Annotated in this window: 50 protein-coding genes and 1 pseudogene (1 of these 51 running past the window's edge); 15 read left to right on the top strand and 36 right to left on the bottom strand. The window is 68.3% G+C overall.

The genetic code is table 11. The annotated features are described in order from the left end of the window. Nucleotides 1-140: 140 nt before the first annotated feature. Together AB0B28_RS17325 and AB0B28_RS17330 are read right to left on the bottom strand one after the other, a co-directional pair. Entirely contained in the window at nucleotides 141-758 is a 618-nt protein-coding gene (locus AB0B28_RS17325) for a copper resistance CopC family protein (protein ID WP_360121971.1), read from the bottom strand. A gap of 42 nt (nucleotides 759-800) precedes the next feature. Next, complete coding sequence (locus AB0B28_RS17330; protein WP_360121974.1) at nucleotides 801-2,780, bottom strand: short-chain fatty acyl-CoA regulator family protein; 1,980 nt, start codon at nucleotides 2,778-2,780, stop codon at nucleotides 801-803. A 171-nt stretch (nucleotides 2,781-2,951) separates the two neighbouring features. Between AB0B28_RS17330 and AB0B28_RS17335 the strand changes: the two genes are divergently transcribed. Genes AB0B28_RS17335 through AB0B28_RS17350 form a run of 4 tightly spaced genes read left to right on the top strand, consistent with a single transcriptional unit; the run spans nucleotide 2,952 to nucleotide 6,802 of the window. Then, nucleotides 2,952-3,290, top strand: a complete 339-nt coding sequence (locus AB0B28_RS17335) for an acyl-CoA thioesterase (RefSeq protein ID WP_360121977.1) — start codon at nucleotides 2,952-2,954, stop codon at nucleotides 3,288-3,290. Further along, nucleotides 3,287-4,786: an MmgE/PrpD family protein gene (locus AB0B28_RS17340; RefSeq protein ID WP_360121980.1), complete on the top strand. Its 1,500-nt coding sequence runs from the start codon at nucleotides 3,287-3,289 to the stop codon at nucleotides 4,784-4,786. Before AB0B28_RS17335 ends, AB0B28_RS17340 begins: the two co-directional genes overlap by 4 nt. Continuing rightward, nucleotides 4,783-5,694 (top strand): methylisocitrate lyase, encoded by a 912-nt coding sequence (gene prpB, locus AB0B28_RS17345; RefSeq protein ID WP_360121983.1) that lies wholly within the window; start codon nucleotides 4,783-4,785, stop codon nucleotides 5,692-5,694. Before AB0B28_RS17340 ends, prpB begins: the two co-directional genes overlap by 4 nt. Next, nucleotides 5,684-6,802 (top strand): bifunctional 2-methylcitrate synthase/citrate synthase, encoded by a 1,119-nt coding sequence (locus AB0B28_RS17350; RefSeq protein ID WP_360121985.1) that lies wholly within the window; start codon nucleotides 5,684-5,686, stop codon nucleotides 6,800-6,802. The genes prpB and AB0B28_RS17350 overlap by 11 nt, the downstream gene beginning before the upstream one ends. A gap of 51 nt (nucleotides 6,803-6,853) precedes the next feature. On the opposite strand, the gene ligD is transcribed toward AB0B28_RS17350, so the two are convergent. From ligD to AB0B28_RS17365, 3 genes are read right to left on the bottom strand one after another with little or no spacing between them, the layout of a single operon-like run. After that, complete coding sequence (ligD, locus tag AB0B28_RS17355; protein ID WP_360121988.1) at nucleotides 6,854-7,759, bottom strand: non-homologous end-joining DNA ligase; 906 nt, start codon at nucleotides 7,757-7,759, stop codon at nucleotides 6,854-6,856. A gap of 2 nt (nucleotides 7,760-7,761) precedes the next feature. After that, nucleotides 7,762-8,808, bottom strand: coding sequence for a glucose 1-dehydrogenase (locus AB0B28_RS17360; RefSeq protein ID WP_360121991.1), 1,047 nt, complete (start codon nucleotides 8,806-8,808; stop codon nucleotides 7,762-7,764). Between the two features lie 50 nt (nucleotides 8,809-8,858). Further along, nucleotides 8,859-10,001, bottom strand: coding sequence for a glutathione S-transferase C-terminal domain-containing protein (locus AB0B28_RS17365; RefSeq protein ID WP_360121994.1), 1,143 nt, complete (start codon nucleotides 9,999-10,001; stop codon nucleotides 8,859-8,861). Nucleotides 10,002-10,165: 164 nt separating this feature from the next. Here AB0B28_RS17365 and AB0B28_RS17370 point away from each other — a divergent pair, with 164 nt between their 5' ends. Both AB0B28_RS17370 and AB0B28_RS17375 read left to right on the top strand, forming a co-directional pair. Then, nucleotides 10,166-11,392, top strand: a complete 1,227-nt coding sequence (locus tag AB0B28_RS17370) for a serine hydrolase domain-containing protein (protein ID WP_360121997.1) — start codon at nucleotides 10,166-10,168, stop codon at nucleotides 11,390-11,392. Nucleotides 11,393-11,448: 56 nt separating this feature from the next. Beyond that, the gene (locus AB0B28_RS17375) at nucleotides 11,449-12,309 is read left to right on the top strand and encodes an alpha/beta hydrolase (RefSeq protein WP_360122000.1); all 861 of its coding nucleotides are present in this window, start codon (nucleotides 11,449-11,451) and stop codon (nucleotides 12,307-12,309) included. Between the two features lie 9 nt (nucleotides 12,310-12,318). Here the strand turns inward: AB0B28_RS17375 and AB0B28_RS17380 are convergent, their stop codons facing one another. Both AB0B28_RS17380 and AB0B28_RS17385 read right to left on the bottom strand, forming a co-directional pair. After that, the gene (locus AB0B28_RS17380; protein WP_360122003.1) at nucleotides 12,319-12,735 is read right to left on the bottom strand and encodes a pyridoxamine 5'-phosphate oxidase family protein; all 417 of its coding nucleotides are present in this window, start codon (nucleotides 12,733-12,735) and stop codon (nucleotides 12,319-12,321) included. A 147-nt stretch (nucleotides 12,736-12,882) separates the two neighbouring features. Continuing rightward, nucleotides 12,883-13,590, bottom strand: a complete 708-nt coding sequence (locus AB0B28_RS17385) for an SDR family oxidoreductase (RefSeq protein ID WP_360122006.1) — start codon at nucleotides 13,588-13,590, stop codon at nucleotides 12,883-12,885. Nucleotides 13,591-13,666: 76 nt separating this feature from the next. On the opposite strand from AB0B28_RS17385, the gene AB0B28_RS17390 reads away from it, so the two are divergent. Then, complete coding sequence (locus AB0B28_RS17390; protein WP_360122009.1) at nucleotides 13,667-14,017, top strand: MerR family transcriptional regulator; 351 nt, start codon at nucleotides 13,667-13,669, stop codon at nucleotides 14,015-14,017. 3 nt (nucleotides 14,018-14,020) lie between these two features. Here AB0B28_RS17390 and AB0B28_RS17395 read toward each other — a convergent pair whose 3' ends face one another. The 4 genes from AB0B28_RS17395 to AB0B28_RS17410 all read right to left on the bottom strand — a co-directional run bounded on the left by AB0B28_RS17395 (nucleotide 14,021) and on the right by AB0B28_RS17410 (nucleotide 21,482). Then, nucleotides 14,021-14,794: a hypothetical protein gene (locus tag AB0B28_RS17395; protein ID WP_360122012.1), complete on the bottom strand. Its 774-nt coding sequence runs from the start codon at nucleotides 14,792-14,794 to the stop codon at nucleotides 14,021-14,023. 237 nt (nucleotides 14,795-15,031) lie between these two features. Beyond that, the gene (locus tag AB0B28_RS17400) at nucleotides 15,032-19,603 is read right to left on the bottom strand and encodes an ATP-dependent helicase (RefSeq protein WP_360122015.1); all 4,572 of its coding nucleotides are present in this window, start codon (nucleotides 19,601-19,603) and stop codon (nucleotides 15,032-15,034) included. Nucleotides 19,604-19,695: 92 nt separating this feature from the next. Then, complete coding sequence (locus AB0B28_RS17405) at nucleotides 19,696-20,790, bottom strand: Gfo/Idh/MocA family oxidoreductase (protein WP_360122018.1); 1,095 nt, start codon at nucleotides 20,788-20,790, stop codon at nucleotides 19,696-19,698. Then, nucleotides 20,775-21,482, bottom strand: coding sequence for a ThuA domain-containing protein (locus AB0B28_RS17410; RefSeq protein ID WP_360122021.1), 708 nt, complete (start codon nucleotides 21,480-21,482; stop codon nucleotides 20,775-20,777). The genes AB0B28_RS17405 and AB0B28_RS17410 overlap by 16 nt, the downstream gene beginning before the upstream one ends. A gap of 145 nt (nucleotides 21,483-21,627) precedes the next feature. On the opposite strand from AB0B28_RS17410, the gene AB0B28_RS17415 reads away from it, so the two are divergent. After that, nucleotides 21,628-22,638, top strand: a complete 1,011-nt coding sequence (locus AB0B28_RS17415) for a substrate-binding domain-containing protein (RefSeq protein ID WP_360122024.1) — start codon at nucleotides 21,628-21,630, stop codon at nucleotides 22,636-22,638. Between the two features lie 46 nt (nucleotides 22,639-22,684). Here the strand turns inward: AB0B28_RS17415 and AB0B28_RS17420 are convergent, their stop codons facing one another. From AB0B28_RS17420 to AB0B28_RS17460, 9 genes are all read right to left on the bottom strand, one after another. Next, on the bottom strand, nucleotides 22,685-23,893 hold the full coding sequence (locus tag AB0B28_RS17420; protein WP_360122027.1) for a hypothetical protein: 1,209 nt from the start codon (nucleotides 23,891-23,893) through the stop codon (nucleotides 22,685-22,687). 264 nt (nucleotides 23,894-24,157) lie between these two features. After that, nucleotides 24,158-25,003, bottom strand: a complete 846-nt coding sequence (locus tag AB0B28_RS17425; protein WP_360122030.1) for a sugar phosphate isomerase/epimerase — start codon at nucleotides 25,001-25,003, stop codon at nucleotides 24,158-24,160. Beyond that, the gene (locus tag AB0B28_RS17430) at nucleotides 25,000-25,863 is read right to left on the bottom strand and encodes a hypothetical protein (protein WP_360122033.1); all 864 of its coding nucleotides are present in this window, start codon (nucleotides 25,861-25,863) and stop codon (nucleotides 25,000-25,002) included. Before AB0B28_RS17430 ends, AB0B28_RS17425 begins: the two co-directional genes overlap by 4 nt. An 11-nt stretch (nucleotides 25,864-25,874) precedes the next feature. Continuing rightward, complete coding sequence (locus AB0B28_RS17435) at nucleotides 25,875-27,158, bottom strand: ROK family transcriptional regulator (protein WP_360122036.1); 1,284 nt, start codon at nucleotides 27,156-27,158, stop codon at nucleotides 25,875-25,877. After that, nucleotides 27,155-28,411, bottom strand: a complete 1,257-nt coding sequence (locus tag AB0B28_RS17440; RefSeq protein ID WP_360122039.1) for an enolase C-terminal domain-like protein — start codon at nucleotides 28,409-28,411, stop codon at nucleotides 27,155-27,157. Before AB0B28_RS17440 ends, AB0B28_RS17435 begins: the two co-directional genes overlap by 4 nt. A gap of 33 nt (nucleotides 28,412-28,444) precedes the next feature. Further along, on the bottom strand, nucleotides 28,445-29,329 hold the full coding sequence (locus tag AB0B28_RS17445; protein ID WP_360122042.1) for an NAD(P)-dependent oxidoreductase: 885 nt from the start codon (nucleotides 29,327-29,329) through the stop codon (nucleotides 28,445-28,447). Further along, complete coding sequence (locus AB0B28_RS17450; RefSeq protein ID WP_360122045.1) at nucleotides 29,326-30,282, bottom strand: carbohydrate ABC transporter permease; 957 nt, start codon at nucleotides 30,280-30,282, stop codon at nucleotides 29,326-29,328. The genes AB0B28_RS17445 and AB0B28_RS17450 overlap by 4 nt, the downstream gene beginning before the upstream one ends. Next, a complete protein-coding gene (locus AB0B28_RS17455; RefSeq protein WP_360122048.1) occupies nucleotides 30,279-31,199 on the bottom strand; it encodes a sugar ABC transporter permease in 921 nt (306 codons plus the stop codon). Before AB0B28_RS17455 ends, AB0B28_RS17450 begins: the two co-directional genes overlap by 4 nt. A gap of 63 nt (nucleotides 31,200-31,262) precedes the next feature. After that, complete coding sequence (locus tag AB0B28_RS17460) at nucleotides 31,263-32,648, bottom strand: extracellular solute-binding protein (RefSeq protein ID WP_360122051.1); 1,386 nt, start codon at nucleotides 32,646-32,648, stop codon at nucleotides 31,263-31,265. A gap of 189 nt (nucleotides 32,649-32,837) precedes the next feature. Here AB0B28_RS17460 and AB0B28_RS17465 point away from each other — a divergent pair, with 189 nt between their 5' ends. Further along, entirely contained in the window at nucleotides 32,838-33,989 is a 1,152-nt protein-coding gene (locus AB0B28_RS17465; RefSeq protein ID WP_360122054.1) for a Gfo/Idh/MocA family oxidoreductase, read from the top strand. Nucleotides 33,990-34,380: 391 nt separating this feature from the next. Here AB0B28_RS17465 and AB0B28_RS17470 read toward each other — a convergent pair whose 3' ends face one another. The 3 genes from AB0B28_RS17470 to AB0B28_RS17480 form a co-directional block, all read right to left on the bottom strand. Further along, on the bottom strand, nucleotides 34,381-35,547 hold the full coding sequence (locus tag AB0B28_RS17470) for an ROK family transcriptional regulator (RefSeq protein WP_360122057.1): 1,167 nt from the start codon (nucleotides 35,545-35,547) through the stop codon (nucleotides 34,381-34,383). Between the two features lie 67 nt (nucleotides 35,548-35,614). After that, nucleotides 35,615-36,499 carry a carbohydrate ABC transporter permease gene (locus AB0B28_RS17475; RefSeq protein WP_360122060.1) on the bottom strand — a complete coding sequence of 295 codons (885 nt, stop codon included), beginning with the start codon at nucleotides 36,497-36,499 and terminating at the stop codon, nucleotides 35,615-35,617. Further along, nucleotides 36,499-37,443: a sugar ABC transporter permease gene (locus tag AB0B28_RS17480; RefSeq protein ID WP_360122063.1), complete on the bottom strand. Its 945-nt coding sequence runs from the start codon at nucleotides 37,441-37,443 to the stop codon at nucleotides 36,499-36,501. The genes AB0B28_RS17475 and AB0B28_RS17480 overlap by 1 nt, the downstream gene beginning before the upstream one ends. 145 nt (nucleotides 37,444-37,588) lie before the next feature. Between AB0B28_RS17480 and AB0B28_RS17485 the strand changes: the two genes are divergently transcribed. From AB0B28_RS17485 to AB0B28_RS17495, 3 genes and pseudogenes are all read left to right on the top strand, one after another. Continuing rightward, nucleotides 37,589-39,775, top strand: coding sequence for an alpha-galactosidase (locus AB0B28_RS17485; protein WP_360122066.1), 2,187 nt, complete (start codon nucleotides 37,589-37,591; stop codon nucleotides 39,773-39,775). Between the two features lie 75 nt (nucleotides 39,776-39,850). Next, nucleotides 39,851-40,000 (top strand): annotated as a pseudogene (locus tag AB0B28_RS17490) (aldo/keto reductase); the annotation flags it as partial. Nucleotides 40,001-40,037: 37 nt separating this feature from the next. After that, entirely contained in the window at nucleotides 40,038-41,546 is a 1,509-nt protein-coding gene (locus AB0B28_RS17495) for a recombinase family protein (protein WP_360122069.1), read from the top strand. A gap of 96 nt (nucleotides 41,547-41,642) precedes the next feature. On the opposite strand, the gene AB0B28_RS17500 is transcribed toward AB0B28_RS17495, so the two are convergent. From AB0B28_RS17500 to AB0B28_RS17525, 6 genes are all read right to left on the bottom strand, one after another. Then, nucleotides 41,643-42,200, bottom strand: coding sequence for a hypothetical protein (locus AB0B28_RS17500; protein ID WP_360122072.1), 558 nt, complete (start codon nucleotides 42,198-42,200; stop codon nucleotides 41,643-41,645). Between the two features lie 1,593 nt (nucleotides 42,201-43,793). Then, a complete protein-coding gene (locus AB0B28_RS17505) occupies nucleotides 43,794-44,012 on the bottom strand; it encodes a hypothetical protein (RefSeq protein ID WP_360122075.1) in 219 nt (72 codons plus the stop codon). Continuing rightward, on the bottom strand, nucleotides 44,012-44,848 hold the full coding sequence (locus AB0B28_RS17510) for a hypothetical protein (RefSeq protein WP_360122078.1): 837 nt from the start codon (nucleotides 44,846-44,848) through the stop codon (nucleotides 44,012-44,014). The genes AB0B28_RS17505 and AB0B28_RS17510 overlap by 1 nt, the downstream gene beginning before the upstream one ends. Nucleotides 44,849-44,857: 9 nt before the next feature. Continuing rightward, nucleotides 44,858-45,046 carry a hypothetical protein gene (locus AB0B28_RS17515; RefSeq protein ID WP_360122081.1) on the bottom strand — a complete coding sequence of 63 codons (189 nt, stop codon included), beginning with the start codon at nucleotides 45,044-45,046 and terminating at the stop codon, nucleotides 44,858-44,860. Between the two features lie 403 nt (nucleotides 45,047-45,449). Further along, nucleotides 45,450-45,689, bottom strand: coding sequence for a helix-turn-helix transcriptional regulator (locus AB0B28_RS17520; protein ID WP_360122084.1), 240 nt, complete (start codon nucleotides 45,687-45,689; stop codon nucleotides 45,450-45,452). A 912-nt stretch (nucleotides 45,690-46,601) separates the two neighbouring features. Further along, a complete protein-coding gene (locus AB0B28_RS17525) occupies nucleotides 46,602-46,889 on the bottom strand; it encodes a hypothetical protein (protein WP_360122087.1) in 288 nt (95 codons plus the stop codon). An 87-nt stretch (nucleotides 46,890-46,976) separates the two neighbouring features. Here AB0B28_RS17525 and AB0B28_RS17530 point away from each other — a divergent pair, with 87 nt between their 5' ends. Continuing rightward, a complete protein-coding gene (locus AB0B28_RS17530) occupies nucleotides 46,977-47,210 on the top strand; it encodes a GntR family transcriptional regulator (RefSeq protein ID WP_360122090.1) in 234 nt (77 codons plus the stop codon). Between the two features lie 565 nt (nucleotides 47,211-47,775). Here AB0B28_RS17530 and AB0B28_RS17535 read toward each other — a convergent pair. The 4 genes from AB0B28_RS17535 to AB0B28_RS17550 form a co-directional block, all read right to left on the bottom strand. Continuing rightward, entirely contained in the window at nucleotides 47,776-48,585 is an 810-nt protein-coding gene (locus AB0B28_RS17535) for a hypothetical protein (protein WP_360122093.1), read from the bottom strand. 629 nt (nucleotides 48,586-49,214) lie between these two features. Beyond that, on the bottom strand, nucleotides 49,215-49,556 hold the full coding sequence (locus AB0B28_RS17540; RefSeq protein ID WP_360122096.1) for a hypothetical protein: 342 nt from the start codon (nucleotides 49,554-49,556) through the stop codon (nucleotides 49,215-49,217). Between the two features lie 97 nt (nucleotides 49,557-49,653). Next, nucleotides 49,654-50,292 (bottom strand): DUF2637 domain-containing protein, encoded by a 639-nt coding sequence (locus AB0B28_RS17545; protein ID WP_360122099.1) that lies wholly within the window; start codon nucleotides 50,290-50,292, stop codon nucleotides 49,654-49,656. 170 nt (nucleotides 50,293-50,462) lie between these two features. Next, nucleotides 50,463-50,774, bottom strand: coding sequence for a hypothetical protein (locus AB0B28_RS17550; RefSeq protein WP_360122102.1), 312 nt, complete (start codon nucleotides 50,772-50,774; stop codon nucleotides 50,463-50,465). A gap of 157 nt (nucleotides 50,775-50,931) precedes the next feature. Between AB0B28_RS17550 and AB0B28_RS17555 the strand changes: the two genes are divergently transcribed. Continuing rightward, nucleotides 50,932-51,768, top strand: coding sequence for an aldo/keto reductase (locus tag AB0B28_RS17555; protein WP_360122105.1), 837 nt, complete (start codon nucleotides 50,932-50,934; stop codon nucleotides 51,766-51,768). Between the two features lie 281 nt (nucleotides 51,769-52,049). Continuing rightward, nucleotides 52,050-52,778: a GTP pyrophosphokinase family protein gene (locus AB0B28_RS17560; RefSeq protein ID WP_360122266.1), complete on the top strand. Its 729-nt coding sequence runs from the start codon at nucleotides 52,050-52,052 to the stop codon at nucleotides 52,776-52,778. A gap of 51 nt (nucleotides 52,779-52,829) precedes the next feature. On the opposite strand, the gene AB0B28_RS17565 is transcribed toward AB0B28_RS17560, so the two are convergent. The 3 genes from AB0B28_RS17565 to AB0B28_RS17575 all read right to left on the bottom strand — a co-directional run. Beyond that, the gene (locus tag AB0B28_RS17565) at nucleotides 52,830-53,165 is read right to left on the bottom strand and encodes a hypothetical protein (RefSeq protein ID WP_360122108.1); all 336 of its coding nucleotides are present in this window, start codon (nucleotides 53,163-53,165) and stop codon (nucleotides 52,830-52,832) included. A gap of 109 nt (nucleotides 53,166-53,274) precedes the next feature. Further along, nucleotides 53,275-54,195, bottom strand: a complete 921-nt coding sequence (locus AB0B28_RS17570; protein ID WP_360122111.1) for a cation diffusion facilitator family transporter — start codon at nucleotides 54,193-54,195, stop codon at nucleotides 53,275-53,277. Between the two features lie 143 nt (nucleotides 54,196-54,338). Next, nucleotides 54,339-55,673, bottom strand: the 3' portion of a protein-coding gene (locus tag AB0B28_RS17575; RefSeq protein ID WP_360122114.1) for a tripartite tricarboxylate transporter permease. It continues 174 nt past the right edge of the window; only the last 1,335 of its 1,509 coding nucleotides appear in the window; its start codon lies beyond the right edge, outside the window — the gene reads right to left on this strand; it ends in the stop codon at nucleotides 54,339-54,341.

The raw sequence follows: 55,673 nt of genomic DNA on the forward strand, positions 1-55,673 counted from the left end.
GGGAGCCCGCGCCGGCCATCTCGGGGGTGCCGGCCTCGATCGCGCCGCGCGCGTCGGGGTCGCCGCACTGGAGTACTCCCGCTGGCGGGGCCGACGATCCCTCGGCGGCGCTGGGTCGCTGCCGTTTCGCCTCCGAGCGTCTAGCTCTCGGCCTTGGCGCGCTTTCGCATCGCCCGTACCAGGAGCACCGCGCCCGCCACGACCACGAGGGCGCAGAGCAGGACCACGGCGATCGTGGCTCCGGTGTCGTCGTCCTCGGCCGCCGCCGCGGTCGTGGACGCCTCGGTCGGCTCGGCCTCCGTGGTGGCCCCTTCAGTGGCTTCGGAGTCGGCCTCGGTGGTCGGGGCGGTGGCGGGGTCGAGCAGTTCGGTCGGGATCTGGGCCACGGTGAAGGTCACCGAGCCGTCGATGCGGTGGCCGTCCTCGGAGATGACGCGGTAGGCGAGCGTGTACTCGCCGGGGACGGTGTAGCGCATCGGCTGCGTGAAGGTGTCGCCGTCGTACTCGGCGGCTTCGACCTCGACGACCTCGCCGTCGGGGCCGGTGACCGCGATCGTGGTCGAGGGGCCGTCGAGGATCTCCGAGAAGGTCGCCGAGACCGAGGCGGGCGCGGTGTCGAGGGTCGCGCCGTCCTCGGGGTCGGTGCCCACGACCGCGGCGTGCGCCGAGGCGGGCGCGGCCGAGGCCAGCGCGAGGACGGTGCCGCACAGCGCGGCGAGGAGGCCCGCGGCGACGCGGGTGGTCTGGTGGTTTCGCATGTTCGCTCTCTTTTCCGGGTGCGGGCAGCGGCCCGCCGGTGTTCAGGACACTGGGGAAAGGGAGCGTGCGGGTGGGCCGCGGCGGGTGGCCGCGCAGGCAAGGAGCGTCAGGTGCGGGCGGGGGCCGCGGAACGGGACCGGTGCCGGGCGCGGTGCGGCCGGGCCGGTGGTCTTGTGGAGGCGCAGCCATAGGGCCGGGCCGAATCGGAGGATGAGGAAGTCGAGGAACGCGGCGAGTGCGGCGTCGCCTCGGGCGAGCCACAGCGCGGACGCGGCCATGGCGACGAGGTGGGCCGCGAGCATGGGCGCGCTGGGCAGGAAGTCGTGGAGGTGGCCCGCGGTGGCGGTGAACCAGACGTGGAGGCCGGTCTGGGCGGCTGCGCACGCGGCCAGGAGGGTGCCGGTGCCGCGTTGGGTCCCGGCGAGGAGGTAGGCGGCGGGGGTGAGCGCGAAGGCGGCGGCCGCGAGGGCCGGGGCGGGGATGAGGGAGCCGTCGGCGAACGCGTGGAGGCCCGCGGAGACGGCGGTGCAGGCGAGCGCGAAGACCAGCGCGCGGAAGCCGCGCACGAGTGGCTGGCCGATGTGCACGGAGCGATTCTCGCATAACCGGGTGTCGGGTTCGGCGGCCGAGGGGTAGGGGGTGAAGCGGCTGGCGTGGTCGTCGACGTCGAGGGGGCGGCCGATGGCGGGAAAGGCCCGTTGGGGGCATTCGGTGCGGTCGCAGACTTTGCAGCCGGGGCCGATGGGAGTGAGGACGGCGGGGCCCGCGAGGTCGAGGCCGTCGCCGTAGACGAGGCGGTGGGCGTGGTGGAGGTCGCAGCCGAGGCCGATGGCGAAGGTCTTGGTGGGGGTGCCGTAGCCGCCGTAGCGGCGGGCCACGGTGCGGGCGACCCACAGGTAGGAGCGGCCGTCGGGCATCTGAGCGAGTTGGGTGCGGATCTCGCCGGGGTGGGAGAAGGCGTCGTAGACGTTCCACAGTGGGCAGGAGCCGCCGACGCGGGAGAAGTGGAAGTCGGTGGCGGACTGGCGTTTGGAGATGTTCCCGGCGCGGTCGACGCGGACGAAGAAGAAGGGGACGCCGCGCGCGCCGGGCCGCTGGAGGGTGCTGAGGCGGTGGGCCACGGTCTCGAAGCCGACGCCGAAGCGCCTTTGGAGGAGGTCGATATCGTAGCGGAGCGCTTCGGCGGCCCCGAGGAACGGGCCGTACGGGAGGATCAGCGCTCCGGCGAAGTAGTTGGCCAGTCCGATGCGGGCGAGGCCTTCAGCTTCGGGTCCGGAGAGGTCGGCGGCGGCGACTTCGGCGTCGATGAGGTCGCCGTGGGCGACGAGCGCGAGGTGGGTCGCGAGTTGGAAGGCGCGCTGTCCGGGCGAGAGCAGGGGTGAGAGGCGCAGGACGCGGGTGTCGGGTTCGAAGCGGCGTTTGGTGCGGGCGCCTTCGCCGGGGGCGAGGTCGGCGACGGTGGTGCCGTGGCGTTCCCTCAGGTGCCGGGTGAGGCTCGCGGCCAGGTCGGTGGGGTCGAGTCCGGCGGCGGTGTCCTCGGCGGCGCGGTCGAGGCCCGCGACATGGTTGCGTTTGGCGTAGAACAGGTCGCGGACTTCTTCGTGGGCGGTGGGGGCCGAGCCGGAGTCGAGTTCGGCGCTCATGGCGGTGTTGCGTTCGAGGGCGTGGCGGTAGCGGCGGTGGAGGTCGACCACGTATTGGGCGAGCTGCGGCATGCCTTCGGCGAGTTCGCGGGCCTCGCCTGCGGCGACGCGGTCGGCGTGGACGGTGTCGGCGAGGGCGTCGAGCAGTTGGGCGGTGAGGCGGTCGCTCTCGGAGGTCGAGAAGCGCTGCACGTCGAGGTCGTAGACCTCGGCGAGGCGCAGCAGGACCGGGCCGGTGAGCGGGCGCTGGTTGGACTCCATCTGGTTGACGTAGGAGGTGGAGATGCCCAGGGCGGCGGCGAGCGCGGCCTGGGTGAGGCCCTGCTCTTCGCGGAAGCGGCGCAGCCGCAGCCCGACCTTCGCGTTCTTCAGCGCCATGACCACGACCTTTCACAAGTTTCACAAAACGAGTCCGAGAATTCCACAAGACACCACATTTACAGGCCTTTCAAGTGGGTATTCGCGTGTGCATACTGTGAACCTACTCTACTGAACGGAAGGGGGCCGAGCGTCTTGGGCCAGTCCCGACCCGGGCCGACGATCGCTGACGTGGTCTTCCCCGAACAGCTCAACCACCGCGGCACGCTCTTCGGCGGGGCCGCCATCGCCCTGATGGACCGGGCCGCGTTCGTCGCGGCCAGCCGCGAGGCCCGCGGCGACGTGGTGTGCGCGGGCGCGGACGACATCGAGTTCGCGCACCCCATCCAGCCCGGCGACCTGGTCGAGGCCACCGCGGTGGTCGAGCGGCGCGGCCGCCGTTCGATGACCGTCAGCGTGGTCGTGGTGGCCGAGACCCTCAGCACCGGCGAGCGCCGCGAAGCCGTTCGCGGCGACTTCCACATGGTCGCCATGACCGAACCCGAAGCACCGCAAGGAGACCTGGCATGATCACCCATCCCGTCCGCTCGTACGCCTCCGAGGAGGACCTGCCGCGCGATCGTCAGCTCGCGTGGAAGATCGCCGAGGTCGCCGCCGACCCGGTCCCGGTCGAGGCCGACGTGGCCGCGATGATCGCCAACCGCGTCATCGACAACGCGGCCGTGGCCGCCGCGTCGCTTGGGCGCGGCCCGGTGGCGAACGCTCGCGCGCAGGCGCTGGCGCACCCGTACGAGCCGGGCGCCTCGGTGTTCGGGGTGGGGGCGCGGGTCTCGCCGGAGTGGGCGGCGTGGGCGAACGGTACCGCGGTGCGGGAGCTGGACTTCCACGACACGTTCCTGGCCGCCGACTACTCGCACCCCGGCGACAACATCCCGCCGGTGCTGGCCGTGGCGCAGCACCGCGGGCTCGACGGGCGGGCGCTGCTGCGCGGCATCGCCACCGGTTACGAGGTGCAGGTCGACCTCGTGCGCGGGATCTGCCTGCACGAGCACCGGATCGACCACATCGCGCACCTGGGGCCCTCGGCCGCGGCCGGGATCGGGACGCTCCTGGGACTGTCGCCCGAGGTGATCTACCAGGCCGTGGGGCAGGCGCTGCACACGACGACGACCACGCGGCAGTCCCGCAAGGGCGCGATCTCGTCGTGGAAGGCGTACGCGCCGGCCTTCGCCGGGAAGCTCGCGGTCGAGGCCGTCGACCGGGCGATGCGCGGTGAGGGCGCGCCCTCACCGATCTGGGAGGGCGAGGACGGCGTGATCGCCCGGCTCCTCGGCGGACCGGCGGCGCGCTACGAAGTGCCGCTGCCGGGCCCGGGCGAGTCGAAGCGGGCCATCATGGACACCTACACCAAGGAACACTCGGCGGAGTACCAGAGCCAGGCGCTCATCGACCTCGCGCGGCGCCTCGCCCCGCAGATCGGGGACCTGGGTCGCGTCAAAGAGATCTTGATCCGCACGAGCCACCACACGCACAACGTGATCGGGACCGGTGCGAACGACCCAGAGAAGTCCGACCCCGACGCGAGCCGCGAGACCCTCGACCACTCCATCCTGTACATCTTCGCCGTCGCCCTGGAGGATCGCGACTGGCACCACGAGCGGTCCTATACTCCTGAACGCGCGCACCGGGAGTCGACGGTGGCGTTGTGGCACAAGGTTCGCACCGTCGAGGATCCTGAGTGGACTGAGCGCTACCACGACCCGGATCCCGACAAGCGGGCCTTCGGCGGCCGCGTCGAGGTCACTTTGGACGACGGGACCCAGATCGCCGACGAGCTCGCCGTGGCCGACGCGCACCCCAGGGGCGCCAGGCCCTTCGGGCGCGAGGAGTACGTGGCGAAGTTCCGGACCCTCGCCGAAGGGGTCGTCGCCGAGGCCGAGCAGGACCGGTTCCTCGACCTCGCGGTGCGCTTGGGCGAACTCGACGCCCGCGAAGTGCGCATGCTCAACCTGGAGGCGGCCCCCGGGCTACTCGATTCGCAGGCCCGAGGAGGACTGTTCCGATGACGACCCGAACCACGCCCGCCCAGAAGCGCCGCCGCCTGCGCGAAGGCCTGGCCTCGGGGCGGCTCCAGCGGCTACCGGGGGCGTTCTCGCCGCTCGTGGCCCGCGCGGTGGCCGACCACGGCTTCGACGGCGTCTACGTCTCCGGCGCGGCGCTCTCGGCCGACCTGGGGCTGCCCGACATCGGGCTCACCACGCTCAGCGAGGTCGCCGGGCGCGGCGGCCAGATCGCCCGCGCCACCGACCTGCCGACCCTGATCGACGCCGACACCGGCTTCGGCGAGGTCGTCAACGTGGCCCGCTCCATCGAGGCGTTCGAGGACGCCGGACTCGCCGGGCTCCATCTGGAGGACCAGGTCAACCCCAAGCGCTGCGGGCACCTCGACGGCAAGGAGCTCGTCGGCGCCGACCGCATGGTCCAGCGGGTGCGGGCCGCCGTGCACGCCCGCACCGACCCCGACTTCGTCATCTGCGCCCGCACCGACGCCAGGTCCGTGGAAGGACTCGACGCGGCCATCGAACGCGCGAAGGCCTATGTGGATGCCGGAGCGGACATGGTGTTCCCCGAGTCCCTGCGCACCGAGGCCGAGTTCGCGGCCTTCCGCGACGCGGTCGAGGTGCCGCTGCTGGCGAACATGACCGAGTTCGGGGCCTCCCCGCTGCTCACTGCCTCACAGCTTCAGGATCTCGGCTACAACCTGGTGATCTGGCCGGTCTCGACCTTGCGCAGCGCGATGGGCGCGGTCGAAGGGCTCCTCGAAGCGCTGCGCGAGCAGGGTACCCAGGCCGGGCTCGTCGAGCGGATGCAGACCCGCAAGCGACTCTACGAACTGGTCGAGTACGCCTCGTACGCCGAGTTCGACCAGACCCTGTTCGACTTCGACATCCCGGGAGGAACCGATGACCACTAGTATCCACAAGGGACTCGCGGGGGTCGTGGCCGACACGACCGCGATCTCCGAGGTCGTCCCCGAGACCCGCTCGCTGACCTACCGCGGCTACCCGGTCGACCAGCTCGCCGCGTCCCGCTCGTTCGAAGAGGTCGCGCACCTCATCTGGTACGGCGACCTTCCGGACTCTGCGGCCCTGCGCAGCTTCACCGATCGCGAACGGGCCCAACGGGAAGTCACTCGTTCGACCATCGCCGTGGTCGAACGCGTGCCCGACAACTGCCACCCGATGGACCTCTTGCGGACCGCCGTCTCCTGCCTGGGCGCCGAGGACCCGGCCGAGGACGACAACTCCCTCGCCGCCAACCAGGCCAAGGCCGAGGCCCTGTTCGCCAAGCTGCCGACGGTGATCGCCCACGACCTGCGCCGCCGCAAGGGCTTGGCCCGCATCGCGCCCGACCCCACGCTCGGGTTCTGCGAGAACTTCTTCCACATGTGCTTCGGTGAAGTCCCGGCCCCGGAAGTGCTGCGCTGCTTCGAGATCTCGATGATCCTCTACGCCGAACACTCCTTCAACGCCTCCACGTTCACCGCCCGCGTGGTCGCCTCCACGCTCTCCGACATCTACTCGGCCGTCACCGCCGCCGTCGGCGCCCTGAAAGGCCCGCTCCACGGCGGCGCGAACGAGGCCGTCATGCGCATGATGTTGGAGATCGGCGACCCCGCGACCGCCGCGGCGTGGCTGCGGGAACGCCTGGCAGCCAAGGAGAAGGTCATGGGCTTCGGGCACCGCGTCTACAAGGACGCCGACTCCCGGGTCCCCACCATGAAGCGCGCCTTCGTGGAGATGGCCGACATCGCGGGCGGACAGAAGTGGGTCGCGATGTACGAGGCCCTCGAAGCGGAGATGTACGCCGCCAAGGGCATCAAACCGAACCTCGACTTCCCGGCCGGTCCCGCGTACTACCTCATGGGCTTCGACATCCCCGCCTTCACACCCCTCTTCGTCATGTCCCGCATCACCGGCTGGACCGCCCACGTCATCGAACAGCTCACCGCCAACTCCCTCATCCGCCCCCTCAGCGCCTACACCGGCCACGAAACCAGACCGGTCCCGGCCGCCGCATAGACACTGAAGGCCCGCAGAGGATGGTCTGCGGGCCTTCAGTCCACTCAAGACTCAACCGAGTGCGTCGAACCGGTTCCTCGCCTCGGTGGGGGACGCGGCGTGGTCGTCGATGCGGGCCCAGGGGTCGGTCTTCTGGGCGAGGCGGCGGCGCATTTTGGTGATGGTGACGCCGTTCGGTCGGGAGCGGCCGAGCTCGTCCCAGTCAAGGGGGGTGGCGATCGCCGCGCCCGGGCGGGCCCGCAGGGAGTAGGGGGCGACGAACGTCTGGGCGTAGCCGTTGCGGCCCACGTCGAGGAAGATCCGGCCCTCGCGGCGCTGCTTGCGCTGCGCGGTCGTCACGAGGTCGGGTTCGGCCTCGGCCACGCGCTCGGCGAGGTCCAGCGCCAGAGCGCGCACGAAGTCGAAGTCCTCGCTTCGGTCGAGCGGGGCCACGACGTGGTAGCCGCGTCCGCCCGTAGCCTGCGTGAACGGTGTCAGCCCGATCTCGGTGAACAGGTCGCGGAACCGGTGCGCGATCGAGCGGAGCACAGCGACCTCGATGTCAGGCGGCGGGTCGAGGTCGATCACGAGCCGGTCGGGCCGGTCGATGTCGTCCATCGTGGAGAGCCAGATGTGGAACTCGACGGCGGCCTGGTTCGCGAGGTAGGCCAGTGTCGCGGCGCTGTCGCAGACCACGTGCGTCACGGTCTCGCCCCGCGTGCGCTGCGGGACCTCGACCACGGTCATCCAGTCCGGGAAGTGCGCGGACGGATGCTTCTGGAAGAACCCGTCCGAGTCGATCCCGTCGGGGAAGCGCCGCATGGTCAGCGGCCGCCCGGCCAGATGCGGCAGCATCACCTCGGCGACCGACCGGTAGTACTCGACCAGGTCCCCTTTGGTCACGTTGTCGGCGGGGAACAGTTCCTTGTCGGCCTTGGTGACCTCGATGTCGTGCCCGTCGAGCCGGATGGTCGCCATGCTCAGAAGTCGATCACGATCTTGACGTCGTTCCGCCCGCCTTGGAAGGCCTGCTCGTAGTCCTCCAACGGGAGGCGGCGGGTGATCAGGCCCTTGAGCCAGTCGCGGTCGGACTCGGCCAAGAGCCGCGCGGCCTCCTCGTAGTGCGTCAGGTTGGCGTTGACCGAGCCCACGACCGCGTCGTTCTCCAGCACCAGGTCGCGGTTGAGGGTCCCGGCGTCGACGCTGACCTTGCGGCCCGAAGGCGAGACCCCGGTCAGGCACGTGACGCCGAACGCGCCGGTCGCCGAGATCGCCTCGAACACCAGCGCTTCGGAGCCGGTGGCCTCGATGACGATGTCGGGCACGACGCGTTCCAGGGCCGCGGCCATGCCGTCGGTGTGGTAGGTCGCGCCGATCGCGGCGGCCAGTTTCGGTTTGGGCCCTTCGGTGTTGAGGTCGAGCATGTGGACCTCCAGGCCCCGCTGGGAGCCGATGAGCGCTGCCAGCAGGCCGATCGGGCCCGCGCCGGTGACCAGCACCGACTTCGGGTCGAACCACGAGCGCCCGCCCACGCGGTCGATCTGCTCCCAGGCTTTGGCGAGGACGCTCATGGGCTCCATGAGCACGCCGACCTCGGACAGGCCCGGATCGAGCTTCACCGCGTAGTCGGCCTCGACCGTCCACACTTCGCTGCCGAACCCGTCGAGCTCCTTGATGCCCCGCTCGACGTACTCGCCGTTGCGGCACGAGTCGAACAGGCCCCTCGCGCACGCGCCGCACGGCAGCGGGTCGGGGCGGCGGACCACGCCCACGACCAGGTCGCCGGGCGCGAAGCCGCTCCCTTCGGGGGCCTCGCGGACCCGGCCGAGCGATTCGTGACCGATCACGAGCCGCTCCTTGCCCGCTGGGGCCCAACCGTATTCGCCTTCGGTGAGGTCGCGGTCGGTGCCGCACACGCCGAGCGTGACGGCGTCCACCAGCAGTTCGCCCTCACCGGCGACCGGTTCGTCGATCTCCTCCAGCGCCACGGACCCCTTGCGTCCCGGCGCGACGGTAATAGCGCGCATGTGCGCCATTGTCGCACCGGAGGGGTCCTCGAATCTCCGATTCGCGCAGTTCAGCGGCGGTACAGCGGGTTCGCGCCGGGCGGGCGCTCCTCGGCCGCGACGGGGCCGGGCGCGGTGCCTTCGCCGAACGGGGAGCCGCCGAGGCGCTCGCGGTCGTGGCCTGCGAGCCAGTTCTCCAGGTCGGGTCCGTCCGGGACGATCTGGGTCGGGTTGAGGTCCTCGTGGACGACGTAGTAGTGGCGTTTGATCTGGTCGAAGTCGACGGTGTCGCCGAAGCCGGGGGTCTGGAACAGGTCCCGCGCGTAGGCCCACAGGTTCGGCTGCTCGGTGAGCTTGTTGCGGTTGCATTTGAAGTGGCCGTGGTAGACCGCGTCGAACCGCACGAGCGTGGTGAACAGGCGCACGTCGGCCTCGGTGAGGTGCTCGCCCATGAGGTAGCGGCGGTCGGCCAGGCGGTCTTCGAGCCAGTCGAGGGCGTCGAACAGCCGCTCGTAGGCCTTGTCGTAGGCGCGCTGCGAACCGGCGAAGCCGGCCCGGTAGACCCCGTTGTTGACCTCGGTGAAGATCCGCTTGATCACCGGGAGCATGTCGTCGACCAGGTCCGCGGGGACCAGGTCCGGCGCGCCCTCGCGGTGGTGGGCCCTCCACTGGGTCGAGAGGTCGAACGTCAGCTGCGGGTAGTTGTTCGTGACCACCCCTCCCGAGGGCACGTCCACGATCGCGGGCACGGTGATCCCGCGCGGATACCCCGGGAAGCGCGCGAAGTAGTGCTCTTGCAGCCGCTCGGTGCCCAGTACCGGGTCGCGGCCCTCCGGGTTCAGGTCGAAGGTCCACGAGCGCACGTCGTGGACCGGGCCCGGCGTGGCCAGCGACAGCACGTCCTCGAGGCCCAGCAGGCGGCGGACGATGATCGAGCGGTGCGCCCACGGGCAGGCGCGAGCGGCCACGAGGCGGTAGCGGCCCGGCTCGACCGGCCACGCGTGCGCGCCTTCGTTCAGGCCGGTCATGCGCGGATCGCCGATGGTCGAGGAGGCCTCCACGGGCGCGGCCAGCGCGGCGTCCACATCGGCCACGATCCGGTCCTCGATGTAGTTGGTGTCCCGCGTGAACTCCTCGCCGGTGACGTACGCGCCTTTGGTGGAGTGCTCGGTGCCGGCGGTCGGGTTCGGTTCTGGCTGCTGCGCTGCGCTCATGGGGCCAGCCTACGCAGTTGTCCGATGCGGCTGCCCCGCTTCGGGTTCGAGTCGCGGTTCCTCCGTTCGGAGGAGAAGCGCGGCGTGTGCTCCTGCCTCCGGTTTAGGCGAATATCGTCCTGTTCGCGGTTATATCCGGGCCTTCGGGCTCCTAGGGTGGACTCATGCCAAGACACCTCCCACTCGCAAGCCTGCTCACCGCCGCGCTCGTCGCGGCTACCGGAGCGTCGGCGGCCGCAACCGAGCCCGGCGACGCATTCGACGAAGCGCTCCTGGAAGCGAAGATCGCCGAGTTCGCCGAGATCGGCGGATTCACGGTGATCGCCGAGGCCCGCGACGGCGACGAGACCTGGACCGGGGCCGTGGGCGACCGCGGTCTCGACGGGGGCGAGGCGGCCGAGCCGGACGACCGGGTCCGGATCGCCAGCCTCACCAAGTCGATGATCTCGGTGATCCTCCTCCAGCTCCAGGACGAGGGCGCGGTCGACCTCGACGGCGTGCTCGGCGACCACCTCCCGGGGCTGCTGCCCTATGAGGACGAACCGACGATCCGGCAGATCCTCAGCCACACCGGCGGACTGGACGACTACTTCGTCCACCTCTACCCGTCGCTGCTGGAGAACGACATCAGCGACGTCGAGGCCGACCACCGCGTCCACCACTCCCCCGAGGCGCTCATCGAGATGAGCACCGAGGGGCCGTTGCTGTTCCCGCCCGGGGAGCAGTGGTCGTACTCCAACACCGGGTACATGGCGCTCGGCCTGCTGATCGAGGAGCTCACCGGGAACAGCCTCGGGCACGAGCTCGACCAGCGGGTGTTCGAGGCCGTGGGCATGGACGACTCGTATCTGCCGCATGACGACAGCTCGGGTTTCCGCGGCGATCATCTGGTGCCGTACCTGTCCACAGGGGATCTCGATCGGCCGTACTTCGACACCTCGGAGCTGTCGAACACGCAGCTGTGGGCGGCGGGCGGCGTCATCGCCGAACTGGCGGACGTCAACGACTTCTACCGGGCGTTCGCCGACGGGACGCTTCTGAGCGAGGAGCAGCTCGCCGAGGCCACCGTGTACGTGCCCACCGAGCTGGGCTTCGACTACGGGCTCGGGCTCACCGGGCTCCAGTTGGGCTGCCCCGACGATCCCGAGGCGATGCACTTGGGGCACACCGGCGGCGGGCTGGGGCACCAGACCTACTCGTTCCACTCCGCGGACGGCGAGCGGCAGATGAGCTTCTCCTGGAACCTGGACGACCGGCATTACGCGGACCCGGCCGAGGTCCAGTGGGCGCTCTTCGGCCTGCTGGTGGCGGGTCTGTGCGGGGTCGACATCGACGAGGAGCCGGGCGTGATGACGTTCGCGCCTCAGGATCTCATGCTCACTAACGGATAGCACGTTAGGGAGCGTGCTATAACTAATGCATCATTATATGAAAGGCATTAGTTGAGATGAGCACCTTCCCTCGCGTCCACCACCGCACCATCGATGTCGGCGGCGTCGAGGTCGCCTACCGGGAGTCGGTCCCAGAGCGGCCCGACGCGCCGACATTGCTGCTCCTGCACGGCTTCCCCTCGTCCTCGCACCAGTTCCGCGGCCTGTTCGCCGCACTCGGCGACCGGTACCGGCTCATCGCCCCCGACTACCCCGGCTTCGGGCGCACGGCGGCACCCGAGGACTACCGGTACAGCTTCGACGCCCTCGCCGACACCATCGAGGGCTTCGTGGAACGGCTGGGCCTGACCCGGTTCTCGTTCTACGCGTTCGACTTCGGCGCTCCGGTGGGCTTCCGTATCGCGCTGCGTCGTCCGGAGTGGATCGAAGGGCTCGTGGTCCAGAACGGCAACGCCTACGAGGCCGGCCTCTCGCAGGGAGCCCGCGACTTCATCGCGCTGCGCCCCGATCAGCCCGAAGCCGAGGCCACGATCAGGAACCTGCTCACCTTGGAGGGCACCAGGTTCCAGTACGAGACCGGAGTGGCCGACCCTTCGGTGATCGCGCCCGAGAGCTGGACCCTCGACCAGCACTTCCTGGACCTGCCCGGACGCAAGGAGGCGCAGGTCGCGCTCGCGTTCGACTATCACTCCAATGTGGATCAATACGACGCGTGGCAGGCCTGGATGCGGACCCACACGCCGCCCGCGCTGATCCTGTGGGGCACCGGCGACCCGTTCTTCACCGAACCGGGCGCCCGCGCCTACCTCGACGACCTGCCGAAGGCCGGATTGCACCTGTTCGCCACCGGGCACTTCGCGCTGGAGACCCACCTGGCCGAGATCGCCCCGCTCATCGCCGAGTTCCTCGACCGGTGAGCTCCCGGCTCACTTGGCGGCGACCAGGCGCAGTCCGGACACGCGCTCAGGGTCGACGGCGATGACCATGTCCAGCGGGTCGCGCATCCAGGACTCGACCTGGAGGCCGATCTGGGCGGCGTGGGGATCGCGGGAGACGTCGACCACGGTGCCCGAGACCAGGACGCTCCAGCCAAGGCGGGTGTCCGGCTCGACCTCGTCGGCCTCGTAGGCGACCCGGAGACCGGCTCCGGCTTTCACCGCTCGCGCGAACGCCGAAGTGTGCCTGGTGAACACGAAGATCCGGCCGTCGAGCACGACATGGTTCAGGGGCCTGATGACGGGGGCGCCATCGACCACGAAGGCCACGCGCCCGAACTCGGCGCGGCCGAGGAGGTCCAGCGCGGCCTCGGGGTCGATCTCGACCGGGACTCGTTGACGCTCCACAGCAGATCCCTTCGCGACGATGCGGGACCGGGCCGAGGCGGTCCTCGGCCGTCACCGCTGGTTCGACGCTACCAACCTCCCGGTCGCGCGGCTGGGGAACGTTGCTCGCCGCGTCCCGCTCGGGACGCGGCGAGCAACAGGTTCCGGTCAGCGCGCGGCGAGCTCGGGATAGATGACGCTCGGGTCGGCGTTCAGGAGCGCCTTGACCTCGGCGGTGGGCCGGTCGGCCAGGACCTCCAAGGCGCCCGACTCGATGCCGTCGAGCCCGGCCCGCGCCACGTCCGCAGGGTCGGCCTTCTCGGCCTCGATCCCGGCGAGCATGTCGGTGTCGACTCCGGCCACGTGCAGCCCGACCACGTGCGTGCCCTGCGGCGCGAGTTCGAGCCGGACCGCGTTCGTCAGGCTCCACGACGCGGCCTTGGCCGCCGCGTAGGCGTGCCCGAGCCCGGGCGTGCGCCACGAGAGCACCGACAGCATGTTGAGGATCGCTCCCCCGCCGTTCGCGCCGAGCACCGGCGCGAAGGCCCGGACCATGCGCAGCGCCCCGAAGAAGTTGGTCTCCATCTCGCGCCGGATCGCGTCCTCGGACCCGGCGACGAGGTTCTCGAACGTGGCGATCCCCGCGTTGTTGATCAGGATCGTCGCGTCCGAAGCGGCCTCGGCGGCGGCCGCGACCGAGGCCGGGTCGGTGATGTCGAGCTGTACGGCTTGGACGCCGGGCAGGTCGACCGTATCGATGTCGCGCGCCCCGGCATAAACCTTGGCCGCGCCGCGTTCGAGAAGTTGCCGCGCGAAATGGCGGCCGATGCCCCGGTTGGCGCCGGTGACGAGTGCGATTGCTCCTTGGATCTCCATGCGGTCGACGCTAAGACCTCACGCCGACGTCAGGGGCAAACGATAGTGGCAGACGCCACAGCGAAGGAGGACGCGGATGCGCATCGGAGAACTGGCCGAGGCCACGGGCGCGACCGTGCGCGCCATCAGGTACTACGAGGAGCAGGGCCTCCTGGGCTCCGAACGCACCGCGAGCGGCCAGCGCGTCTACACCCGGGACGCGGTCGACCAGGTCCGCTGGATCCGGATGCTCCTGGAGAACGGCCTCCCCAGCAGAGCGATCGCCAAACTCCGCCGCTGCGAGAGCGCCGACGAGGTCACCCCCGAGCAGCGGGCCGTGATCTACGCCGAGCACGCCCGCCTCGAAGCCGAATTCGCGGCCGTGGCGGCCAAGAGGGACCGCTTCGAGGCGATGCTGGCCTACATCGGCGACGACCGCGAGTCCTAGGGATCATCCCAAGGCCGCCCGTGTCGGTTCGCCTGAGACGATGAGCCGCACGAGGAACGCGCCCGCGACGAGCGCCGCCGCCACGCCCGCCGTCACTGCCGCGGCCGGATCCGCGCTCGCCGCGATCCAGGCCAGCGCCCACAGCGCGGCGGCGGTGAAGCCGAGGACCGCCCTGGCCTTGGCGACCACCCAGGTCAGTGCCGCTGCGGTGAGCGCGAGTGCCAGGACCGCCGCCGCCGAGGCGACACCGTCGTCGGTGACCGCGGCCCAAGTGGTCAAGGCGCCGACGACCGCGGCCACCGCGACCCAGCCGGTGTAGAGCGTGAGCGGAAGCCAGAGGAGCCAGCGCGCGGCACGACCGCTCGGGGCGTCGGCCGCCGCGTTGGCCCAGGCGGCGGCGAGGGCCACGAGCAGCGCCACGATCACGATCTGCGAGGCCGCGACCTGGCCGGAGGCGAACAGCAGCACCCAGACCGCGTTCAGCACTCCCGCGATCGCGATCCACCAGCCGGTGTCACGGTGCACGGGTTCGCCGCGCTGGGAGGGGAGCGCCTGCCACACCGCCAAAGCCAGCACGGCCACGTAGATCGCGTTCCAGATCATGAAGGCCGTGCCGCCGGGCAGCAGCGGATTCGGGTGGGACCGGGCCACCTCGCCGACCGATGCACCGAGGGCGCCGCTGCCGCCGAGCGCTCCGGCGGCGAGCTGGAGCAGTGCCGCGAGCAGGACGCAGGAGGCGCGGACGAGATCGCTTCTGGACTTGACGTTCTCGGACATGCGACCGCCTCGGTTGGTGCGACGCCGAGGTGTGCCCCGACAGTCCAGGGGTAACCCGGTATCGCAATACGATGCACCAATGGTGCATGTTCCGGATCCGAGGCGGAGGGGCTTCGGGCGCCTTCATCGCATCGGTCGACCGGTGTTCAGGCGCTCAGCGCCGCATGCGCCTCTCGCTGCGCGGAGTCGACCACGTCCGGTCGTCACGTGCGCGGTATCGGCCGCGGGCGCCTCGGTTCAGGGGCGGAGGCGGTAGCCGCGGGGGGTTATTCGGAAGCCGTTCGCTTCGAGTAGCGGCGCGAGTGGGGATGATTGGGCCGCTTCGTCGTTCACTCGTTCGATGTGGAGCGGCGGGGCGTTGCCCGCTCGGGTCGCCTCCGCGAGTGCCGTTGTGGCGCTGGCGATTCGGGAATCCTCACTCCAGTCGCCTTCGGCGGGCCAGGCCAGGAGCGTTTTGCCGCCGCGTTCGACGTAGAGGGCGAGCGCGCCGTCCACCAAGGCCACAACCGCTCCCGCTTTGCGCCCCGGGACGTGGCCCGAGCCATCCGGGGGTTCGGGCCAGGGCAGGGCCGCGCCGTAGGCGTTCGCGGGGTCGGCGGCGGCCAGGACCGTCGCGCCCGCGGTCTCGGCCACGTTGGCACGCAGGCGGTCCACCGCGCCTTCGCCCGCGAACTGGGCCGCGCCGAGGCCCTCGACCACGTAGCCGCGGCGGGCGCGGCCGGTCTCCTCGAACGCCGAGAGCACCCGGTAGACCTTCGCGAAGCCGCCCTCTGCGCCTTCGGCGGCCACCGCGCCGCGGGTCACGACCCCGTGCCGGTCGAGCAGGGTCTCGGCGAACGCGTGCGCGCGGACCGTGGGATCGGGTTCGAGCGCGGGCAGCAGCGACCAGCGCCCGGCGACCTCGGGCGGGCTCGCGGTGCTCGGCTGGCGCAGGTCGCGCCAGCCGGGGAGGCCCTGGCGGGCACGGGGAGTCGAGCGTCGGGCACGGTGCGCGGTGGTCCCGGAGCCGAGGCGGGCCCGCAGCGGCGCGAGCGTGTCGTTGGTGACCCGCCCCGACCACGCGAGGTCCCACAATGCGGCCGCGAGGTCGCCTTCCGTGGCCTCGGAGTGGCCTTCGGCGCGGACGCGGTCGAGGAGCTGGCGGAAGAACAGGCCGTAGCCTCCGGCGAGTGAGTCCATGAGGGACTCGTGGAGCGGCGCGGGTTCGAGCGGCCCCGGTTCGCTCAGCAGCAGCGGGGCGGTCTCGGCCGGGTAGAGGGCGATCCAGCCGTCCTTGCCTTGCAGCGTTCCGGTTCCGGCCCAGAGGATCTCGCCCGAAGCGGTGAGCTCGTCGAGCATCGCCGGGGTGTAGTCGGCCACCCGCGAGGGCAGGATCGACTGCTCCAAGGCCGAAGCGGGCACGGACGCGCCTTGGAGTTGTTCGACAGCGCGGGCCAGGCCGTCGATCCCGCGCAGCTGCCCGGGCCCGCGCTCGGCGGCCCAGGTGCCGATCTGCTGCCAGCGCGGCAGGAACGCGGCGAGCGTCTCGGGCGGGACCGGTTCGAGTTCCTTGCGCAGGGCCGCGAGCGAGCGGCGGCGCAGACGGCGGAGCACGGTGGCGTCGCACCATTCGAGGTGCTCGCCGCCGGGCCGGAATTCGCCTTCGACGAGGCCGCCGTCCGCGGCGAGGCGCCGCAGGGCGGTGTCGGCGACGGCCGCGCCGAGGCCGAAGCGCTGGGCCGCTTCGGCAGTGGTGAAGGGGCCGTGGGTGCGGGCGTAGCGGGCGAGGAGGTCGCCGAGCGGATCGGGCACGGGTTCGGTGAAGGCCGCTGGGACGCCTCCGGGCAGAGCGGTGCCGAGGGCGTCGCGCAGGCGCCCTGCGTCCTCGATCGCGGCCCAGTGGTCGCGCCCGGCGATGTCCACGCTGATGGCGCGGCCCGCGTCGGACAGCGTTCGGGTCCAGGCGGGTTCGGCGCCGCGTTCGGCCAGTTCGGCGTCGGTGAGGGGGCCGAGGAGGCGCAGGAGGTCGGCCACGGATTCACCGTCGCGGGCGCGGCGGTCCTCGGTGCGCCACTGGAGTTCGCGTTCGGTCTCGGCGAGCACGTCGGGGTCGAGGAGTTCGCGCAGGTCGACGTCGCCGAGGAGGTCGGCCAGGAGCCGGGAGTCGAGCGAGAGCGCGGCGGCGCGGCGCTCGGCCAGGGGCGTGTCGCCCGCGTACATGAACTGCGCGACGTAGCCGAACAGGAGCGTGCGGGCGAACGGGGAGGCCTCGGTGGTGGTGACTTCGACGACGCGGACGTCGCGACTGGCGATGTCGCGCATGAGTTCGGCGAGTCCGGGCACGTCGTAGACGTCTTGGAGGACCTCGCGCACGGCTTCGAGGATGATCGGGAAGGTCGGGAACCGCCCGGCGACTTCGAGGAGCTGCGCGGAGCGGAGCCGCTGCTGCCACAGCGGTTGGCGTTTGCCCGGTTGGCGGTGCGGCAGGAGCAGCGCGCGCGAGGCCGCTTCGCGGAACCGCGAGGCGAACAGGGACGAGCCCGCGACCGCCTCGGTGACGATCGGCCCGATCTCGTCCTCGCCGAACGCGAGGTCGGCGGCCCCGAGCGGGTCGGGGGTCTCGGTGTCGGGCAGGCGCACCACGATGCCGTCGTCGTGGTGCATCAGCTGCGGGTCGATGCCGTGGCGCTCGCGCAGGCGCTCGCCGAGTGCGAGGGCCCAGGGGGCGTTGACCTGCGCGCCGAACGGGGAGTGGACCACGATGCGCCAGTCGCCGAGTTCGTCGCGGAACCGTTCGATGAGGATGGTGCGGTCGTCGGGAACCACACCGGCGGCCTCGCGCTGGTCGGCGAGGTAGGCGATCGCGTTGCGGGCCGCGAACGCGTCCAGACCGGCGGCGGCCAGGCGCGCGTGGGCCGCGGCGTCGTCCAGGGAGGCGAGTTCGCGCACGAACGCGCCGATCGCGCGGCCGAGTTCGAGGGGGCGGCCGAGGCCGTCGCCGCGCCAGAACGGGAGGCGGCCGGGCGCGCCGGGGGCCGGGGAGACCGAGACGCGGTCGCGGCCGATCTCCTCGATCCGCCACGATGAAGTGCCGAGGGTGAACACGTCGCCTACGCGCGACTCGTAGACCATCTCCTCGTCGAGCTCGCCCACGCGGCCGCCGCCGCGCTTGGGGTCGGTCCCGGCGAGGAACACCCCGAAGAGTCCCCGGTCGGGGATGGTGCCGCCGGAGGTGACGGCGAGGCGCTGCGACCCGGGGCGGGCGCTGACGGTCCCGGTCGCGCGGTCCCAGACCACGCGCGGGCGCAGTTCGGCGAACGCGTCGGAGGGGTAGCGGCCCGCGAGCATGTCCAATGTGGCTTCGAACGCCGAGTCGGGGAGGGTCGCGAACGGGGCGGCGCGGCGCACCAGGTCGAGCAGGTCGTCCACGCCCCAGTCGTCCATCGCGGTGATGGCCACGAGCTGCTGGGCGAGCACGTCGAGCGGGTTGGCGGGGATCTTGAGCGCCTCGATCGCGCCCGAGCGCATGCGCTCGGCGACCACCGCGGACTGGATGAGGTCGCCGCGGACCTTGGGGAAGAACACGCCGCGCGAGACCGCGCCGACCTGGTGGCCCGCGCGGCCGACGCGCTGGAGCCCCGAGGCCACCGAGGGCGGGGCCTCGACTTGGACGACGAGGTCGACCGCGCCCATGTCGATGCCCAGTTCCAGGCTGGAGGTGGCCACCACGGCGGGCAGGCGCCCGGCCTTGAGGTCGCCTTCGACTTCGGCCCGCTGCTCCTTGGAGATCGAGCCGTGGTGGGTGCGGGCCAGGATCGGCGGCGGCCCGGGCGTGGCGCCCGAGCCGCCCATCATGGCCGCGGGCGCGCGGTCCTCGGGCAGCGGGCGTCCCTCGCGGCGCTCGTAGGCGATCTCGTTGAGCCGGTTGGAGAGCCGTTCGGCCACGCGGCGGGCGTTGGTGAACACGATCGTGGACCGGTGCTGCTCCACGAGGTCGACGATGCGTTCCTCGACGTGCGGCCAGATCGAGGTCGCGGCCTTCGAAGGCGAGGTGGGGTCAGAGGTCTCGCCGAGCGCGCCCATGTCCTCGACGGGCACGACCACCGAGAGGTCCCAGCGTTTCTCCGAGGGCGGCTGCACGATCGCGGTCTCGCGCCGGGGGGACAGGAAGCGGGCCACGTCCTCGACCGGCCGGACGGTGGCCGAGAGGCCGATCCGGCGGGCCGGGTTCGGCAGCAGCGCGTCGAGGCGTTCGAGCGAGAGCGCCAGGTGCGCACCGCGTTTGGTGCCCGCCACGGCGTGGACTTCGTCGAGGATCACCGTCTCGACCGCGGCGAGCGCGTCGCGGGCCTGCGAGGTGAGCATCAGGAACAGGGACTCAGGGGTGGTGATGAGGATGTCGGGCGGGCGGTTCGCGATGGCGCGGCGCTCGGACTGCGGGGTGTCGCCCGAGCGGACCGCGACGGTCAGGTCGGGTTCGGGCAGGCCGAGGCGGCGGGCCTCGCCGCGGATGCCTTCGAGCGGGGCGCGGAGGTTGCGTTCGACGTCGACGCCGAGGGCCTTGAGCGGCGAGAGGTAGAGCACCCGGCAGCGGCGCTTGGCCTCGGCCGGGGGCTCGGTCGAGGCGAGGTCGTCGATGGCCGACAGGAACGCCGCGAGGGTCTTCCCCGAACCGGTGGGGGCCACCACCAGCACGTCCTTGTCCTCGCCGATGGCCTGCCACGCGCCCTGCTGCGCGGCGGTCGGCTCGCCGAAGGTGCGCGCGAACCAGGACGCGGTGGCCGGTGAGAACGCCGCGAGAGCGGGATGAGGACGCGCGGCGCTGGACATGGCGTCAATGGTGCCCCACGGGTGCGACACGTTCACCGGTTCGCGTGAGGCGGACGGGACGCGCCGGGACCGGGCCGGTCCCGGCGCGCGGCTCAGACCGCCTGCGGCGCGTCCTGGAGCGGCACGGCCGCGGGGCGCTCGCAGGTGCTCTCGACGGTGACCGCCGCGCCCTGCTCCGCGGAGGCCAGGAGCGAGGTCATGACGTCGAGCACGTGATAGGCCAGGTCGCCGTTGGCGCGCGCCGCGGTGCCCCGCGGGGTGGCCGCGAGGTCGGCGAGGCCGTACCCGCGGGCCGCGTCGCGGTAGCCCGCGCTGGGCGCCAGGGTCTCCCAGCCGCCGCTGCCGAGGGCGTTGAGGAGCACATCCCCGGCGAAGCCGTTGGGGTCGGGCACGATGAGCGAACCGGTCTGGCCGTGGACCTCGATGTTGGAGGCGCGGGTGGCGACCGCGTCGAAACTCATCACGAGCGTCGAGAGCGCGCCGGACTCGTGCCGGAGCACGCCCGTGACATGCGTGTCCACAGTGACCGGCACCGTCTCGCCTTGGCGCGGACCGGAGCCGATGGTGCGCGTCTCGCGCGTGTGGCTGGCCGCGCCGACGACCGAGGCGACCGGGCCGAGGAGGGTCACCAGCGCGGTCACGTAGTACGGGCCCATGTCGAGCAGGGGCCCGCCGCCGGGCGCGTAGTAGAAGTCCGGGTTGGGGTGCCAGCGTTCGTGTCCGGGGGTGAGCATCGTGGCGGTGGCGGCGACCGGGGTGCCGATCAGGCCGTCGTCCACGGCTTTGCGGGCGGTCTGGACGCCGGTGCCGAGGACGGTGTCGGGCGCGCAGCCCACGCGCACGCCCGCGTCGCGGCCCGCTTCGATCACCGCGCGGGCCTCGGGGAGGGTGGCCGCGAGCGGCTTCTCGCCGTAGACGCCCTTGCCCGCGGCGATGGCCTTGAGCGCGATGTCGGCGTGCGCGGCGGGGACGGTGAGGTTGAGGACCACGTCGACCTCGGGGTCGGCGATGAGGTCGTCCACGCTCAGGGCGCGGACGCCCTGCTCGGCGGCGACGGTCTCGGCGCGGGCCCGGTCGAGGTCGGCGACCGCGACCAGGCGCACCGCGTCCAGGCGCGCGAAGGCGTCGAGGTACTGGCCCGAGATCGCTCCGGTGCCGACGATGCCGACTCTCAGCGGCTGGCCCACAGGAGGCCCCTCTCGATGATGGTGCGCACGTTGGGGTCGGCGAGGACGCCCATATCGTGGCCCGGGGTGGAGACGAAGATCCGGCCCCGGCCCCACTGGCGGGTCCACACCGCGGGGCAGGTGATCGGGCGGTGCCACGCGTGGTAGTCGGTGACGGGGATCGTGGTGGTCGCCAGGACGTCGTTGTAGTCGTCGGAGAGGACCCAGTACTGCTCGGTGTGGAGGTCGAAGTCCTCGATGCCCGCCACGATCGGGTGGTCGGCCCGCTCGGGGACGATGTTGACGGTGTAGTGGGTGAAGCAGTCCGCGGCCTCGCCCTTGAGCTCCTCGCGGGGGGCCCGGGTGGGGTGGGTGGCGAACTGGCCGCCGATGAACTGGAGGTAGTCCGAGCTGTTGCGGTAGGAGTCGGCGATGCCGCCGTGCCACCCGGCCATGCCCGCGCCGTTCTCGACCGCGGCGATGAGTCCCGCGAGCTCGTTCCGCTCGATCGTGTTCATGGTGTTGGTCTGGACGACGAGGTCGACCGAGGCCATGTAGTCCTCGTCGGCGTAGACGGCGGTGGCGTCCTCGACGCGCACCTCGTAGCCGTGCTCTTTCAGGAAGGGGAGGAACGAGTCGGTGGCCTCGACGGGCTGGTGCCCGTCCCAGCCGCCGCGCACGACGAGCGCGCGTTTGCTCTGTGATGGTGCCATGCGAAGTGCCTGCTCCAAAAGTTGCGCAAATTATGAGACGCGAGGGGCGCTGATTTCGATTGTTTCATGATGATGACATGGAAAGCAAGGGGTTTCCATGATGTCGAGTTGCGCAACTTCATGGAGGTGCATTACGCTCGCGGTCATGCGGAACGGTCAGCGGACGACCCTCGCCCACGTGGCCGAACGGGCGGGCACCACGGTGCCGACGGTCTCGAAGGTGCTCAGTGGGCGCTCTGACGTGTCCTCCCAGACCCGTTCGCGCGTGATGCGCGCGGTGGCCGAGCTCGACTACCGCGGCCGCTCGGGCAAGGGCACGGCCCGGGGCCGCACACCGTCGCTTGTGGACCTCGTGTTGAGCGGCGTCGAAGGCACGTGGGCGAACCGGGCCCTCAGCGGCGTCGAGCGCGCCGCGGCTGGAGCCGGGGTCGACATCGTGGTCTCGGTGGCCCGCGACCAGCCCGGGGACGCGTGGCTCACCAGGCTCCTCGATCGCGACCTGCGCGGCGCGGTCCTCGCGCTGGTGGACACCACTCCGGCGCAGCTCGCGACCCTCGCGGCGGCGAACGTGCCGATCGTGCTCCTCGACCCGGTCACCCAGCCTCCCGGCAGCGTGGCGAGCGTGGGCGCGTCGAACTGGGCCGGAGGCCGCGCAGCCGCCGAGCATCTGATCGCCTTGGGCCACCGCGACCTCGCCGTCATCGGCGGCAGCCGCAGGCACCTGTACAGCCAAGCCAGGATCGACGGATTCCGTTCGGCCGCAGCCGAAGCCGGAATCACGCTGGCCGAAGGCCGCGTGCTCCACACCGACTGGCACCGCTTCAGCGCCGCCGACGCCGCGACCGCGCTCCTCAGCGCCGAAGACCGGCCCACAGCGGTCTTCGCCTGCTCGGACAACATGGCACTCGGCGTCTACGACGCCGCCGAGGCCCTCGGACTGCGCCTCCCCGACGACCTCAGCGTCATCGGCTTCGACGACCTCCCCGAATGCCAATGGGTGCGGCCCGCGCTGACCACGGTGCGCCAGCCCATCGCGGAGATGGGCGAGGCGGCCCTGCGGATGCTGCTGCGCATCATCGCCGACCCCCCGCGAACAGCCCCAAGAGAAGAGCTGGCGACGACCCTCATCACTCGCGGGTCCACAACGGAGCCATAGACGACGAACCCCGTGGAGTCGGACTCCACGGGGTTTCGCGCGGTGACTACTGGATCGGGTTGCCCGTGAGCGTCGTACCGCTGAAGTGGACCGCGATGCCGCCGTTCATGATGCCGCTGGGGACCGGCGCGCCGCTCGGAAGGGTCGAGACCTCGGGCTCGCCCGCGGCCGGGATCGTCACCAGCTCGCCGCTGGCGCCCCCGTCGACGCTGCCGTAGGCGTTGCCCTGGTCGTCGACCGCGACCAGTTCGACCGTCCGCTGGCCGTCGTCGCCGCCGAAGCACTGGCCCGCGGCCTTGGACATCCAGATGGACTCGTGGACGACGTACTCGCCGTTCGGGCTGGTGCGAGCCATGTTGGACTCGCTCTGCGTGTGGGAGAAGCCGGGGCAGCTCAGCTCGTAGAGGACCTCACCGGTCGCGACCTCGACGGCGAAGTAGGCCAGCTCGGCGCCGGGACCGTGGGTGACCTCGATCGCGAGCAGCCCCTGCCTGCCGTCCACTGCGAGGACTTCCATGTTCGCGATGTCCGACCGCTCGATGCCCGGGACCTCGGTCGTGCCTCCGGCCTCGGTGTTGAGGAGGTAGCTCCGGTCCAGCCAGAACGGCGTTCCCCCGGCGTGGCCCGCGGCTTCGATCCCGAAGGTGTCGGCCTGGACCTCCGTGGTCTGCCCGTCCTCGGTCGCGAAGCCGAACCCGTCGTCGCCGTGGAAGACGACGTTCCCGAAGTTGTTGATCATCGCGCCGTCGGGGAACTCGACCTCGGCGACCACCGAACCGTCGTCGAGGGACAGCAGGGTCAGCTCGGTGACGGTGCGCGCGCTGTCCAGGCCCGACGCCTCGACCTCGCGGTCGGCCAGGACGGCCACCGTCTCGTCGAGCACCGCGACCGGGATGTGCTCGGGGTACTCATGGTCGGAGAACTCGAAGGTCCAGGCCTCTGCGCCTTCAGGGGTGTAGGCCTGGATCGTGCGCTTCATGTCGAGGTGCACGCGGTCCACGACGACGCGATCGGGCCGCACGGTCACCGTCGCCTCGCCGTCGCCGACGTCGACACTCCAGACGGCCTCGCCGAAGGGCTCACCGACGGGGAAGCCGTCCACGGCCGCCTCGGCCGCGGCCTCGGTCGAGGGGGCATCGGACTCGGAGTCCTTCGCCTCGTCCTCAGGTTCGCCGCCGCAGGCGCTGAGCGCCAGCAGTGACGCCGCCAGCGCGCCGATCAGAGGGGTTGGGCGTCCGGCTGTACTGAGACTCATCGTCGTGCTCCCTGTGGATACTCGGAGGGGTGTTGCGCGGGTCGTCGAGAGGGTATACGGCGAATGCGAACCGCTTGCCGCGCAGGGTCGCGGGCTGTTGGCTAGGGCGTGTTTGGGAACTCGCGGCGAGGCGGTATCGGAGTCGATTCGTTCGGTCGGGAGGCGGAAGGCCTTTTCGATCCCGGTGTTGGATCGGGAAGGCCGACAACGAAGCGATCGGGCGAATGGGCCCGATAGCGGCCGTCGGGGGTTCCCGAACACGCCCTAGAACCGGTCGCCGTAGCCGAGGGACACGAGGTTGTCGTGGGAGATCGCCAGAGATTCGATCGCGGTGCGGCCGTAGCACTCGTCCTGTTCCACTAGGAGGTGGGCGGCTCCGGCTTGGTCGGCGGCTTTGATGATGCCGTGCCAGTCGAGGTTGCCTTCGCCGACTTCGGCGAATTGGACGGCGTGGGGCATGGCCTCGTGCCAGGGGGTGTCGTCTCCTTGGGCGAGTGCGGTGTAGACCTCGGGGGCGAGGCGGGCGATGCGGTAGTCCTTGAGGTGGACCATGGCGACGCGGCCGGTGTATTTGCGCAGCACGGTCGCCGGGTCGAGGCCGCCGCGTTGGACCCAGTGGGCGTCGATCTCCAGGCCTACGGAAGGGGACCGCTCGGCGATCACGTCGAGCAGGTGTCGGCCGTCGTATTTGGCGAAGTCGATGTGGTGGTTGTGGTAGTGGAGGCTGATGCCCTCGCCTGCGAGGTGGGCGGCGACCGCTTCGCAGGTGTCGGCGAAGGCGGCCACGGTCGCCGGGGTGGCCATGGCCTCGGGCGGGAGCATGCCGATGCGGATGCGGTCCGCGCCCAGGGTCTTCGCGTCGGTCACGAACTTGTCGAATGTGGAGAGCAGGGACTCGTCTCCGGTGACGCCGCCGGAGATCGACACGAACTCGATGCCGAGCTCGGATCGGACGCGCGCGAGTTCGGCCAGGTTCTCGGCGGTCATCGCGACCGCGGAGAGCTCGGCGGTGCGGTAGCCGATCTCGAGGACGCGGCGGAAGGTTTCGAACAGGCCGTGCTCGGCGAACTCCTCGCGGAGGGTGAAGGCCTGGACGCCGATGGTGCTCACTGCTGCTCCTCAATGGTCGGTTCGCAGGAGAGTTCGAGGTCGAGGACGGTGGCGAGCGTCGCGTGGGCGGCGAGCGTGAGCGGACCGAGGGCCGGGCCCGCATCATAAGTGCGGGAAGCCGGTTCGAGCGCGATCGCGTCGGTCTGGCCCCACCAGGGGAAGCCGCCAGAATTGCGGTGCTCCTGCCACACGTACAGGTGCGGGAGGAGGTCGGTGTCCCAGCGGAGGATCGCGGCGGTGCCTTTGGCGCGGTTGCGGATCGCGGCCCCGCCGCGGCCCTTGGCGAGGATCTCCTGGAAGTTCGCATGGGGTCCTTCGGGAAAGGCCGCCTCGATGCGGTCGCCGCCGATGTGGACGGTGGTGTCCGGGCCGATGAGCGCCGGGCCGAAGGCCGGGTGCTCGGTCCACGAGAAGGCCACCTCTCGGTCCGAGAGGTTGGCTACCGCTTGCCTGACGGTCACGCCGATATCGGTCGCGGTCACCGTGCGCCGCACCGTGAACGGGACCGTCCGCAGCACGACCTCCATCGTGCAGGAAGCCGCGTCCTGCGCGGTCACGCGCCAGCGCCGCCACGCGGCCTCGCCGTGGAAGGGGTGGTGCACCCCGTCGAGGACGCGGGGGTCGCCGCAGTGCGGCAGCAGCGTGTGCCAGCCGCCCGCGTAGCGGCGGTGCCATTCCTCGTTCGAGTCCGCGGAGGGGTACGCGCCCTCCCAGTCCTCGTTCTCCCACGGGGTCCGCAGGAGGAACTCGGTCGCTGTGGGGCGGTGGAGGATCGAGGCGATCCGGGCTCCGTTCTGGTCGAGGTCGGCGGTGAAGCCGCCACCGGGGGCGGTGATGCGGATCGTCGGGGCGACGCTCATCCGGTCGGGGCTCATTTCATCGAGTAGCTGCGGGTGCGGCGCACGGAGGGCGCGAAGGAGGCGTGGAAGATCATCGACGCGGCCCCGATCGCTCCGGCCTCCACTTTGACCAGTGACCGCTCGACGGTCACGTGCTGGGCGGCATGGGCGATGGGCAGGCTGTTGACGGCCCGGTCGACGGTGGTCACGACGAGTTCTTCGAGTTCGGGTTCGAACGCGGGCCCGCCGATGACCAAGAGCGGCAGGTCGAGCAGGTCGATGAGGGCGACCGCGCCGATCGAGATGACGTCGGCGATCTGCTGCGCGGCGGCCACGGCCGCCTCGTTCCCGGCCGCGACCTCGGCGCACATCTCGCGGTAGGTCGCCGCGGGCCCGGTGTAGCCGAGTTCGCGGGCGATCTCGCCCAGCGCCGCGGTCGGGTTGCATTCGCGCACCAGCTGCGGGCGGCCGGACTCGTCGATGCGGCCCAGGCGCGCGGCGCACAGCTGCCCGAACTCGCCGGCGTTGGCGCTCGCGCCCCGGTAGGTCTCGCCGTTGAGGACGAGCCCGGAACCGAGACCGGTCCCGAAGTAGAGGTACACGAAGTCGCTGGCGCGATCGGTGCGCCCGACCCACCGCTCCCCCACCGCGGCGGCGGCCACGTCCTTGTCGAGGACGACCGGGCAGTCGAGCCGGTCGGCGAGCAGGTCCCGCAGGGGGACGTTGCGCCAGGACTGGGACAGCGGCAGGTCGAGCAGTCGCCCGTCGGCGGTGATCGGCCCGGGGACGGCCACGCCGACCCCGAGGAACGTCTCTTGTGGAATCCCGGAGGAGGCCACGGCGTCTTCGGCGGCGCGGGCGATGATCTCGACCAGTGCGTCCGGCGCGGTCTCGTCGTCGAGCGGGACCCGGCGCTTCTCCAGGGCCCGGCCGTCGAGGTCGGTGAGGACCACGGTGACCAGCTCGGGGTCGACCAGGACGCCCACGGCGTGGGCGGCCTCGGCGCGCAGCCGCACCGGGGTGCGGGGCTTGCCGAGGCGCTCGGTGCGTTCCTGAGCGCCTTCGGCGAGGAGCCCGCGTTCGAGGAGCACTCGCAGGATCCGCGAGACCGACTGCTGGGTGAGGCCGGTCTGTTCTGAGATCTCGGTGCGGGAGATGACGCCCGCCTGGCGGATGGTCTCGATGATCGTGGACTCGTTGAACGAGCCGAGATCGGACTGGTTGGCGCCCGGTCGCAGCCGCTCACCCGAGGCGGGCCCGCGAGATGGGCGGGCCTCGCCCTTCGAGTGGACCTGAGGGTCGTTCGGATCGGTCACGGGGCCTCCAGCGCTCCGTCGGGTCGGCGCACGCCCGCGGCCCACGCGTCGTGCCCGGAGAGTTCGGCCGGGTACCGGGCGGCGGCCGCTTCGTCGATGTCGATGCCCCACCCGGGGGTCTCGTTGGGGAACAACCAGCCGTTCTGGATGCGCAGCGTCCCGGGGAAGACCTCGTGGACCGGTTCGCTGTAGACGTGGCCCTCCTGGATGCCGAACGCGGCGGAGGTGACGTCGAGCGCCACGTTCGCGGCCGCGCCGATCGGGGACGTGTCGCCGGGGCCGTGCCAGGCGGTGCGCACGCCGCAGAGTTCGGCGAGGTCGGCGATCTTGCGGGCGGGGGTGAGGCCGCCGATGTCGGAGACGTGGCTGCGGATGAAGTCCACGCCGCCGTTCTTGACCAGGCGCACCGCGTCGGTCAGGGAGGTGGTGAGCTCGCCGACGGCGATCGGGACCGGGCTGGCCTCGCGCACCTCGGGGAGGCGGTCCCAGTGCTCGGGGGCGAGCACGTCTTCGAGGAAGAACAGCCGGTAGGGCTCCAGGGACCGCGCGAGGGTGACCGCCTCCTTGGGGGTCAGCCGCGAGTGGACGTCGTGGAGGAGCTCGACGTTGTCGGGGAGCTTGTCGCGCGCGGCCTCGAACAGGGCCGGGGTGCGGCGCAGGTAGTCCCTTGCGCTCCAACCGTTGTGGTAAGGCGCGTCGGGGTACTCGGTGGGCGCGCTGGGAGCGCCGTACCCGCCGCCGCCGGGGGTCGTGACCTGGAGCCTGACGTGGCGCTGCCCGGCCTCGACGAGCGCGAGCGCGTGCTCGATCGCTTCGCCCGCGTCCCGCCCGGACGCGTGCAGGTAGGTGTCGGCCGCGGCGCGGACCTTGCCGCCGAGGAGTTCGTGCACGGGCATCCCGGCGCGCTTCCCGGCGATGTCCCACAGGGCCTGGTCGATCCCGGAGATCGCGTTGTTGGTGACCGGGCCGCCCCGCCAGTAGCCGGTGAACGCGGCGAGGCGGGTGAGGTCGCCGATGTCGCCGGGGTAGCGGCCGATCAGGAGCCGGGCGAGGTGCTCGTTGACGAACGTCTCGACCGCCTTCCAGCGCTGCGTGAACGTCGCGCAGCCGAGGCCGTACAGGCCCGGCACGTTCGTGTCGACGCGCACCACTACCAAGGCGATGCCCTCGGGGGCGGTGGTGATCGCGCGGACCGAGGTGATCGCGATGTCCTCGCGGGCCTGCCAGGGGTTCGCGAACGTGTCAGTCGACATGGGTGCTCCTTGCTTCGGTCTCCATTATGGTGGTCACCGGAATCGCTCCGGCAGGTCCAGCGTCGGGACCGCCACCGGGTGGTGCGCTTCGAACCCGATCAGTGTGCGCGCCGGCGTCAAATCGATCGGCACCTGGCGGCCGGGCAGGCGCCGCAGCCTCGGGGTATGGGGCGCGAACGCGTCGAGGAGGTCCTCGGTGCGGTAGGGCGCGATGGTCTCGTCGGCTGCGAGGAAGAACGCGTGCGCGCCGGTGGTGTTCGCCGTCAGCGCCAGCTCGATCGCGCGGGCCGCGTCGAGGGTGTGCAGGTACGACCAGCATTCGCGGATGCCGCTTTGGGGGTCGTCGACCAGGCCCTTCGAGGCGGCCAGGAGCGCTTCGGTGTTGTGCACGTGGGGGAAGCGGAGGGTGACGACGTCGATGCCCCACTGCCGCCAGGCCATCGTCGCGGTGCTCTCACCGTGGTGCTTGGACAGCGAGTACCAGTCGGCGATGTCGACGGGGATGTCGGTGTCGATCGGGAAGTACGCCGGGAGGACCTCGTGGCGGTTCATCGGGAGCCCGTAGGCGTTGATGCTCCCGGCGACCACGGCCCGCGAGACGCCCGCCGCGCCCGCCTGGGCGAGCACGTTGAACGTCGAGACCGCGTTCGTGGAGTACACGTCGTAGGGCGGGGCGATGTCGCGGTGGGCCAGCGCGGCGAGGTGGACGACGAGGTCGACGCCGTCGAGGGCGGTCGCCACGTCCTCCTGGGAGCGGGTGTCGCCCACCAGGACCCGGTCGGCCTCCAGGCCGGGGTGCTCGGCGTTGGACAGGGTCGTGACGTGCGCGCCCGCTTCGCGCAGGTGCGGGACGGCCACGGTGCCGATGCGGCCGGTGGCCCCGGTGACGAGCACGCGGGCGCCGTCGAGTGCGCTCATCCCTTGACCCCTCCGGCCTGGCCCACGCCGCGCAGGAACTGCTTCTGGAAGATCACGAACAGGATCACCGGGATGATGATCGTCAGGAACACGGCCGCCATCTGCACCGCCAGTGGCGAGTTGCCCGCCGCGAGCTTGGGCAGCATCACCGACACCGGTTGCAGCTCGGGGTTGGACAGGACCAGCATGGGCCACAGGAACTCCTTCCAGGATCCGACTACGGACAGCAGGATGATCACACCGAGGATGGGGCGGGACAACGGCAGGACCACCATGGTGAGGATGCGCAGGGGTCCGGCGCCGTCGATCTTGGCCGCTTCCATGTACTCGCGCGGGATCGAGTCGAAGAACCGCTTGAGGACGACCACGTTGAAGGCGCTCGCTCCGGCGGGGAGCCATACGGCCCAGAACGTGTCCTGGAGGCTGATGTTGAGCAGCGGCATGTCCAGGATGGTCAGGTAGAGCGGCACGAACGAGACCACGCCGGGCAGGAACAGGGTCGCGAGGATCGCGCCGGAGAGCCAGGGGCCCCATTTGGGGCGCAGGACGCTGAGCAGGAACGCGGCGGCGACGCTGACGATGAGCGTGGTGAGGGTCGAGCCGACCGCGAGGATCACGGTGTTGCCGAGCGAGCGGCCGATCTGGGCGCCGTTCCAGGCCAGGAGCAGGTTGCCCCATTCGTTGGGAGTGAACCAGATGCCCATGGGGTCGGACACGATCGCGTTCGAGGTCGAGACCGAGGCCTTCGCGGCCCACAGGAGCGGGCCGAGGCCGGAGACGATGAGGACGACCAGGAGGATCGTCTGGACGATGCGAAACCAGATCCGGACCGAGGGGCGGTTGCGGTCGGAGCGGGAGACGACGCCGCGTTCTTTAGTCTCGGGTTCGGGCCTGCGGCGGCGCCTCGGTTGGGGCGGCGCGGCGGGTGCGGCCGGTGTGTCGATGACGCTCATGCCCGGCTCCATCTCCTGGTCACGAAGTAGTAGACGATCGAGAGGACGCCGAGGAACAGCGCGAGCAGGACGCTCAGCGCGGTCGCGGCCCCGAAGTCGCCGTTGATGAACGCGTAGTTGTAGATCTTCAACAGGATCGTCTGGGTCGCGTTGTTGGGGCCGCCGCCGGTGAACAGGAACGGCTCGGTGAAGATCTGGAAGGTCCCGATGAGCTGGAGCAGCATCATCACGAAGATGACGTTGCGCAGCTGCGGGAGGGTGATGTGCCAGACGCGGCGCCAGATCCCGGCGCCGTCGATCTCGGCGGCCTCGTACAGCTCGGTGCGCACGGTGGACAGCGCGGCGATGTAGATGATCGCGGTCGACCCGGCCCCGGCCCAGGTGGCGTAGAGGACGATCGAGGGCATGGCGCTGGCTTCGGAGTTGAGCCAGGGGAAGGGGCCCAGGCCGATCCAGCCGAGCGCGGTGTTGAACATGCCCTTGCCGTCGGGGGTGTAGAAGAACTTCCACAGCAGGATCGCGGCCACCGGCGGGACGATCGCGGGGAGGTAGGCGAGGGCGTTGTAGAGGCCGTCGTAGCGGCGCAGCTCGTTGATGAGCACGGCGAGGATGATCGGGATGGGGAACCCGAAGAGCAGCGCCAGGAGCGCGAAGTAGGCGGTGTTGAGCGAGGCCTGGACGAGCCCGGGGTCGGAGAGCACGTATTCGAAGTTGCTCCAGCCGACCCATTGGGCCGGGAGGATGAGGTTGGTCTTCTGGAAGCTGAGCACGAGTCCTTGCAGGACCGGGCCCCAGCTGAAGTAGGCGTAGACGAGGACGACCGGGACGGCGAAGAGCACGGCGTGGAGGCCGCCGCCCTGGGCCCATCGGGTGAGGTCGAAGCGTCGGCGGCGGCGCGCGGTCTGGGTGTGGGACATGAGGTCTCCGTTCCGAGGGGATCGGCCGGGCCGGTGCGAGCCCGGCCGATCGTCTCGGGGTCGCTAGCGCGCGGCCTGGTCGATGATGCCCTGGAGCACCGCGTTGGCGTCGTTCATGGCCTGCTCGATGTCGGCGCCCTCGTCGGTGAGGATCTGCTGCACGAGCGGGTCGAGGGCGGCGTAGGTCTGCTGGGTCGCCGTGGGGGGTTCGGCGATGAGGGGGAGGGTGGAGGAGGTGTAGCTCTCGAAGTTCTCGAGGGGGACGTTGATGTGGGGTTCGATCCAGGAGAGGTACTGGTCGTAGACCTCGTCGGAGACCGGGGGCAGGCCGGGCAGGCCCACGGGGTTGTTCTCGGCGGCGTTGGACTGGGCGTCTTCGAGGGCGACCGCTTCGTCGTAGTACTTCTCGAACTCGTAGAACTGGATCCACTTGGCGGCGGCGAGGAGCTGGTTGGGGGTGGCCTTGGCGTCGAAGAGCTTGAGGGTGCCGCCGGTCAGGGTGCCGTTGCCGCCGGAGCCGCCTTGGGGGAGGGCGGCCATGCCGAAGTGGGCGGGGTCGAACTCGTAGTCGCGGATGAGGGTGTTGTAGGCGTCGGGGGCCTGGAGGACCATGCCGATGGTGCCCCCGGCGAAGGTCTGGCGCACGGCCTCCTGGTCGTAGAGGAACTCGCGGCCCATGGTGTCGTCGCTCCAGCGCATGTCGTGCAGGAGCTGGAGGGCGTCGAGGGTCTCCTGGCCCATGATCGCCTCGGTGCCGGCCTCGTTCTGGATGCGGCCGCCGTTGGCGTAGGTCATGGTGGTGAGCATCCAGCCGCCGGTGTTGTTGGTGGTCATCTGGACGTAGGGGGCCACGTCGGGGACGTTCGCCTTGATCTGCTTGGCGAAGGCGCGCAGGTCGTCCCAGTTCGCGGGGGGCGTGTCGGGGTCGAGGCCGGCGCGCTCGAAGATGTCGCGGTTGTAGGCGATGCCGACCGAGAACAGGCCGGTGGGGATCGTGTAGATGTTGCCCTGGTCGTCCTTGGCGTTGTCGAGGGCGAGGGGGTTGAGGTCCTCGACGAGGCCGAGCTCTTCGAGGTAGGGGGTCATGTTCGGCAGCTGGCCGTTCTCGATGAGCTCGTAGCTGTAGGTGAGGGAGACGCCGACGACGGTGGGGAGGGTGCCTCCGGCGAGCTTGGCCTGGAAGGTCTGGGCCTCCCACTTCTCGGTGGAGGGCTCGACGGTGATGTTGGTGTAGGCGGCCTCGAACTCGGCGACGCGCTCGTTGAACGCGGCGAGCTCTTCGGGCTTGTCCTCGGTGGGCTGGTCGCCTACGGAGATGGTGACGTCGGCCGAGGGGTCGAGCGGTTCGTCGGCGGCGTCGCCGGGGTCGCTGCAAGCGCTCGTGCCCGCCAGGGCGACGACCGCCCCGGTCGAGCCCGCCGCGAGTGCCTGCCGGCGTGACAGTCTCATCATTGAAACTCCTGTGAGGGTTCTGGCCCGTGATCCGTTCGGGCCGGTCGACTTGTAGCCAATAAATTAAATCCATTAGTGTTACTAAGTCAAGTCCGCGTGGCGAAGAAATTTCCACCGGGTGGCGAAAGCGCTGTCACCGGCGGAATCGCGCCATCCGAAACCGTTCCCCCGCAAGGAGATCAGGACATGAACGCATCCACCCCGCTGCGGCTCGCCGTCGTCGGCTGCGGCGTCATCGGCCGCCTCCACGCCGAAGTCGCCGCCCACTCCCCCGACCTCGACGTGGTCGCCCTCGTCGATCCCTACGCGCCCAGCGCCGAAGCCCTGGCGCGGCGACTCGAAGACCTCGGCCAGACCGCGCCCCGGATCTACGGCGACCTCGCGGCCGCGCTCGAAGACGGCGGGATCGACATCGTGGCCGTCTGCACCCTGAGCGGCACGCACGCCTCGCTCGCGCTCCAGGCCCTCGAAGCCGGTGCGCACGTGGTGGTCGAGAAGCCGCTCGACGTGGCGCTCGCCCCGGCGCGGGCGCTGCGCGAGGCCGCCGACGCCCGGCCCGGACAGGTCGTCGCGGTCATCTCGCAGCACCGGCACGACCCTTCGGCACTGGCGGTGCGCCGCGCTTTGGACGCGGGGCGGTTCGGGCGGGTGACCTCGGCCGTGGCGAACATCGACTGGTTCCGCTCGCAGGAGTACTACGACTCGGCGGCGTGGCGCGGCACGTGGACGCTCGACGGCGGCGGGGCCCTGATGAACCAGGGCGTGCACACCTTGGACCTGCTGCTGTGGTTCCTCGGCGAGCCCGTGGAGGTCGTGGCGCACACGGCGCGGCTGGCGCACGAGCGGATCGAGGTCGAGGACGTGGCGGTCGCGATCCTCAAGTTCGCCTCGGGCGCATTGGCGACGCTGCACGCTTCGACGGCGGCGTATCCGGACCTCGGTGTGCGCCTTCAGGTCCACGGCACCGACGGCTCGGCGGTGATCGCCTCGGACGAGCTGGTGTTCTTCCACGCGAAGGACGCCGAGGACGAGGGGCCGCGCGGCGGACAGGCGGCGAAGGAGCTGGAGGCCGCCGGAATTGCAGCGCCGGTGGTGGTCGCGCCCGATGGAAGCGAGTACGGCAACGCGCATCTGACGCAGTGGACGGACATCGTGGAGGCGATCCGCGAGGGCCGAGAGCCGCTGGTGACGTTGGGAGACGGCCACTTGGCGCTGGCCACGGTGCGGGCGGTGTACCTCTCGGCGACCCTGGCGCAGCCGATCCGGGTGGCGGATGTGCTCGACGGCAAATACGACGAGCAGTCGACGGAGACGGGCTTCGTGGCCGAGGGCTGCTGAGGGCGGGGGTTGCGGTGCGCGTGATCGCTCAGGCCCCTACCGTCCACAGCCCCCACCCACCACAAGAGGGGAAGGAAGATCCGGGCTGCGCTCGATCCTCTCGCCGGGGTACGACACGAAAACCCGATAATCCGGCCCGCGAGCGCAAACCTCACCCGAACGTGTGAGAGCGAAAGCGAGAATCGGCGCAAAGCGCGGCGGCGCAGCCACGGCCGGTGCCCTTGCCGCGATGATTGACCGGAGCTCGTGCTGCGGTCGCGAAAGCGAGAATCGGCGCAAAGCGCGGCGGCGCAGGCACGGCCAGTGCCCTTGCCGCGATGATCGACCGGAGCTCGTGCTGTGGCCGCGAAAGTGAGGGGCCGAGGCGCTCGCGCGTGCCTCGGCCCCCGTCTCAGCGCACGAGGGTGCGGATCGCGGCGGCGGCCGCGCCTCGGGCCCAGTCCTCGAACGTGTGCGGGCGCACCGCGATGCGGCAGCGGCCCGCCGCGCCGAACGCGTGCGCCTCGAAGGCGTCGCGCAGCGGCGCCTCGAACAGGTCGTAGTCGGCCACGCCCTCGCCGCCGATGATCACCAGTTCCGGCCCCGCCAGATTGACCAGGCTCGCGATCGCCGTCCCGATGACCGCTCCGGCCTCGCCGAACGCTGCGACGGCGACTTCGTCGCCCTCGCGCGCGAGCCTCGCGGCCTCCTCGATCGTCACCGCTTCACCGCGCGCGAGCGACACCGTCTCGGCGATCGCGCCCGACGACGCCACCGCCTCCACGCACCCCAGCCGCCCGCACTCGCACACCCGCCCAGGCGGCCCCAGCGGCAGGTGCCCGATCTCCCCCGCCACCCCGTAAGCGCCCTCCACGACCTCGCCGTTGAGGTGCAGACCCGACCCCACGCCGCGGCCTATCGTCACGATCGCGAACGACGCCGTGCCGACGCCGACGCCGAACCAGTGCTCGCCGATCGTCAACGCGCGCACGTCGTTCTCCAAGATCACCGGTGTCTCGAACCGCACCCGCAGCCGCGCCCCCAGCTCCACCCCGGACCAGCCCATGAGCCCCGACTCCCGGACCTCCCCCGACGCGGCGTCCACATCGCCCGAGACCGCCACGCCGATCCCTGCCAGCCGGGACGCGGCCGGGCCGAGCGCGGCTTCGAGGCGGCCGCACACCGCGACCACCGCTTCGGTCACCGCATCGGGGTCGTGCGCCTCCAGCGGCACGCGTTCGCTCGCGATCACATTGGTGCGCAGGTCGGTCGCGACCGCGATCAACTCGTCCACATTGATCTTCACTCCGATCGCGGCCAGCGCCTCGGGCCGCACCGCCACCGGGCTCACCGGGCGCCCGGGCTGCCCGGCGCGCTGGACTTCGAGGCGGTCGTCCACCAGTCCGGCGGCCACGAGGGGCGTCACCGCCTTGGTCACCGCGGCCTGCGACAGGCCGGTGGTCTTGGCGATGTCGATGCGGCTGATGGGACTCCGGGTCAGGATCACCGCGAACACTCGCGCCGCCGCTCCCGAGGCGTCGCGCAGCAGCGCGATCCGTTCGGCCGCTTGCATGTCCATCAGACTCCCTGGTTCGCGTCCCCATAAATTATCCGAAACCGTCCAGCACCGCAGGACTGTCGGCGCGTCACTTGATCCCGGAGAACCCGATCGAGTTGACGATGCGCTTGCCGAACACGGTGAACAGCAGCAGCATCGGCAGCGCGGCCACAAGCGTCGCGGCCATGAGCCCGGCCCAGTCGGGCTGCGACTGCGGCGAGGACTGCTTGAACACCGCCAGCGCGAGCGTCAAGGGCTGCACGGTCTCGTCGGTGGTGGTCAGGAGCGGCCAGAAGTAGTCGTTCCACATCCCGATGAAGCCGAGGATCGACAGGGTGGTGATCGGGCCGCTGGTCATCGGCAGGGTGATGCGGAAGAGCACCCGCAGGCGTCCGGCACCGTCGATGAGCGCGGCCTCTTCGGTCTCGGCGGAGAGGCCGAGCATGAACTGGCGCAGGAAGAAGATGTTGAACGCCGAGAACAGGGCGCCGGGGAGGATCATGCCGGGGAAGGTGTTGAGCAGGCCGAGTTCCTTGATGAGCACGAAGTTCGGCAGCAGGGTGAGGATGCCGGGGACCATGAGCGCGGCGAGGAAGAGGCTGAAGACCGCGTCGCGTCCGCGCCACTGGAGTCTGGCGAACGCGTAGGCGGCGATCGTGGAGAAGAACACGATGAGCGCGGTGGAGGCGGTCGCGTAGATGACGGAGTTGAGCAGGTAGCGGCCCAGTTCGATCGAGGCGCCGGAGCCGCCTTGGGCGATGGCCTCTTCGGCGGTGGCGACGCCGAGGACGCGTTCGAACGCGCCCCAGGTGAAGCCGACGGGGAGCATCGAGGCCGGGTCGGCCATGAGGGCGTAGTTGTCCGAGAGCGCGGTGCGCAGGATCCAGTAGAACGGGAAGACCGTGATCAGGAGGATCACGCCGAGGTAGAGCCAGGCGGCGACGCGGCCGGGGGTCAGGCGGGCGGTGCGCATCAGGAGTTCTCCGATTCGTTGGCCCTGAGCAGGCGCATCTGCATGAAGGTGATGAGGATGAGGATCGCGAACAGCGCCAGGGACATCGCGGAGGCGTAGCCGAAGTCGAACTGGCCGAAGGCCTTTGAGTAGATGTACATCTGGAGCACGTTGGAGGCGTTGGCCGGGCCGCCCTTGGTGGTGACCGAGACGAGGTCGAACACTTGGAACGCGCCGATCACGTTGAGCACCAGGACGAGCGCGATGATGGGCCGCAGGAGCGGCAGGGTGAGTTTGAAGAACATGCGGGTCTCGCCCGCGCCGTCGATGCGTCCGGCCTCGTAGACGGTGGGCGGGATGGTCTGGAGGCCGGCGAAGATGATGATCGCGGTGTAGCCGAGATGCTTCCACACGTGGATGAGGGCGATCGAGGGGATGGCCCATTGGCGTGAGGACAGGAATTGGATGCCGTCGACGCCGATGCCTTCGAGGGCGAGGTTGACGATGCCGAGTTGGGTGTCGAGCATCCAGGACCATACGGTCGCGGCTACCACGGAGGAGATGAGGAACGGCAGGATGATCATGCCGCGGACCACTGTGGACGAGGTGAGGCGGTGGAGCACTGCGGCGGTGGTGATCGCGAGGATCATGGTGAGGCCTACGGCGATGACTACGAAGTAGACGGTGACGCGCAGGGAGTTCCAGAAGACCGGGTCGCCCACGAGGTCGCGGAAGTTCTCCAGGCCGACCCAGGTGGGCGGGGTGAGGACTCGGAATTCGGTGAAGCTGAGGTAGACGCCGCGGAGCGTGGGGTAGACGGCGAAGACGAGGAAGCCGATCATCGCCGGGGCGATGAGGATCCAGGCGAGCCGCGCGTCGCCTCGGTGCGAGGGGCCGGCGGAGGGGCGGCGTCTGCGCCGGGCGGGGGCCTGGGCCTGCGGTGGCCCGGCTTTGACGAGCGTCATCGATCGTTCCTGTTCTACGGCCTCGGCGGCCGCCGGTTCTGCGGGCGGGTGGGGAGGTCGGGGGTGGCCCGCGCTTGCGTCGTCAGACTAGACATGATTAATTAACCGTGTCAAGTAATTGATCTCCTTGGATTGCGAGGCCGATATGCGCCACGGTGAGCACGCCGTCTTCACCCTCAGGGCCGCGGGCGCTTCGCTCGTCGTCGGCCCCGCCGGGCCGGTCCCGCGGGTCCTGCACTGGGGCGCCGACCTCGGGCCCGTCGAGGCACAGGACCTGCTCATGACGGCGGTTCCGGCGCGGTTGAACAACTCCCCCGACGTGCCGCGGGCGTTCACCGTGTGGCCGGTCGAACGCGACGGCTGGTCCGGTACCCCGGCGCAGCGCGGGAACGCGGCCGGGACGGCGACCACGCCTCGGCCCGAACTCGTCTCGGCCGCATGCGAAACCGAGCCCGAGGGCGGCGGCCGGATGGTGTTCGGGTTCGAGGACCGGATCTGCGCGCTGCGCGGCGAGTACACGTTCACGTTGGACCGCTTCGGGGTCCTCACCGTCGACTTGGCGGTCGTGCGCGACAACTCGTTGAGCGACGCTCCACTTGATACGTATACATTGGACGGTTTGCGGGCACTGATGCCGCTGCCCGACCGGGCTCGCGAACTGCTCGACTTCACCGGGAAGTGGTGCCGCGAGCGGGCGCCGCAGCGTTCGCACCTGTTGCACGGCGGTCATGTGCGGCGCGCGCATCGCGGCAAGCCCGGTCATGACACCCCGTACCTGCTCGCCGCCGGAACACCCGGGTTCGGGTTCGGGCACGGCGAGGTCTGGGCCGCGCACCTGGCGTGGAGCGGCGAGGCCGAATACCTCGCCGAGCGGCTTCCCGAAGGGGCGGGCGGGTTCTCAGGGGTGCTCGGAGTGGGCGAACTGCTCCACTCCGGGGAGGTCCGGCTCGCCGACGGCGACCGGTACGACGCACCGACAGCGGTGTTCGCATGGTCTGCGTCCGGATTGGACGGGATCGCGGGCAGGCTCCACAAGCGACTCCGCGCGCGGGCGGGTCATCCGGTGAGCCCGCGGCCGCTGACGCTGAACACGTGGGAGGCCGTGTACTTCGACCATGATCTCGACCGGCTCACCGCGCTCGTGGCGAAGGCCGCCGAGGTCGGGGTAGAGCGGATCGTCCTGGACGACGGCTGGTTCCGAGGGCGCCGCGGCGACGACGCCGGGCTCGGGGACTGGCTCGTCGACCCAGACGTGTGGCCCGAGGGCCTCGACCCGCTGGTCGAACTCGTACGCGCCCGAGGGATGCAGTTCGGGCTTTGGTTCGAGCCGGAGATGGTGAACCTCGACTCGGACCTGGCCCGCGAGCATCCGGACTGGGTGCTCGGGCCCGCGCAGGGACTCGGGCCGACCGCGCGGCACCAGTACGCGCTCGACCTCGCCCGGCCCGAGGCGTACGCGCTGGTCCTCGAACGCATCAGCGCCCTGGTGGCCGAGCACGACATCGCCTACCTCAAGTGGGACCACAACCGGGACCTCCTCGAAGCCGTCAGCGGGCGCGACGGCCGAGACCGGCCTTCGGTGCGGGCGCAGACCCTCGCGCTGTACCGGCTCCTCGACGAGTTGAGGGAACGCCACCCGGACCTGGAGATCGAGACCTGCTCGGGCGGCGGGGGCCGCGTCGACCTCGGCATCCTCGAACGCACCGACCGGCTCTGGGCCTCCGACTGCAACGACCCGGTCGAGCGCACCGCGATCGAGCGGTGGACCCGGATGCTCGTCCCACCCGAGCTCATCGGCTCCCACCTCGGCGCGGCCCGCTCGCACACGACCTCGCGGACCACCGACCTCTCGTACCGGCTCGCGACCTCGCTGACCGCGCACGCCGGGATCGAGATGGACCTGACGACCGCCTCGGCCGACGATCTCGCTTCGGTGCGGGCGTGGGCCGAGCTCTACAAGGAACTTCGCGGCCTGATCCACTCAGGACGAGTGGTGAACGCCGACCTCGCCGACGAGGCCACCTCGCTCACCGGCATCGTGGCCCAGGACGGCAGCGCCGCGCTCTACACCTGGACCCGCACCGCCACGTCCGCCGCGGGCCAGAGCGGACGGGTGCGCCTGCCCGGGCTCGACCCGGCCGCCCGCTACCGCGTGCGCGTCCGCTCCGAACTCGGCACCGCAAGCCGCCACCAAGGAGCCGACCCGGCCTGGATCGAGGCCGCCGAAACCGGCATCGACCTCGACGGGACGGTGCTCGCCGTCGCGGGCGTCCCACTGCCGACGCTCAACCCGCAGCAGACGCTGCTCCTCGACCTCAGAAGACGGCCGTGACCGCGGCCGCTTCGCGTTCGACCAGGGTTTCCCCAGCGGGGATACGATGGCCTCCCGCACGAACGAGGAGCAGTCATGGAGTACACCCAACTGGGCCGCGCCGGAGTCAAAGTCTCTCGGATCGTCCTCGGCACCATGAACTTCGGACCCGAGACCGACGAAGCGGACGCCCACCGGATCATGGACCGGGCACTCGAACTCGGCGTCAACTTCTTCGACACCGCGTGTATCTGAGATTAGCACACCTAGCTAGGCTTGTCGAATGAGCCTACGAATATTGGGAGTTCTGCGGTTGAGCCGCAGCTCAGACGAGTCTACCTCAATTGAGCGTCAGCGTGAAGCCGTCCAACGCTGGGCAGATTTCCACGGGCACACCGTGGTGGGTTGGGCTACGGACGACGGGGTGTCAGGCGCGACCGACCCCTTCAAGCGGAGGGGGTTCGGGAAGTGGCTCAAGGAGGCCAAGCTAGAAGAGTGGGACATCGCGGTGGCGCTGCGGGTCGACCGGCTAGGGAGGTCAGTGTACGAGTTCTTGCGGTTGGTGGCGTTCCTCGAAACTCACAAAAAGGGTGTCGCGACCACGGACAACATGATTGATACGTCTACGTCGCAAGGCCGTTTCTTCGCTGTGCTACTTGTCGCACTAGCACAGTGGCGCAGGGAAATGGATGCCGAGCTGGCTCGGGAATCTCAGGTCAAGCTGCGGGCGGTGGGGCGTTGGCATGGGGGCCGAGTGCCTTTTGGTTTTGAAGTCGAATCTCGCGACGGGGGGAAGTACCTCCGCCATCACCCGGTGAACGCCCTCCTAGCGGCTGAGGCAGTCGGGCGACGGCTTGACGGCGCGAGCCAGTGGCAGGTGGCAAAGTGGCTGAACGAGCAGGGTGCTACTACATACGACGGCAAACCGTGGCTACAGGCGACCGTGCGAAACTGGTTGCAATCCCGCTGGCTCATAGGTCAGCGGGTATCAAAGGGTGAGCTTGTCGTTGACGAGACAGGGACACCGGTACAGTTCGCCCCTGCGATCATCGACATTGCGAAGTTCGAGGAACTACAGCGGTACGAGGCTGACCAAGAGCACCCAAAGACCCTGACGGGCGAGTCTTATCTCGGCAAAAAAATCCTTTTCTGCGCAGGGTGCGGGAAAACCATGTATCGACGCCTCCCTGGCAAAGGCAGGCGGTACCATTACTACATCTGCCAGTCTTCCATCACCCGCGCCGCGTGCTCGGAAAAGCTATCGGGACGCACCGACGCGATAGACCAGGCGATCGAAGACGCCTTTATGTTCGTGCGCGGAGACACGTTCGTAATGGATAAGGTGTTTGTACCGGGGAGCGACAACAGCCGTGAGCTGGGGCTCGTGAATGAGAACATCCGGCGGATTGTGGAGGCCTCTAACCGAGGGCTGCTCGCCGAAGATCTGTTCTACTCGCAGCTTGAGGCGCAAACCTCACGGAAGCGCGAGCTTGAAGCACTCCCCCAGCAACCCGACCGGTACGAGTACCAGCCCACCGAACGCACCTACAGCGAGGTTTGGGAGTCGGCCGACACCGAAGAGCGACGCAGACTCTTGCTCGATATTGGAGTCAAGGCCATACTGTACGGCCCCGATCAGCGAGACATAAAGGTAGAGGACCCCGTTAATGGAGTCCCGTTGACGTTCAAGGTTTCTGTTGGCGACAAAGGACACTTTCTACTTCTCACTTCCAACGTGCCCGCGGCATTCCACGTGATCGAAGTAGAGCTTATGAACGAAGACGTAGGGTAGCCATTCCTTGATTCAGATGAAAGTTGTGTTCTCAGTGAAATAACAAGAGAGCCCCAGCTTTCGCGCTGGGGCTCTTTCCAGCCTGCGAGTAGATATCTAGGGGTACAAGACTTTCTTACTAGACACCGTTCTACCGTTTGCAAGATCGACTTCGACCCATATCTGAACTCGACCGTTATGCTTGTTGACATCCACATAATTCGTAATGATCTTCAGTTGCTTACTATCAAAATACCAATCGCTGATTCCCTGCGCCTCTACGATACGCGGGACATGTGACTCGTTCAAAGCAGAGTCAGACTCTCCCGTAAATCGAGGTGAGCAAAGCCGAACCTCGGTTCCGCTAGTAGCCATCCGTCCGACATTTCTTACCCGAGCGTGGACGATCCGGTGGTCTTGGCCGAACCCCTTCAAATTGGCAAGCTTGTTATTTCTTTCAAGATCATCAAAAGCAAATGTATATATTCCACCCTGACCAAGCCCGTTCCACCCCGCAAAGCCTCCCCGCAGGTCAATCTTGATCCTAGCCCCGGATAGCCTAAAGACCATGAATTGCCATATAAGGGCCGTAGCCGCGCCCAGGAAGCCCAGCACGGCAATAATAAATGTCCCGATAGCCAGAGGGTCAGGGCCAGTAGCGAGAGGTGTCGTCATGAAGGCACTATAGGCCTCGGAGCCCTAGGGCGGTAGCTCGGTTCTCGGGCCGGTCCTAGGGTCGAGTAAGGGTTGTGTTGGCGATGAAATCGAGTAGGGACTGAATATTGCCGAGGCGGGGTGCCGCGCCGCGGTGCGCCCGACCGGTGACCGCGATATACCGCCCCTGCCCGTAGACCTCAACCGCCTGGCCGGCGACAGCGATGCGACGCCCGCGAGCAACGTCCCCGCGGCCCCAGATGTGCAAACCACGCCCCGACATCGACACCTCAACGAAGGTGTCCCCAGCGAGGCGGAGAAACGTCTCCGCAGCGTCGGTCAGCGTGCCATCGGCGCGGATGCACTTGTCCAAGTCAACGCACGCAATGTCGTCGTCTGCGGTGAGCACGAACCCGGTAGGCCGCTTGGCCGCGGCCTTGGCTGCTTCACTGTACGAACCCCAGGTGTCCGCGTCGGAGATGCTCGCGGGCCGTCCTGAGGCCGTGAGCGGCCTCTTAGAGTGTCGAGCCACGTTGACCCAGCGGTCACGGGTCTTGAGGGCAACAGGGACACGCTTCGCAGTAGACCGCGCGCGGTAAGCGCGCTGTGAACAAGCAGTGTTGCAGTACTTAGCATCTGCCCGCTTCCTCCATGAAAGCGGGGTTTTGCAGCTCTGGCATGTCCTGGTCATAAGACCAGCTTACACTGCATGCGTTGAGGCTACAAGCCGGGGACCGGCGAATCTGTATGCCGCCCCGAAGGGCGGCTCCTACAAGTGGACAAAGTATCCAATCTAGACACTGTTAAGTTACCTGGTCAGCGCTTGAGGCGCTGATTTCGTGGACTTCATTACCCGTACAAACAGGCCGGCGCTAGGCGCACGGCGGGCAGGAAAGGGGTGGGGAGAGGGGGACCTCCCCCAGGTCAAGACTCAAAACAGACATGACAGACATACAGAAGACATCACTCAAAACATCTCACATCATCTCGTAACATAACCAATTGAAGTTGAATCAGTTGAAGCGTTGAGTGCATGAGTCTTTGATGAAGTTCAAGACAATCCAAAGACAGTTGAGTTGTTGTGTCTTCTGTCTTATCAGTTGTCTTTACATTGGTTGAGAGCGACTCTTGATGAGTCGCTTTGTCAGCGTCAGCATTGTGTGTCATCTGCGCTTCGGCCCTTCATAGGCGAAGCGCTTGGCGTTGTCTACAACGGCCGCCTGGTCCCTGTCCAGAGTCGCCCATTCCTCGGTACCGGGCAAGGAGGGGCCCTCGTGCCGGGCCTTATCCCATGAGGGAAACGCATACTCGGCAGGTACCGCTACCTCGTGTTCTACCGCCATGTAGTAAAGCCGCACACCCTTCCGGTGGCGGTATGGTCCGAGGGCGAACTCGTTCACTCGGAACATGCCCTCTACACCAGGGACACGCACGAGCACGGGTCCGTCCGTAGTGAACTCGGCTACGCCGTGAGGGGTGGAGACGTACAGCTTGGAGCCGGGCTTCGCGTACAGCGCTCCGCCCGAGCCGTCAGTGATCTGGCGAGAGTATGCCATTATTTTGTTGTCCTTTGATAGGCGCCCCGCCGCACACAGCGGCGGGGCGGAGAGGTGTCTAGTAAGCGAACCCGTTGCGGATGCGGCGGGCTAGTTCCTTGGCGTCTGTGTTGTTTAGTTCTTCACGACGCTGCTGCTCGTATTCCTCAGCGTCTTTGGTCTGCTGTTCGAAAGCGTCCCACTGCTCCTGGCCGTCAGGTGCGGAGCCGGAAGAGAACACGACCGCCTTAGGCGCGGTCGGAGGGAAGTCGGGCTCTGCGTTCTTTTCGAATCCCATTACGCCCAAGCCTCCACCATGTAGGTCCTACCCTGTTTGAGCCAACCTCCCACAGCGTGCGGAAGCACGTCGTGCCCGTTGAGGTCTACATCGCCGCTAAGGCGGCTTACGGCTTCATTGACCGTTGCCATCCCGACCTTTTGGGCCTTGCCTTCAATGTCGGAGAAGTTGAGCGGCTTGCTGGCTGCGACAGCAGTAATCAAGGTCGGCCTGCCATTAGGGCAGAGCCGATCGGTAAGCGCATTGTCAGTGTCTTCGCCGAACCAGTCAGAGGCAGACGAGAGAACGTCGGCGGTGCTGACCTTGAGCTGTACCGCAGAGAGAACCTTGACGCGGTCCATTACGCGCTGCGTCGAGAGGTTGAGCTTGATGGTTTCGAGGCTCCGAAGAATCCCGTGGGCGTTATTGACGGCGACGGAGATCGCTCGGTCGAACACCTCCGCGGCATCGGGACTAGAAGTGCTGCTTATCATGTCGTTGAGCCGAGCCTCAATAGCCCGAATCACACCAGCCTTACCAGCATTGACCTCGCGCTCAAACCGGTCGAGCGCTCGCTCTGAGTGCGAGCGTGTCCAACGCTGCGCGCTGTGAGCTTCGTGGAAAAGCTCAAGACGCTTCGCTGCGACAAGATGGGCGAGGATTTCCTTATCAGTTGAACCCGCGGTCACCGCGGGTACTTCAGGCTTCTTGACAGGCTTTCGAGACTGGACAAGCGCGGCGTGCGCCGCGGTGATCTTCTCAGGCAGTTCGAACCCGTGCTCAAGCAGGTATTTCACCCACTGTTCAGGCGTGCCTGCCTTCACGTGCGGGCTTTTCTTGATGGTGTGGATAGCCATTTAGTCTTCCTAGGGTTTGTGTAGTTGTGACTTCAGATTGTCGATAGCGAAGCCGAGGAATCGGCGGCGCTCTTCAATCGCCTCCGCCGCTTCGGCGGTAAGCATTTCCGCAGCGAGTCCAAGGTGCTCGCTGCGCTCGGACAGTTCAGTGATGAGCTGCCTAGCCGCGTCGGGCGGCATGGTGAGGGTTACGGTCATTTGCGAGCCGCCCGGACCTTTGCCATGTGGGCGGACTTCTCAAGTGCTTCGGGAGTAGTCCAGCACTCGTAATGACGGTGCGGGTCGGCTTCGAGGCCGACCGATCCAGGGTCGAGACACCCACTCAACGACCGGTGCTTATCGAAAGACTCGACATCAGCAAACGTCTTGTGGCAGTCCCCCGCGCAATGCGCGGTGGCGTACCCGTTCCAGCGGGAACCGCACCGGGTGTCGGTGAACGGCAATTTAGTTGTTGTCAAGGATTTGAGCGGCTTTCTATGAAAGTGTGGGTCGATGTACCACCAAAAACACGTACCTGTGTTTACCTGCGAATATACTAAATAGGTTTCTGGGTCTTCTCTTGGAGCGACCTGCGGAAACGTCCGCCGGTCGAGTTTTTGAGTTAGTTGCTCGGAGCTTCCTTAAACAGATCCCCGGTGTCGATACCAAGCGCCTTGGTAAAGCGGATAAGGGTCTGTACCGAACCGGCCGTGCGGCCGGCTTCTAGATTGGCTACGAGGGCAGTGGAGTTGCCGACCCTGCGTGCGAGCTCTCGCTCATCCCAGCCTTTCTCAATCCTGCGTCGGTGTACGAGCTGCTGGAACCAATAGACCTCGGATGACACATCCTCGGGCTGAAGCATTACATTCATTCTGTTTCCTTCCTGAGCTGAATTAGTAGGTTAAATAGGTTGCCCCGCCACTCCCGGAGAGCGACGGGGCGTTTGGAGGCTAGCGACACCTCACGGTCCGACTTTTTCGAGGCTGACGAAAGTCCCGGGGCTGTCGGGCGCCCGGATTAGGGGGTGAAGCCACGATCTCGACGGCGTGTCTTTTCCAGCGGCTTCACCATGACCACTTGTGCTGACTGGCACCCCGCTGGTCCAACGGGAGTCTTCGAAGGGTTTGCGCCGGGGCGGTTAGGAGGAGGACCGCCCCGGCAACCCTGGAAGAAAGTCTGTTGGGTTGTTACACCCTTACCTTCGGCCGGAAACCCAGGTCTCCGGCAAGATGTGACGAAGTATTTTCCTCGTCATAAGTAGATCCGGTTAAAGCTTCCTCTACCCTCTACCTTCGGTTAAAAGCTCTCCCACCCTTTTACCTTCGGTCATACACTCTTAGTTCCAGTCTGCGACGGCCTTTTCAGACAACCGCAGGTCAGAGGCTCGACAACGGTCGAGCCGAGCTTTCTACCTCAGTGTTTGATCCAGTCCCTCGGGCAAAACAGGGACAACCAGAATCCAACTATTTCAGATTGGCACAGTTTCTGAGAACTGGCTGTGAATAGTTGCTTGCTTGCCCCTAGGAGTACTTGGGTCCCCAGGCCGGCCTGGGGACACCTGAACCCCATATTGTGAGCAACATCAGCCGAAAGTATGAGTCCGCTTCCCGCGCGTGCGCGGGCGAGGAACCCTAGACACGATTGCGGCCCCTCAGGAGGCAATCTGAGGGGCCTTAGAGCCCTGGTGCTAGCAGGGACAAGCATTCGAGGATCAAAGCGCTCTACGGGAGCGCTAGAAGATATTCAGCCGCCATCACGCCAGTGAGGGTGACGGCTAGCCTTCACAGAACCGCACGCGCTGGAGCGCGGCGTGGAACTTGGCTACTTCCCGCTCAACGTGTGCCCGGCGGGGCGCCGTCAACACCTCGGGGCTACGCCACACCACGGTGGCGCCGTTGGTGTCGGCTGCTTCGGCGACGTGGTGGCCGCGGAGGATCTTCACCACGGCCTGATCAGGGTAGTAAAAGCAGCCCACCGCAACTTTCCCACGCTCCTCGAAGAACGTGCCCACGTTGAAGAACTGCGGAGCCGGCTCCGGGTCTGCAATGAACTCGATCGTCATCACATCAGGGTAGACCAGGGTGACCAGTTAGTCTAGTAGCTTCAGAGAAACCAGTTGAGGTAGACAGCGGCTCGCTAGCGTGCTCGCATGGTTGACAGGTACTCCAAGACGCCGCTGTTCGCTCAGGTAGCGGAGAGGCTGCGTGAGCGGATACAAGCAGGCGAGTGGGCACCTGGTGCGGCGATGCCGAGTGAGCGGCAGGTAGCGGAGGAGTACGACGTGGCGAGGCCTACGGCGCGTCGCGCCTTGGCGGTGTTGGAAGAGGAAGGCTTGCTGCTGGTGCTCCCGCAGCGCGGGGTGGTCCGGTCACCGAAGAGCTGAACAGGGAGAACATCCTAAACCCGCAGGCTGTAGGCCTGCTAGGTCCAATGTAGAACAGCGGAACACGTGCTAGCACAACCGCCCTACGGGACGGATTGTGCGGATTGCGGAGCGGAGAGACCAGGCTTCGCCTGGGATCGAAGATCCTCAGTACTACTACAGCCGCCGAGAGTGAGGCGGCTGCAAGTCATGGAGTGAAGGGAGCGAAGCCGACCGGAACGCAATGACACTCGTAACGGCATCTCAGCGCTCGCTGAGATGCCTTCTACTACTGAGTTCACTTCATTCACTTCCGTTCCTTCGGAACTCCACTTCACTTCGTTCATCTTCGGCAGCTCGAAACGTTAGTGAGAGAGCTGCCTCTGTGACTCACTGGCCGCCACAGCGGCCCTTAGTTCTTAAACTCTTAGAGTCCTAGATTCCTGGACTCTTAGAGTCCTGGAATCCTAAAATCCTTAACTACTACCGGGAAACTGACTACTGTGTGTATAACCTAATCTATACACAGAGTTACTAGACCAGAGACAAGGAAGGCGGAGCCGCCCGAGAGCGGCCCCGCCGTTGGTTAGTCGGTCTTGTACTTGTACTTACGCCGGATCGGCCCTTCAGCCTCTCCTAGCTTCACTAGCGCTTCAAGCGCGGCCTTCACCACCTCATCGCTGAACCCACCGGTTCCCTTCCCCGGCTTGGCGTGCTCGGCCTGAACCAGCTTCGCCAGGGCAGGGGCCGAAATCCACTTGCCGGCCGCTTCGAGGCAATCCAGGATCTTCCCCTCCTTGTCGGTGAGGTCATCCCAGTCCGAGGGCGGTTCGAAGCAAATCTCACCGCGCCGCAGGACCACATCAGCGGCCACGTTGCCGCGGGCGCCACCGAGGTCAATGTCCTCAGTTGAGCCCTCTGCTTGCATACGGTGAGCTGCGCCCCCGTCCGCGGGGCTGTAGATCGTGTAAACCACTTCAGCCCCGACCTCGCGCTTGCGTGCGCCCGCGCCCTTGGCCGTGGTGAACTTGCCCAGCGTGACGCCATCCCGCTTGAGCAGGGCCTCCAACTTCGGGTACGTCTCTGTGCCCCCGAAGGTCCCGCCCGCGAACACGAGATAAGTCGTGTCCGCCCTGAACAGCACCGCACCATCACTACGGAGCACCGGCCCTGGTGCTTCCGAGGCCCACGGGTCCGCAGCCTCGGTTGCAGCGAGGTCGGCCTTGTGCTTCTCCCGCACCTCCGCGGCAACCCAAGGGTCATCAGGGTCAATGGGCGGTCGCTCCGCGGCGCGCTGCGCCTGGGCTTTACAGTCCGAGCACGGCCCGAAAGGATCGTGCTCGCAATTGATTTTTCTAGTAGCCGTATTCAATTTGTCCTCGATATCGGTTTTCATGTATCCGCCCGATCGTCACCGGGCGTGGTCGGTGAGTGTTTTCACAGCGCGGATAGTCGCTACGTGCTTGTAAATACGCCACTCCATCCACTCCCAAGACTCCTCACTGAAACCAGAATTCACCACCTTGGTAAACACATGGTCAAGGGCCTGGCAAAACACTCCCGCACGGATGCTGGTAGATAGCTTGCACCCGCAGTCGAACTCTTGCCGTTCCAACGTTCCTCTTTCCGGGCCCCTAGGGGCCCTCTAACTCATACACGTTTCACTGCTTTGTTTGGTTGCAAAATTGGGTTTAGGGGCCCGTGCGACCGGGCCCCTTTGATCTTCAGTTCGTCAGCTCATGAGCCGTAGGATTGCCGGCAGAACTTCTCCTAGAGTCCCCAGTACGGCGACGACTAGAACGAGCCAGATCGGCGTCCCACAGCCCGCGGGCCGCTTCTTTGGTTTACGTGGCATGATTAGCCCTTCTTTATAGGCTTTGACCTCGGTTGGCCGGTGCCCGGAAGAAGAGAGTAGACCTGGTGGTCGGGATTCCGTAAGACTCGACACCTACATCCCGGTACAATAATCGTCTGCATTAACGGGTAAAAGGGCCTTCCGGTGTGAAAGGCCCTGATACCACTTGTCTAGAGGTGCGGGAGTTCGGCGGTGTCGAGCCGGCGCTCAACCTCGCGGGTCACAACCCGATTCCAGAGAGACGCCTTACCAACGATCGACCCGAAGACGTGTGTACCCTCCTGGTCATCATCCTTAGCGGCCATTTCAAGGTAGAACAGCCACTTCTCGCGGGCCGTGGTGAGAAGTTCGTCGATCGCGAAAACTTCGTCATCGTTCAGCTCTTCGATGGTGTCGGCGCTCGGGGCGATGTGCGTCCCCGTCCATCCGGTCGGCACGTCAGCAGTGAAGTGCTCGTTCAGCTCTCGGACCATTTCGGCGAGCATGTCAGTGGCGAGGTTGTTCTCAGTCATTCTTGTCTTTCCTCCTGTACGCCACCGACCCTTTGTCGATGGCTCGTGCCACACTCCGGTCGTGAACCGGTGGCCGCTCAAGCGGTGTGGCTGTGTCTTACGCCTTGCGGCGCTGCAAAAGCACTTCGACCGTGAGCAGCAGGGCCACCGCGGGCCATGCGGCCACCGACCGGCTCAGGATGTTGGGTTCTGCGCTCAAGACGTTCGCTGCCAGTGAGGCGACGACACCGAACGCAAACGAGAACCAAGCGATGCCCTTGCGGGTTGCCCCGTCCACCAGGGCGACCGAACCGACCACGATCAAACCGTCAACGCTCAAGGGCAGCAAGTACGAGATGACCTCGGACTGACCGGCCATCAAGGCCACCTCTTGCATGTGCGAGAACGAAGCCACTGCGGCCACGATGGCGACCACAGCCGCAGCGAAGATAGAAAGCCAGCGGCGGGAAGGCTTCGGCTTCGCCTCAGCAACCGGCGCCGCTACAGCGGCCGTAGGAGCCTCGACAGGCTCCGGAGGTGTAGTTGTCTGCTCAGACTCTTCGGGAGCCGTCACAGGCTCACTGACGTTAATTGCTTCGGGAGCTTCCTCGGTACCGGCGAAGCCGGCATCTCTGCGAAGCTCGTTCAGGGCTTTCGAGACCGTGGAACGGCCAGCGCCGAGCTTCGCTCTATCGAGGATGTCGAGGACTTGCCCGGTGGTCACGTGCTCCGGGCCACCTGCGTTGTCAGCGATCAATCGGACTCGCTCGCCTACAGTACGAGCGCGTTTCAGGGTGGCGGTCTGGACCACTAGTTCACCTGCCCGAAGTATCGGGTGTTACGGTTGTGGCTCATAGGTAAGTCCTCCTCCTTTGGGGGGAAACCAAGGGCCCCGGTTGCCGCCGGGGCCCTGTTTCGTTGTCGTCTTTAGTTGCCGTGCTTGACCGACCACGCCACGAGGTAGTCACCGTTGTGGAACCTCAGGGGCTCCTGTTCAAGGTCGAGGCCCTCGCCGAGCTGCCCAACCAGGTCGGCGGCCCTCGTTTCGCCGGCAGGCAACTCGAAAGGCTGTCGGGTCTCGATCTTGGTGATCTTGCCGTCGATGTCGCAGCACTGAGCTGCGAAGACACCGTGTCGCGTGGTGATGATTTCGGCGTCGGCCGTGATCTCGTTCTCTACGAGCCATTCGGCGAGCGCAGCGGCGTTTTCCTTGCTGATCCTGTTGTCCTGCATGGTCATGTCTTCCTCCTTGTTCAGCCGCGGCTCATACCGTGGCGGTGTGTGTTGAAGATTTGGTAAGCGCTGGCGTGTTCTGCGGGCGGTCTAGGGGGCTTCGCATCCCCGGCCCCTGGGGGCCCCGTGCCGTTCACCAGGCTCTTTGCGGTGTCAATCTCAGATGTACGACACCGCCGATGTCTACGGCAGGAGCAGGAAGGGCTGGACCGAGGAGACCATCGGGCGTTGGTTCGCTTCCAGGCCCGAGGCCCGCGAGCAGGTCGTGCTCGCCACCAAGGTGTACGGAGCCGTCGGCGACGGGCCGAATGAGAAGGGACTCTCGGCGTACCGGATCCGGGCGCAGATCGAAGCCTCGCTGCGGCGGCTCCAGACCGACCGGGTCGACCTGTACCAGTTCCACCACATCGACCGGTCGGTGCAGTGGGAGGAGATCTGGCAGGCGATCGACACACTTGTGACCCAAGGCAAAGTGGTCTATTCCGGGTCGTCGAACTTCCCGGGCTGGGGCATCGCCAGGGCGAACGAGCACGCGATCCGGCGCGGGAGCTTCGGCCTGGTCTCGGAGCAGTCGATCTACAGCCTCCTGAACCGCAACATCGAGCTCGAGGTCATCCCGGCCGCGCAGCAGTACGGCCTCGGCGTCATCCCCTGGTCCCCGCTCGGGGGCGGCCTGCTCGGCGGCGTCCTCGGAGACAAGCCGACCACCGGACGGCGTTCGAGCGAGCGCATCGCCGCGGGCGTCGAGAAGCACCGGCCGCAGCTGGAACGGTACGAGGCCTTCGCCGCGAAGAGGGGCGTCGCCCCGGCGGTCCTCGGTCTGGCGTGGGTGCTGCGGCAGCCGGGCGTCACCGGGCCCATCATCGGCCCGCGAACGTCGTCCCAGCTGGAGGACGCCGTGGCGGCGCTGGAGGTCGAGCTCGACGAGACCGACCTGGCGACCCTGGACGAGATCTTCCCCGGCCCCGGCGGCCCCGCCCCCGAGGCGTACTCCTGGTAGCGGGGCGAACCGACCGCGCCGGGCCCGACTCGGACCCGGCGCGGTATCTTTGTCCGGTTTCGACCGGTGACGTGTCGCACTGGTCGTTGCATGCTTGACGTGGGTACCGTCGATTCGACCGAGTGACCGAGAGCAAGCGATTGCATCGCCGCACGATCGGACCAGCGGAGGCGCGGAGCGTGACGGACATCAGCAGCAGGCGGCGGAACGACGAGGACATCGAGGAGGCCCGCGAAGCGCTCCCGCCCGAAGGCATCGACACGGCACGGCCGGACCCGGCGATGCTCGACTACGCGCGCGGCATCCGGGAGGGCTTCGGGCGCTTCATGATGGAGTACCAGTTCGCCGTGGACGAGGTGCTCACCAAGGTCACGATCCTGCGCGAGGAGTTTCGGCACCTCCACCGCTACAACCCCATCGAGCACGTCAGCTCCCGCATCAAGACCCCCGACAGCATCCTGGAGAAGGTCGTGCGCCGCCAGGTCTCCCCCACGCTGCCGAAGATCCGCGAGCACATCACCGACATCGCCGGCATCCGCATCACGTGCAGCTTCATCGCCGACACCTACCGGATGCTCGACGCCCTGACCTCCCAGCACGACATCCGCGTGATCGAGGTCAAGGACTACATCGCCAACCCCAAACCCAACGGCTACAAGAGCCTCCACGCGATCATCGAGGTCCCGGTCTTCCTCTCCACCGGCGCGGTCCCGGTGATCGTGGAGGTCCAGATCCGCACCGTGGCCCAGGACTTCTGGGCCAGCCTCGAACACAAGATCTTCTACAAGTACGACGGCGAAGTCCCCGCCCACATCGCCACCGACCTCGCCGACGCGGCCACCGCCGCCGAACAACTCGACCGCCGCATGGAACAACTCCACGCCGAAGTCCACGGCCCCACCCCCGCCGACGACACCCGCCCCACCATCCCCCAACTCGACAACGCCCTCCTCCTCCGCCTATGGGACCTGGCCCAGACGACAGGAGCGACCTCCCAAAGCCGCCCGTAGCGCGACGGGGCCCGCGATCATCCGATCGCGGGCCCCGCCTCACTTGTGCTCTCAGACGACTCCGGCCAGCGAGCATGCGCTCTGGGCGTGGGACAGCCAGACGTCGGTGTTGCGCTGGAAGTAGCTCACGCAGTTCGAATAACTGCTGACGCCGAGGTTGCAAGCGGAGGTGACCAGGGGTCCGACCGCGTATCCCTTGCTTTTGATGTAGCTGCGGCACTGCGCGGCGGTCATGGGCTGGACGTCGCCGTCCGCGGTGACCGACGCGGTCACCTCGGCGGGGGTGGCCTCGACCGGGTCTGCGGCCTGCGCCGGTGCGCTCAGGGCGAAGGACATGCCCACCATTGCCGTGAGCAAGGCGAGACTCTGGATGATCCGTTTGATCATTTGGACCCCTTCCGCATCGGCGCGGCCGATGCACCTAGAAGACAGTGCATCGACTCTCGGCGAAGCGCGCACCGAACCGGCATCGGAATTGCACGGCTCCGGCACCGCCCTAAGGGGCGGGGAGGGGGCAGCGGCCTGGTTCGTTGCATTTTTCGTGGGTCTTGGGTTCGAGTTGGATGGTGGCGTGGGTTATGTCGTGGGTGGTTCGCATGAGGTGTTGGGCGCGGTCGAGGACCGTGTGGGCGTCGGCTGCGGGGTCGGTGACCAGGTGGGCCGTGGCCACGTGCATGCCTGAGGTGAGGGTCCAGAGGTGGACGTCGTGGACGTCGTCGACGCCCGGGATCGCGGCGAGGTCTTCGGCGATCGCGGCCGGTTCCAGGCCGGGCGGGGCGTGCTGGGCCAGGACGGCGAGGACCTGTCGGCCCAGCGGGACGGCGCGGACCACCACGAACAGGCCGATCGCCAGCGCGATGCCGGTGTCCCAGGCGGCTTGGCCGGTGGTGGCGACGAGGATGCCGGCGATGATGACGCCGACCGATCCGGCGGTGTCGGCGATGACTTCGAAGTAGGCGCCTTTGACGTTGAGGCTCTCGCTCGCGCCGGATCGCAGCAGGAGCAGGGCGATGAGGTTGACCGCGAGGCCGAGTGCGCCGACGACGAGCATGGGGCCGACGCTGATCTCGGGCGCTTCGCCGATGCGGCCGAGGGCTTCGGCCACGATGTAGGCGGCCATGCCGAACATGACGAGGACGGCGAAGCCGGAGGCGAAGATCTCAGCGCGGTAGGAACCGTAGGTGCGGCGGCCGGTGGTGTCGGGGCGGGTGGCGATGCGGGTGGCGGTGAGGGCCGCGGCGAGGGTGACGACGTCGGCGGCCATGTGCCCGGCGTCGGAGAGCAGGGCGAGGGAGCCCGAGAGCAGGCCGGTGACGAGCTCGACGGCGAAGAATCCGCCGATGAGGGCGAGTGCGATCTTCAGCCGCCAGGCGTGTCTGCCTCCGGCGTGCGCGCCGTGGTCGTGCCCGTGTCCCATGCTGGCCTCTCGAATCAATATTACATTGCGATACGTGCATATGTCGCCTTGGACTGTACCGGCCTGCGACGAGACCCGTCAAGGGTGGCCTGCCTCACGCCAAAGGTGCGGGCCCGATCCCGAGCCCGCACCTTCCCCCTCTGTCAGGCCGCGACGATTTCGCGGTCGCGGGCCCTGCGCCGCGCCACGAATCGCACGAGCGGCCAGACGGCGATCAGGGCCAGGATCCCGTAGACGACCCACGAGACCGGGCCGCCGATCAGGCCCGAGAGCTCCCCACCGGAGAGCTGGAGCGACATGCGCGCCTGCCGTTCGGCCATCGGACCGAGGATGACGCCCACGATGAGCGGCAGCATCGGCAGCCCGAAGCGGCGCATCGCGAGCCCGGCCAGGCCGAGCACGATGAGCACGAACAGGTCGAACGGCTGCGCGTTCACCGCGTAGGCGCCCATCGAGGCGAAGAACAGGATCCCCGCGAACAGGTACGGCTTGGGCACGCGCAGGAGCTTGACCCAGATCGGGATCATCGGCATGTTGAGCACGAGCAGCATGGTGTTGCCGATGAACAGGCTCGCGATGAGCGTCCACACCAGGGCCGACTCGTTCTCGAACAGCAGCGGCCCGGGCTGGATCCCGTAGGTCTGGAACGCCGCGAGCATCACCGCGGCGGTCGCGTTGCACGGCAGGCCGAGTGCGAGCATCGGCACGAGGGTCCCGGCGGCCGAGGCGTTGTTCGCGGCCTCGGGTCCGGCCACGCCTTCGATGGCGCCCTTGCCGAACTCGTTCTTGTGCTTGGAGAGCCTGCGTTCGGTCACATAGGACAGGAACGTGGGCACTTCCGCGCCTCCGGCGGGCATGGCCCCGAACGGGAACCCGAGCGCGGTGCCGCGCAGCCACGGACCCCACGAGCGCCGCCAATCCTTGCGGCCCATCCAGACCCGGCCCACGGGGATGATCTCGTCCTTGGTGCGCCTCCCGCGCGCGGCGATCCACAGCGCCTCGCCGATGGCGAACACCCCGACCGCCACGATCACCACGTCGATCCCGTCGGCCAGCTGCGGGACCCCATAGGTGAGGCGCTGCTGGCCGGTGACCGCGTCGATCCCGATGGTGCCCACCACGAGTCCGAACAGGAGCGACGCGAAGCCGCGGATGCGCGAGGAACCGAGCACCGAAGCGGTCGCGAACAGCGCCAAGACCATGATCGCGAGGTAGTCGGGCGCGCCGAGGCCGATCGCGAAGCTCACCGTGACCGGGGTGACGAACACCAGCGCCACGGTGGCGATGGTTCCGGCCACAAAGGATCCGATCGCGGCGGTCGCGAGCGCCTGTCCCCCGCGGCCGTTGCGGGCCATCTTGAAGCCCTCCATGACGGTGACCACTGAGGACGATTGGCCTGGAGTGTTCAGCAGGATCGCCGTGGTCGAGCCGCCGTACATGCCGCCGTAGAAGATCCCCGCGAACATGATGAACGCCTG

The organism is Glycomyces sp. NPDC046736, from assembly GCF_040645615.1.
GTDB lineage: Bacteria > Actinomycetota > Actinomycetes > Mycobacteriales > Micromonosporaceae > Glycomyces.

Excerpts from the sequence above, each read along its gene's own strand:
- AB0B28_RS17350 (WP_360121985.1), top strand. The coding sequence starts at position 5,684 with ATGACCACTAGTATCCACAAGGGACTCGCGGGGGTCGTGGCCGACACG.
- ligD (WP_360121988.1), bottom strand. The coding sequence starts at position 7,759 with ATGGCGACCATCCGGCTCGACGGGCACGACATCGAGGTCACCAAGGCC.
- AB0B28_RS17360 (WP_360121991.1), bottom strand. The coding sequence starts at position 8,808 with ATGCGCGCTATTACCGTCGCGCCGGGACGCAAGGGGTCCGTGGCGCTG.
- AB0B28_RS17445 (WP_360122042.1), bottom strand. The coding sequence starts at position 29,329 with ATGAGCGCACTCGACGGCGCCCGCGTGCTCGTCACCGGGGCCACCGGC.
- AB0B28_RS17375 (WP_360122000.1), top strand. The coding sequence starts at position 11,449 with ATGAGCACCTTCCCTCGCGTCCACCACCGCACCATCGATGTCGGCGGC.
- AB0B28_RS17330 (WP_360121974.1), bottom strand. The coding sequence starts at position 2,780 with ATGGCGCTGAAGAACGCGAAGGTCGGGCTGCGGCTGCGCCGCTTCCGC.
- AB0B28_RS17470 (WP_360122057.1), bottom strand. The coding sequence starts at position 35,547 with ATGGACATGCAAGCGGCCGAACGGATCGCGCTGCTGCGCGACGCCTCG.
- AB0B28_RS17365 (WP_360121994.1), bottom strand. The coding sequence starts at position 10,001 with ATGAGCGCAGCGCAGCAGCCAGAACCGAACCCGACCGCCGGCACCGAG.
- AB0B28_RS17530 (WP_360122090.1), top strand. The coding sequence starts at position 46,977 with ATGGTTGACAGGTACTCCAAGACGCCGCTGTTCGCTCAGGTAGCGGAG.
- AB0B28_RS17500 (WP_360122072.1), bottom strand. The coding sequence starts at position 42,200 with ATGACGACACCTCTCGCTACTGGCCCTGACCCTCTGGCTATCGGGACA.
- AB0B28_RS17570 (WP_360122111.1), bottom strand. The coding sequence starts at position 54,195 with ATGGGACACGGGCACGACCACGGCGCGCACGCCGGAGGCAGACACGCC.
- AB0B28_RS17550 (WP_360122102.1), bottom strand. The coding sequence starts at position 50,774 with ATGACCATGCAGGACAACAGGATCAGCAAGGAAAACGCCGCTGCGCTC.
- AB0B28_RS17510 (WP_360122078.1), bottom strand. The coding sequence starts at position 44,848 with ATGGCTATCCACACCATCAAGAAAAGCCCGCACGTGAAGGCAGGCACG.
- AB0B28_RS17420 (WP_360122027.1), bottom strand. The coding sequence starts at position 23,893 with ATGAGTCTCAGTACAGCCGGACGCCCAACCCCTCTGATCGGCGCGCTG.
- AB0B28_RS17455 (WP_360122048.1), bottom strand. The coding sequence starts at position 31,199 with ATGTCCCACACCCAGACCGCGCGCCGCCGCCGACGCTTCGACCTCACC.
- AB0B28_RS17410 (WP_360122021.1), bottom strand. The coding sequence starts at position 21,482 with ATGGCACCATCACAGAGCAAACGCGCGCTCGTCGTGCGCGGCGGCTGG.
- AB0B28_RS17325 (WP_360121971.1), bottom strand. The coding sequence starts at position 758 with ATGCGAAACCACCAGACCACCCGCGTCGCCGCGGGCCTCCTCGCCGCG.
- AB0B28_RS17430 (WP_360122033.1), bottom strand. The coding sequence starts at position 25,863 with ATGAGCGTCGCCCCGACGATCCGCATCACCGCCCCCGGTGGCGGCTTC.
- AB0B28_RS17505 (WP_360122075.1), bottom strand. The coding sequence starts at position 44,012 with ATGGGATTCGAAAAGAACGCAGAGCCCGACTTCCCTCCGACCGCGCCT.
- AB0B28_RS17535 (WP_360122093.1), bottom strand. The coding sequence starts at position 48,585 with ATGAAAACCGATATCGAGGACAAATTGAATACGGCTACTAGAAAAATC.
- AB0B28_RS17565 (WP_360122108.1), bottom strand. The coding sequence starts at position 53,165 with ATGATCAAACGGATCATCCAGAGTCTCGCCTTGCTCACGGCAATGGTG.
- AB0B28_RS17555 (WP_360122105.1), top strand. The coding sequence starts at position 50,932 with ATGTACGACACCGCCGATGTCTACGGCAGGAGCAGGAAGGGCTGGACC.
- AB0B28_RS17390 (WP_360122009.1), top strand. The coding sequence starts at position 13,667 with ATGCGCATCGGAGAACTGGCCGAGGCCACGGGCGCGACCGTGCGCGCC.
- AB0B28_RS17480 (WP_360122063.1), bottom strand. The coding sequence starts at position 37,443 with ATGACGCTCGTCAAAGCCGGGCCACCGCAGGCCCAGGCCCCCGCCCGG.
- AB0B28_RS17560 (WP_360122266.1), top strand. The coding sequence starts at position 52,050 with ATGCTCGACTACGCGCGCGGCATCCGGGAGGGCTTCGGGCGCTTCATG.
- AB0B28_RS17485 (WP_360122066.1), top strand. The coding sequence starts at position 37,589 with ATGCGCCACGGTGAGCACGCCGTCTTCACCCTCAGGGCCGCGGGCGCT.
- AB0B28_RS17340 (WP_360121980.1), top strand. The coding sequence starts at position 3,287 with ATGATCACCCATCCCGTCCGCTCGTACGCCTCCGAGGAGGACCTGCCG.
- AB0B28_RS17520 (WP_360122084.1), bottom strand. The coding sequence starts at position 45,689 with ATGCTTCAGCCCGAGGATGTGTCATCCGAGGTCTATTGGTTCCAGCAG.
- AB0B28_RS17525 (WP_360122087.1), bottom strand. The coding sequence starts at position 46,889 with ATGACGATCGAGTTCATTGCAGACCCGGAGCCGGCTCCGCAGTTCTTC.
- AB0B28_RS17515 (WP_360122081.1), bottom strand. The coding sequence starts at position 45,046 with ATGACCGTAACCCTCACCATGCCGCCCGACGCGGCTAGGCAGCTCATC.
- AB0B28_RS17475 (WP_360122060.1), bottom strand. The coding sequence starts at position 36,499 with ATGCGCACCGCCCGCCTGACCCCCGGCCGCGTCGCCGCCTGGCTCTAC.
- AB0B28_RS17395 (WP_360122012.1), bottom strand. The coding sequence starts at position 14,794 with ATGTCCGAGAACGTCAAGTCCAGAAGCGATCTCGTCCGCGCCTCCTGC.
- AB0B28_RS17400 (WP_360122015.1), bottom strand. The coding sequence starts at position 19,603 with ATGTCCAGCGCCGCGCGTCCTCATCCCGCTCTCGCGGCGTTCTCACCG.
- AB0B28_RS17385 (WP_360122006.1), bottom strand. The coding sequence starts at position 13,590 with ATGGAGATCCAAGGAGCAATCGCACTCGTCACCGGCGCCAACCGGGGC.
- AB0B28_RS17540 (WP_360122096.1), bottom strand. The coding sequence starts at position 49,556 with ATGACTGAGAACAACCTCGCCACTGACATGCTCGCCGAAATGGTCCGA.
- AB0B28_RS17415 (WP_360122024.1), top strand. The coding sequence starts at position 21,628 with ATGCGGAACGGTCAGCGGACGACCCTCGCCCACGTGGCCGAACGGGCG.
- prpB (WP_360121983.1), top strand. The coding sequence starts at position 4,783 with ATGACGACCCGAACCACGCCCGCCCAGAAGCGCCGCCGCCTGCGCGAA.
- AB0B28_RS17465 (WP_360122054.1), top strand. The coding sequence starts at position 32,838 with ATGAACGCATCCACCCCGCTGCGGCTCGCCGTCGTCGGCTGCGGCGTC.
- AB0B28_RS17370 (WP_360121997.1), top strand. The coding sequence starts at position 10,166 with ATGCCAAGACACCTCCCACTCGCAAGCCTGCTCACCGCCGCGCTCGTC.
- AB0B28_RS17450 (WP_360122045.1), bottom strand. The coding sequence starts at position 30,282 with ATGAGCGTCATCGACACACCGGCCGCACCCGCCGCGCCGCCCCAACCG.
- AB0B28_RS17460 (WP_360122051.1), bottom strand. The coding sequence starts at position 32,648 with ATGAGACTGTCACGCCGGCAGGCACTCGCGGCGGGCTCGACCGGGGCG.
- AB0B28_RS17495 (WP_360122069.1), top strand. The coding sequence starts at position 40,038 with ATGAGCCTACGAATATTGGGAGTTCTGCGGTTGAGCCGCAGCTCAGAC.
- AB0B28_RS17440 (WP_360122039.1), bottom strand. The coding sequence starts at position 28,411 with ATGTCGACTGACACGTTCGCGAACCCCTGGCAGGCCCGCGAGGACATC.